Source organism: Pseudomonas sp. PB103 (assembly GCF_009764635.1).
GTDB lineage: Bacteria > Pseudomonadota > Gammaproteobacteria > Pseudomonadales > Pseudomonadaceae > Aquipseudomonas.
The window spans coordinates 1-57,671 of the sequence record NZ_RWIL01000164.1; the positions used below are offsets into that span (position 1 = coordinate 1).

A 57,671-nucleotide genomic window follows, 5' to 3' on the forward strand; every position below is an offset into this window, starting at 1 on the left:
CGAGCCTGCGGCAGCTCCTACATGAGACCTGTGTAGGAGCTGCCGAAGGCTCGGGCCGCGATCGGACGATCTTTTGCTGTTTAGCCCTTTGCCCCAGCCTCAATCATATTCTCCGGCCGCACCCACGCATCAAACTGTTCATCGGTCAGATAGCCCAACGCCAACGCCGCCTCACGCAAGGTCAGCCCTTCGCTGTAAGCCTTTTTGGCGATTTCGGCGGATTTGTCATAACCGATGTGCGGATTCAACGCTGTCACCAGCATCAACCCACGTTCGAGATGCCGCGCCATGACTTCCGCATCCGGCTCCAGCCCGGCAATGCAGTGCTGCTGGAAGTTGCTGCAGCCGTCGCCGAGCAAGCGAATCGATTGCAGCAGGTTGTGGATGATCACCGGTTTGTACACGTTCAACTGCAAGTGACCCTGACTGGCGGCAATGCCGATCGTCACGTCGTTGCCCAGGACCTGACAGGCGAGCATCGACAGCGCTTCGCACTGGGTCGGGTTGACCTTGCCCGGCATGATCGAGCTACCCGGCTCATTGGCCGGCAGCCGCACTTCGGCAAAACCTGCGCGTGGGCCGGAGCCAAGCAGACGCAAGTCGTTGGCGATTTTCATCAGCGCCACGGCGAGGGTTTTCAGCGCACCGGAGAGGCTGGTCAGCGGTTCGTGGCCGGCGAGGGCGGCGAACTTGTTCGGCGCGGTGACGAATGGCAGACCCGACAGCGCCGCCAGTTCGGCGGCAATCGCTTCACCGAAACCGTGCGGCGAGTTCAGCCCGGTGCCGACGGCGGTGCCGCCCTGCGCCAGCTCACACACTGCGGGCAGCGCGGCACGAATGGCCCGTTCGGCGTAATCCAGCTGCGCGATAAAACCCGACAATTCCTGACCGAAGGTGATCGGCGTCGCGTCCATCATGTGCGTGCGCCCGGTTTTCACCAGCTTCATGTGCCGTGCGGCGAGTTCGGCGAGACCACCGGACAACTCGGCAATCGCCGGCAGCAGCTGTTCCTGCACGGCTTGCGCGGTGGCGATGCTCATGGCGGTGGGGAAGCAGTCGTTGGAGCTTTGCGAGCGGTTGACGTGATCGTTCGGGTGCACCGGCGTCTTGCCGCCGCGCGGGTTGCCGGCCAGTTCGTTGGCGCGACCGGCGATCACCTCGTTGACGTTCATGTTGCTTTGGGTGCCGCTGCCGGTCTGCCAGACCACCAACGGGAACTGGTCGTCGTGCTGGCCGTCGAGGACTTCGTCGGCGGCTTGTTCGATGAGGCGGGCGATGTCGGCGGGCAGGTCGCCGTTGCGGTCGTTGACCCGGGCGGCGGCTTTCTTGATCAGCGCCAGGGCGTGCAGTACCGGCAGCGGCATGCGTTCCTGACCGATGGCGAAGTTGATCAGCGAGCGTTGCGTCTGAGCACCCCAGTAAGCATCGTCCGGGACTTCGATCTGGCCCAGGCTGTCGGTTTCGATACGGCTCATCGTGCACACTCCTGTTGGTCTGTTTGCGCAGTTTAGGCCGGCTTCGGCCCGGGTGGTTCCATCGAATCGATTGTTGACCGGTAAAACCCCGTCAATCAAGCGCGGCAAGGCTTGGGGGGTTGAGCCGCGGCGTTTTTTAGGCGCAGAATGGTCGCCCTTGGGGTTTTACCTCGCTTTGCTTAAAAGGAAACTCGATGACTCGTCTTCGTGCCATCTGTACCGCGGTTGCACTGGTTTGCGCCAGCGGCCAGGTGCTTGCCGATACCGCCAGCCACAACGCCAGTGCCGAAGCTTTCCTGACCCTGGCACACGCTGACAAACTGGGCACTCCGGTGTACATGCAAGTCCAGCAAATGTTCGCTCAGCGTTTTGAGCAGACCAAAGCCCCGGAATCCAAGAAAGCCACGCTGGAAACCTACCAGGCCAAGGCCAACGCCGCCCTGGACCAGGCCATTGGCTGGAACAAGCTGAAGCCGGACATGGTCAAGCTCTACACCACCAACTTCAGCGAATCCGAGCTGAAGGATCTGGTCGCGTTCTACCAGTCGCCACTGGGTAAAAAAGTCCTGGAAAAAATGCCGCAGCTGACTCAGCAATCGGCCCAGATGACCCAGGCCAAACTGGAAAGCGCGGTACCGGTAGTCAACAAGCTGCTGGAAGACATGACCAACGAGCTGGCCCCGAAAGGCGCTGCTCCGGCCAAGAAAAAGCCGTAAGCGGAGTTCGTGATGAGCATGCAACAACGCATCGAATCCACGCTGGGCCTGTTACAGCCTGAGCATCTGCAAGTGCTGGATGAAAGCCACATGCACAGTCGCGGGTTGCAGACCCACTTCAAGGCAGTGGTGGTCAGCGCGCAGTTCGAAGGTCTGAATCGGGTCAAGCGCCACCAGAAAGTCTACGGCACGCTCGGCGAGCTGATGGGCGAGTTCCATGCGTTGGCGCTGCACACCTACACCCCGCAGGAATGGGCAGAGACCGGCGCCGCCCCGGCGTCGCCGACCTGTGCAGGAGGAAAGCAGCGATGAGCTTCAAGCGGCAAGCTGCAAGTTAAAGGCGAGTGTTCTTGGCTTGCCGCTTGAAGCTCGCCGCTTGAAGCTGCTTTTTTGCTAGAATCCGCAACGCGCCGCTCACCCGGCGCGTTTTTTTTTGAATCCGGTTCACCCTTTGCGAGGGTAGCCACCTGGAGAAATACCCATGACACAACCGATTGTCGTGGCGGCACTGTATAAGTTCGTCACCCTCGAAGATTACGTCAACCTGCGCGAGCCCCTGCTGCAAGCGATGGTCGACAACCAGATCAAAGGTACCTTGCTGATCGCCGAAGAAGGCATCAACGGCACGGTGTCCGGCACCCGCGAAGGCATCGACGGCCTGCTCGCCTGGCTCAAGAACGACCCACGCATGATCGACATCGATCACAAAGAGTCGTACTGCGACGAGCAGCCGTTCTATCGCACCAAAGTCAAACTGAAGAAAGAGATCGTCACCCTCGGTGTCGAAGGCGTCGACCCGAACAAAAAGGTTGGCACCTACGTTGATCCGCAAGACTGGAACGCGTTGATCAGCGACCCCGAAGTGCTGTTGATCGACACGCGCAACGATTACGAAGTGTCGATCGGCACCTTCGAAGGCGCCATTGATCCGAAAACCACCAGTTTTCGCGAGTTTCCGGATTACATCAAAGAGCATTTCGACCCGGCCGTGCACAAGAAGGTCGCGATGTTCTGCACCGGTGGCATTCGTTGCGAAAAGGCTTCGAGCTACATGCTCAGCGAAGGCTATGAAGAGGTTTACCACCTCAAGGGCGGCATTCTGAAGTACCTCGAAGAGGTGCCGCAGGAAGAAACCAAGTGGCAGGGCGACTGCTTCGTGTTCGACAACCGCGTGACCGTGCGTCACGACCTCAGCGAAGGCGACTACGATCAATGTCATGCCTGCCGCACTCCGGTCAGTGTTGAAGATCGCGCCAGCGAGCATTACGTCGCCGGCATCAGTTGCCCGCATTGCTGGGACAAGCTGAGCGAGAAGACCCGGCGCAGTGCCATCGATCGGCAGAAGCAGATCGAACTGGCCAAGGCGCGCAACATGCCGCACCCGATCGGCTACAACTACAAGCAAGCATCCACCGAGGCTTAATCATGTCTGCACGCCTGCTCTATGTGATGGACCCGATGTGTTCGTGGTGCTGGGGTTTCGCTCCGGTGGCCAAGGCATTGGTGGAGCAGGCGCAGGCAGCCGGGGTCGAGCTGCATCTGGTAGTCGGTGGTTTGCGTACCGGCAGTGGCTCGGCGCTGGAGCCGACCACGCGGCGCTACATTCTCGAACACTGGCAAGCGGTCACCGAGGCCACCGGCCAGCCGTTCCAGTTTGACGGCGCGTTGCCCGATGGTTTTGTCTACGACACTGAGCCTGCCTGCCGTGCGATCGTCACCGCGCGCAGCCTGGCGCCCGATTGCGCATGGACGCTGGTCGGACTGATCCAGCAGGCGTTTTACGCTGAAGGGCGCGACGTGACCCAGGCCAGTGTGCTGGTGGAACTGGCAGAGCAGGCCGGCGTGCCACGCATCGAGTTCGCGGCGTTGTTCGACCATGCCGATCAACACAAAGCCACTCAGGCCGATTTCAGTTGGGTGCAGGATCTGGGCATCGCCGGTTTCCCGACCCTGCTCGCCGAACGCAACGGTCAATTGGCGTTGCTGACCAACGGCTATCAACCGCTCAGCGAGCTGTCGCCGTTGCTCGGCCGCTGGCTGGAGCGCGCTGCCTGTGCATGATCCGGCCAATGACACGCCAGCCGTAAAGCGTGTCGACCGGCTGAGCTGGGCAGAAGTCCGGCGCCTGGCACTCACACACAAAAAATCCCTGTGGATCGCTAACGGCGTGGCCGTGCTGGCGACGCTGTGCAGCGTGCCGATTCCGTTGCTGTTGCCGTTGCTCGTCGACGAAGTGCTGCTCGGCCACGGCGATGCTGCACTGAAAGTCATGAACCATGTGTTGCCCAGCATGTGGCAGCAAGCGGCGGGCTATATCGGCCTGATGTTGTTGGTGACGTTGACCCTGCGCTGCGGCTCACTGTGTTTTGGCGTGTTGCAGTCGCGACTGTTCGCACGGCTGGCCAAAGACATTGTTTATCGCATTCGCGTGCGCTTGATCGAACGCCTCAAGCGCATCTCGTTGGGCGAGTACGAAAGCCTGGGCAGTGGCACGGTGACCACGCACTTGGTCACCGACCTCGACACCCTCGACAAATTCGTCGGCGAAACCCTCAGCCGTTTTCTGGTGGCGATGCTGACGCTGGTCGGCACCGCGAGCATCCTGATGTGGATGCACTGGAAACTGGCGCTGCTGATTCTGCTGTTCAACCCGCTGGTGATCTACGCCACGGTGCAGCTGGGCAAACGCGTCAAACACCTGAAGAAACTGGAGAACGACAGCACCTCGCGGTTCACCCAGGCGCTGAGCGAAACCCTCGATGCGATTCAGGAAATCCGCGCTGGCAACCGTCAGGGCTTTTTCCTTGGAAGGCTTGGCCTGCGGGCGCAGGAAGTGCGCAATTACGCGGTCAACTCTCAGTGGAAAACCGACGCGTCCAACCGCGCCAGTGGTTTGTTGTTCCAGTTCGGTATCGACATTTTCCGCGCGGCGGCGATGCTCACCGTGCTGTTCTCCGATCTGTCGATCGGCCAGATGCTCGCGGTGTTCAGTTACCTGTGGTTCATGATCGGCCCGGTCGAACAACTGCTCAATCTGCAATACGCCTACTACGCGGCGGGCGGTGCGCTCACGCGGATCAACGAGCTATTGGCGCGTGCCGACGAGCCGCAGTATCCCGGCGGCGTCGACCCGTTCAAGGGTCGCGACACTGTGGGCATTCAGGTGCAAGGCTTGAGCTTCGGTTACGGCGATGAACTGGTGCTCGATCAGCTCGATCTGTCGATTGTCCCCGGTGAGAAAGTCGCAATCGTTGGCGCCAGTGGCGGTGGCAAAAGCACCCTCGTGCAATTGCTGCTGGGTCTGTATACGCCACTGTCCGGCACCATCCGCTTCGGCGGTTCGACCCAGCAGGAAATCGGCCTCGACACGGTTCGTGAAAACGTCGCGGTGGTGCTGCAACATCCGGCGTTGTTCAACGACACCGTGCGCGCCAACCTGACCATGGGCCGCACCCGCACGGACGAAGCTTGCTGGCAGGCGTTGGAAATCGCCCAACTGGAGGCGACCATCCGCGCCTTGCCCGATGGCCTCGACAGCATCGTCGGCCGCTCCGGCGTGAGGCTTTCTGGCGGTCAGCGCCAACGCCTGGCAATTGCGCGAATGATCCTCGCCGAGCCGAAAGTCGTCATCCTCGACGAAGCCACCTCGGCCCTTGATGCCGCCACCGAATACAACCTGCACCAGGCCATGGCGCGCTTCCTCAATGGCCGCACCACGCTGATCATTGCCCACCGTTTGTCAGCGGTGAAGCAGGCCGATCGCGTGCTGGTGTTCGATGGCGGGCAGGTGGCCGAAGACGGCGATCATCAACAATTGATCGCCGATGGCGGTTTGTACGCCAAGCTTTATGGGCATTTGCAGCGCCATTAAGTCAGCCCCACAGCACCTGCAAACTGCCCGCCGCGCGGTCATGACCGAACTCCTTGATCACCACCGCACAGCTGCTGCAGGGCGGCATGGTCGTGGCCACGTCGATCGAGGTGATCATCGCGTTGTCCGGATACTTTTCCCGCAGCACGCTGATCAGCTTGGCCTCGCTGTCCAGTGAGGTGGGGCGGGTGGTCATTGCCGGCGTGTAGGTCTCGATATTCTTGATCGTATGGGGAATTGCCAGCAGCTTGCCTTCCTCCGACACAGTTAACGACGATCTGTTGAAGGTCTGGCCGAAATCGATGTTGAAGTAAGCGGTATCACCGACGATGACTTTGTCCTTGGCGAACGGAGGCTTGAACAATGGCAGTTCTGCGGTCAGCCCCTGCGCTCCGGAAACACTGACGTACACTTCACGCTGACCGCTCGCTGTGACGATGTCGGCGTAGGCGATGTTTCTCGCGTTGGCGGATTTATTTCCGGCGGGCAACAGCCGCTGCAACTTGTCCATGGTCTTGTTTATTTTCAGGTCGCTGTTCGAGGTGACCTGGATGGTCTTTTCGACAAACAGCGTATCGAAGACATCCGCCGCTCTCTGGCGAAACGCCTGCGAGGCCGTTCGACTCCGCGACCATGACGTCGCTCCGGTCGCCAAATGGCTGACAATCATGCGTGTGGAATGATCGAACAGCACCGCTTCGCCAGGGCTGGTATCGACTTTTAGCCGCTTGAGTGTGGTGGCCGGGAGCGCATGACCACCGATGGGGATGGCGATTTCGTCCATGGTTTTCATCGCCCGTTCCACCGCTTCGACGCCGTGAATCCTGGCCATGTTGTTGGCATTCAGCGAACCGATGTAGACCGTCGTCAATTCGTCTCTCAGGTCAGCGGTCAAGGTCTCGGCTTTGCGCAAGGTCAGTGGCGCAGAGAGACTTTGTCCCGAGGGCAGATCGGCGACGTAAAAGGCTCCGGCGTGCAGCCGAGTGAACACGTAATGCCTCGAACCGTCGATCGCCGGGACAACGGTCGCGCCTGTTTCAAGCGTATCGAGGCGATTCCGTGCTCCTGAGGGGAGGGCTACTTTGATTCTCGCGTAAATGCCTTTTTGAAACGCAAGTGTTGCCGAGTGCTGGTTTTTTCTTTTCAGGGTTTTCAATTGCAGCGAATGCCCGGCAATCGCCGGGGTATAAATGGTGTCACCGAACCACGGTGCCCAGCCTTTGCTTGGGTCGAAACTGCCGCCGGCCGGGGTCGGCGCCGGTTCTCGCGTGACATAGCGCGTCTTGCAGAAGTCATCGCCTGCACGCTTGACCCGACAGGGCAGCGCTTTGTACATCGATCGATCATCAATCAAATCGGCGCGGCGCAGACGCTCACCGTCCAGGCGGTAAGGGATATCGTCGATCAACAGCGTGGTGCGACCGTCGACCTCCAGCAGCTCTTTGACGCGGGCGTATTCCGGTAACTCTGCCAAAGCATGGATGTCGGTCGGCGGCAGTGCCTTGAAGGTCGATCGGCCGAGGATCAGATGCCGGCTGTTGTGCAGGCGCGGGCCATAAGGCAGGGCGGTTACCGGGTCGACCAGATGCAGACGTCGCAGATCCAATGCATCGGTATGGCGCACGAGTACGTCGTCAACACCATTGATCGTCGCCAGTCTGTCGTGTTGATTCAGGGCTTTCCATTGCCCGGGATCGATTGCCTGGGGCAGGTTGTGAAACAGCCGGAAGTTGCCAATCCCGCTCAGCGTTCTGACCGCCGAGACGCTCGCGCGACCGACCAGGAGCAGGCCTTTTCCCACGCCTTTGAACAGGGACGGAATGCCGTCCAGCGGATTAAGATTTTTTACCGACGACACCAGCAGCTTGCGGGTCAGCGTCGAAAAGGCCGGCAGGCTGGCTTTGACCGTCATGCGCGCCGTACCGCTGGCAGCCTTGAGCAAACGAATCGACCCCGACATGAACTTGCCGATCGGGCAGAGAAACGAAGCCAGATCCAACAGCAAACCGACGCCTCCCATTATGTTGCTGTTGGCATTGTCCGCCTGCAGATCATCAAGGCTGCCCCAGAACGGCACAAAACCTTTGACGATCGCTACCAGCGTTTCGCGGCGGCTCTCACCATCAGCCCTGATGACGTCGAAAGCCGTCATGCCCCGGGCTTCGGTGCGCATTTGTTGTTCATCGACGTAAAGAAATTTCGCGGCAATGCAGTCGGCCACTTCATTCAGGCGCGTCGCCATTGCCGTCGGTGTGCCGCCCGATTCGAATGCGCCCGCTGGTGGTACATGCGCCACGCTATCGAAATACCCCATGCAATAAGCGTTTGGCCTAGGTGCCGTGCCATGGACATGCGCGCGATCGTCGATAAGGAGCGAGGTACTGATATTGCGTTCGGGAGAATAGGTTTGATTGGGGATCACCGCGTGCAAAGGAAATTCGGTGCGCACGCCCGCGATTATCGAGAATCTCAAACCGGGTCGTAAACGAATCAGGCCGGCACTCGGAATGACTTCGTAGTAACTGATCCCGTCGTCCTTGCTCACCTTGAGCAGGAAGCCCTTTCTGGCGTTGATATCGGATGATTGCCCGTTCTGTTTGAGCGACATTCGCAGCCGCAATACTTCAACGACACCTTCTGCAAGTGCTCTGCGTTCAGCGAGGGGCAGGCTGGCCAGCAGGCTGGCAATCAAGGTTTGATAGGCCTTGGTGGCGGTAGTCAGATAGCGGTTGAACGCGGATTCAAAGGCCGCGTTGATATTCGGCAACTTTCTGCCATTGGCAATGAAACCTCCGGAGAATACAGGTCGGTAAACCCCCGCCGCATCCTTGCGCTCCAGATAGCCTCGCCGCTGATGGTCGATCCGGAACGTGCTGCTCGTGCGTGTCTGGCCATCCGCCTCGGTAACGCCCCATCTTTTTTCGTTCTCAAACTGGTCATCGGCGTAGAGGTCGAGGAAGGCATAGCTGACCAGCTTCACATTTGGCATGTCTTTGAAAGACAGTGAAGTGGGCGGATCGAGGGGGAAAAGCCTGTGGCCGCTAGAGGCCAATACGTTTGCGCCATACTGCTCGTCGGTGACTTGCCGGGCCATTTTCAGCCTTTCGGGAATCGGTGCTTCCAGAGTCATTACGGCTGAATTCAAGCCTGCGGTGTGGATCTCCAGCGCGACCATCGCTTGCTCGATGTCCTTTTCGTCGTAGTCAGCGTCCGTTCGCGCTTCAACAAACCCTGTGCACACTGCCCACTCCAGAGCCGGGCCGAGCCGCAATCGGGCGATTTTCTCCAGCAGATCGGCGTCGGTGCCGTCGCTCTGTTGCAGCGGCAGGTTGACGAGCGCCTGAAAAGCCAACGGTTGCGCGCGATTCAGTCCCTGCTCTTCGGCCAGCAGCACGCCGTGCATGAAGTTGACCCACACCACCGAACTTTTATAGCGCAGCTGCGCCGGAACATCGCGAACCGCAAAATCCCTGGACAGGTGAGGCTGGAAAATCTGCGCGAGGATGATTGCTTCTTTGCTGTTGGTCGCGCGAAGGCTGCGTTGCAAGTGCTGTTCAAAGGCATTGTGAATGCTTGGGTAGCTTTGGCCCCAGTGGGCCCGGTCCTGCCAATCGAAACCGGCGAGGGATTGCGGTTCCCCGGCCAATGGTTTGTGCAGGTAAAGGCAAATCGCTTTGCACAGCAATTGATAGCGCACAGACGCGGAGGTCTTTTCACCCGGCCGCGCGCCATACCATTTGAGTGTTTTCAGCAAGCGCTCTGTCAGCTCCTGTGAGGAAGCGGAATCGAGTATTCGCTGGAGAAACACCGAAGGCGTCGCGCGCACGTCTGCGTCGGAGGGGAAGTGCAGCACATCGCTGGCCAGCCGACGAATCAGTAGCGGACTCGACTTCATGAAGTCTTTGACGGTATCGAAAATCCGCTCCTCCATCCGTTGCGCGTTGTACCGCTCGAGGGTCATTGATTGCGCGAGCGCGGGCGTCCTGCGTAAGAGGGCTTTGAAACGTTTTTGGTCTCGTGCGGTGGGGCGGGCAATCAGCGCATCGATATCCGGACTGTCATCCAGCCTCAAGGCGTGTCTGGCGAGCGTTTCTGCGCTGTCGGGCGCAGTTGAAGAGGTCAATGTCATGTCGCACTCCTTGCGTTGGGTTTCCTACAGCAGACGGGAAACCTGAAGTGCTCAGTAAATCGAGTCTCGACGCAGCGGTGGCGGTACATATATATACGTGCCGCCGGACTGCACTGAGGCTGATCCGTCGCTTGCCGTAACCGGTATCGCCTCCTAGTCTAGAGGGGTGGTCTGATCGGAAGGGATGGTCAGGCAGTGCCATACAAGGGATCCCATGAAGCAAAAGCGGACTCTCGGAACGCCACGGTTGCTTGGCATCGTCTGGCCATTCATCGCCGTCGTGTTGTTTCAGGCGTTATTGGGCGGTGTCAGCCTTTACGTCCTCTCGGCCGTTCGCGGTTACGTGGCAGGCGAAAGTCTGTGGTCCAAAGGCCAGAAAGACGCCATCTATTACCTGAACCTCTACGCCGACAGCCGCGACGAGGCGATCTTCCTCAAGTATCAAAGCGCGATCGCGGTGCCTCAGGGCGGGCATCAACTACGCGTGGCGCTGGATCATCAGCCGCCCGATCTGGCGTCTGCCCGCGATGGCATTCTCAAGGGCGGCAACCATCCGGACGACGTTTCCAGCCTGATCTGGCTGTACCTCAACTTTCGTCATTTCAGTTATCTGGAAACCGCCATCGACCGCTGGACGGTCGGCGACGCCTATCTGGTCGAGCTGGATAACGTGGCCCAAGAGATGCACCGAAGCATCACTGGCAACACGGCGGGCGAGGCGGATATTCGTCGCTGGAAGGCGCAGATTTTTGCCATCAACGACGCTGTGACTCCGGCGGCCAAGGCGTTCAGTGATGCCTTGGGCGAGGGGTCGCGGATGATTCTGCGCCTGCTGCTGTTGACCAACCTCGCCACAGCGCTGGGGCTGATCGTGCTGGCGCTGTTGCGCACGCACAAGCTGCTCAAGCAGCGCCATGCCTTTGCCGAAGCGCTGCAACTGGAGAAGGATCGAGCCCACGTCACCCTGCATTCGATCGGCGACGGGGTGATCACCACTGACGTTGCCGGGGCCATCGACTACATGAACCCGGCCGCTGAGGCCATGACGCACTGGAAAGCCGAGCAGGCTGCCGGTTTGCCCTTGGCGGCGCTCTTCAACCTGCTCGACGACAACGCGCAGACCGAAGGGCTGACACTGATCGAGCACATCCTCAGTGGCAAACTCAGTGGTGGCAGCGAGCATTCGAAACTGATCCAGCGCCTCGACGGCAGTACAGTGTCGGTGACGCTGGTGGGCGCACCGATCCGCAATGCCGGCAAAGTCAGTGGCACGGTGCTGGTGCTGCACGACATGACGCAGGAGCGGCAATACATTGCCAACCTGTCGTGGCAGGCGACCCACGATGCGCTGACCGGGTTGGCCAACCGCCGTGAGTTCGAATATCGCCTGGAGCAGGCGCTGCACAATCTCACCCGTCAGGGCGGGCGGCATGCGCTGATGTTCCTCGATCTGGATCAATTCAAACTGGTCAACGACACCTGTGGGCATGCCGCCGGCGATGAACTGTTGCGGCATATCTGCGCGTTGCTGCAGTCCGGTTTGCGCGAGGGCGACACCTTGGCGCGATTGGGCGGTGACGAATTCGGCATTCTTCTGGAGAACTGTGCGCTGGAGGCGGCCGAGAAGATCGCCGACAGCCTGCGCCAGACCGTGCAAAACCTGCATTTCGTGTGGAAGGGCCGGCCATTTCTAACCACCGTCAGTATCGGCCTGGTGCATGTCGGCCAGACGCCGACCACCCTCGAAGCGTCGTTGCGTGCCGCCGACATGGCCTGCTACATGGCCAAGGAAAAGGGCCGTAATCGGGTGCAGGTCTACCACGCCGACGATTCGGAGTTGTCGTTGCGCTTCGGTGAGATGGCCTGGGTACAGCGCTTGCACATGGCGCTGGAGGAGAACCGGTTTTGTCTGTACGCCCAGGAAATTGCGCCGTTGGGTGCCACCGGGGGAGAGCGTGCGCACATCGAAATTCTGCTGCGTCTGCATGATGAAGCGGGGCGGATGATTCTCCCGGACAGTTTCATTCCGGCCGCTGAACGTTATGGTTTGATGAGTCAGTTAGATCGTTGGGTAGTGCAAAACGTATTTAAGGTTATTGCTCAATGTATTGCAGAAGAACATGACGGTCCGTTGGCGATGTGTGCGATTAATCTGTCAGGCATTACTATAGGAGATGACGCTTTTTTGCACTTCTTGCGTGAGCAGTTTGTTAACTACGCCATACCACCTGAAATGATTTGTTTTGAAATTACTGAAACCAGTGCGATTTCAAATTTGGGCAGTGCAATACGTTTTATTAATGAACTCAAAGGTTTAGGTTGTTACTTCTCGCTGGATGACTTTTGTGCCGGAATGTCTTCATTCGCTTATCTGAAACATTTACCTGTAGACTTCCTGAAGATCGACGGGAGTTTCGTAAAGGATATGCTGGACGACCCGATTAACCGCGCAATGGTCGAAGTGATCAATCACATCGGGCATGTCATGGGGAAACAGACAATTGCCGAGTTTGTAGAAACAACCCAGATCGAGCAGGCATTGCTTGAAATTGGCGTTGATTACGCTCAGGGTTACATTATCGAGCGTCCGCAATTGTTTACCTGTGACAGTTTGCAAAGTCGGCCCGCCAGACCGCAGCCGTTGTTATTCAAAGCGCCTGGCACGTTCCGTTGAAGTCTCTCGCCGATCCTTATAATCACAAATCAAAAGGAGCCGAACAGTGATCGACACATTCAACCGAACCGGACCACTCATGGAAGCTGCAAGTTATCCTGCCTGGGCACAACAGCTCATCGAGGATTGCAGCGAGAGCAAGCGCCGGGTTGTCGAACATGAGTTGTATATGCGCATGCGGGATAACAAGCTCAGCGCCAAAACCATGCGCCAGTATCTGGTCGGGGGCTGGCCGGTAGTTGAGCAGTTCGCGTTGTACATGGCGCAGAACCTGACCAAGACCAAGTTTGCCCGCCACCCTGGCGAAGACATGGCGCGGCGTTGGCTGATGCGCAATATTCGCGTTGAACTCAATCATGCCGATTACTGGCTGCACTGGAGTCGCGCCCATGGTGTCAGCCTGGAAGACTTGCAGGCGCAGCAAGTGCCGCCGGAACTGCACGCCTTGAGTCATTGGTGCTGGCACACCAGTTCCGCCGATTCGCTGATTGTCGCCATCGCCGCGACCAATTACGCAATCGAAGGCGCGACCGGAGAGTGGTCTGCACTGGTCTGCTCGACGGGGGTATACGCCGCCGCGTTCCCGGAAGAGGATCGCAAGCGCGCGATGAAGTGGCTGAAGATGCACGCGCAGTACGACGATGCGCATCCGTGGGAAGCGCTGGAGATCATTTGCACCCTGGCCGGCATGAACCCGAGCATGGCCTTGCAAACCGAATTGCGTCAGGCGGTGTGCAAGAGCTACGACTATATGTACCTGTTCCTCGAACGCTGCATGCAACTGGAGACGTCCGAGCGTTTGCTGGTAAGCCGTGAACGCCGGGCTGTCGTCGAAAGCTGATTACAGCTGACACCGCGTAAAAAATGTAGGAGTGAGCCTGCACGCGATGGCGCAATGTCAGTCAACGTCAATGTTGAATGTCGGATCGCATCGCGAGCAAGCTCGCTCCTACAGTTGTTTTGGGTTGGCCGGGGGAGATTAACCCGCCATCGCCAAGCGGTTGCGGCCTTCGCGTTTGGCCACATATAGCGCGCTATCCGCACGGCGCAGCAGGCTTTCTGCCGATTCGCCGGGCAGCAGCGTCGAACAGCCGAGGCTCACCGTGAGTTCGATCAACTGGCCATCGGCGTAATATTCCGCCGCCTGCGCCGCGTAACGCAGGCGTTCGCCGACCATCGCTGCCGGTTCGCGGCTGGTGTTCGACAGCAGAATCAGAAATTCCTCGCCGCCGTAACGAAAGACCATGTCGACATTGCGCAGTTGGCCCTTGATCGAGGCGGCAACAGCTTTGAGCACGTCATCGCCGGCGCTGTGGCCGTGGCTGTCGTTGACCCGTTTGAAGTGATCGATATCGAGCATCAACACCGATAGTGGTTGCAGGTGCCGACGCGACATTTCGATCTCCCGTTGCAGGGTCTGCTCCATGGCAATGCGGTTACCGGCACCGGTCAACGGATCGCGCAAGGCGCTCTGGGTCGCGGCGCGGTAGAGCAGGGCGTTGCGCATCGGGAACAGCAACGACGACAGCAGCGACTCCAGATTGCCTTGTTCATGATCGTTGAAACGCTGATTGCGGCGGAACACCAGTTCGCCCATGTGCTCACCTTCGTGGCTCAGGCTGTAACTGACGGAGTGATGACCGCGCGCGCCAAACTCCAGGCGCAGGTCGCTGCCCTTGTGCACGTAGCTCAAGGCGTCCAGCGGCACGAGACGCTGAACTTCGCGGAAAAACAGACCGAGGATGCGTTGTGGTTCGAGACTGGTTTGCAGTTGCAGGCTCAGTTGCTGGCGCAATTGCGCAAGACTGGCGGGCCGCTCCAGAAGTGGCGGCTGCTGACCGAAACCCAGGCGTTGCAATTTGGCACTGTCGAAGTCAATTGCATTGGTCTGGGAAGGTGATTTCATATGGCGTGAGCCCCTAAGCAGTAAGTCTGTCTTACAGGCTGGGTGAGAGCGGCTATGGGCTGCGCGTCATACTGATCCATCAGTCCCGTAGGACATTTGGCATAAGTTTAGTCTGCCTGATGACGATTAGTAAGCTATCGAAATCGGCCTTGCCCCATTGCCTTCACACGGCATGCTTTGAGGAAATTTAGAGCGAAAGTCGTGCCATTCGGTTCAGGTTTATTAAAACCCTTTATATTCAATGGCTTGTGGTCTTTCGGGGTAGAAGGGCGCTGGATAATTGACTCATTTGTTGCAGTCGACAGCGGCAAATGCATGCCGCGACGGGATTCCGCCACGGCAACAAATGCGACGTATGGCATTACTGGGCGTTGAATGCCTGGCCGTTGATACCGCTGCTGTCCGGTCCCATCAGGTAGAGGTAGACCGGCATGATCTCCTCGGGCGTCGGGTTGTTCAGCGGGTTTTCACCTGGATAAGCCTGAGCGCGCATGCTGGTGCGGGTGCCGCCCGGGTTGATGCTGTTGGAGCGCACCGGTGCAACGCCGTCGACCTCATCGGCCAGGGTTTGCATCAAGCCTTCGGTAGCGAACTTCGACACGCCATAAGCGCCCCAGTATGCGCGGCCCTTGCGACCAACACTGCTGGAGGTGAACACCACCGACGCATCCTGCGACAGCTTGAGCAGCGGCAACAAGGTGCTGGTCAGCATGAACATGGCGTTGACGTTGACCTGCATGACGCGCATGAAATTTTCCCCGGACAACTGCTCGATCGGCGTGCGCGGACCAATGATCGAAGCATTGTGCAGCAGGCCATCGAGGTGGCCGAACTCGGTTTCGATCATTGCCGCCAGCTCATCGTATTGATGGGGCAGGGCGGTTTCAAGGTTGAACGGGATCACTGCCGGTTGTGGGTAGCCCGCGGCTTCGATCTCGTCGTAGACCTGGGTCAGATTGGCCTCGGTCTTGCCCAGCAGCAGGACAGTAGCACCATGCGCGGCGTAAGTTTTCGCGGCCGCCGCGCCGATGCCACGACCGGCACCGGTGACCAGAATGACCCGATCCTTGAGCAATTCGGGACGAGCGGTGTAATCAAACATAAAAACCTCACAATCCATTCATGAAGACCTGCTTCACCCTGTGGCGAGGGGATTTATCCCCGTTCGGCGGCGAAGCCGTCGCAAAACCTGTGTGTCACATCGCCTGGATGAAAGCGGGGGCCGCTTCGCAGCCCAACGGGGATAAATCCCCTCGCCACAAGATCTGATTCAGATCAGCAGCTGCAAATCGCGCTATCGAGCACCTTGCGCAACTCCGACGGGTGATCCACTACCACGTCCGCGCCCCAATGCCGTGGGTTGTCGTCCGGGTGGATGTAGCCAAACGTCACCGCCGCCGTTTTCGTGCCAGCATCGCGGCCCGACTCGATATCACGCAGATCATCGCCTACAAACAACACCGTCGACGGATCCAGATCAAGCATCTTGCACGCAAGGATCAACGGTTCCGGATCGGGCTTGCTGTTCTTCACGTGATCCGGGCAGATCAGCAACGCCGAACGCTCGGCCAGCCCCAGCTGCTGCATGATCGGCTCGGCAAAGCGCAGCGGCTTGTTGGTCACCACGCCCCAGACCAGATTGGCTTTTTCAATGTCGGCGAGCAATTCGCCCATGCCGTCGAACAACTTGCTGTGTACCGCACAGCCGACCAGATAGCGCTCGAGAAACTCCAGGCGCAGCTCCTCGAAGCCCGGTGATTCCGGGTCCATCGAGAATGTCACTGCAACCATGGCTTTGGCGCCGCCGGAGATCTCGTCGCGGATGTGCTTGTCGTTGATCGGCGGCAAGCCACGATCCGCGCGCATGGCCTGGCAAATGGCGATGAAGTCCGGCGCCGTGTCGAGCAGGGTGCCGTCCATGTCGAAAAGGACTGCTCTGATGGCCATCGACTTATTCCTCGCGCAGGGTCTGGATCATGTAGTTGACGTCAACGTCGTTGGCCAGCTTGTAGTGCTTGGTCAGCGGGTTGTAGGTCAGGCCGATGATGTCCTTGACGGTCAGGCCGGCCATGCGGCTCCACGCGCCGAGCTCGGACGGGCGGATGAATTTCTTGAAGTCGTGGGTGCCGCGCGGCAGCAACTTCATGATGTATTCGGCGCCGACGATGGCGAACAGATAGGCCTTCGGGTTGCGGTTGATGGTCGAGAAGAACACCTGGCCACCGGGCTTGACCATACGGAAGCAGGCGCGGATGACCGATGATGGATCCGGTACGTGCTCAAGCATCTCAAGGCAGGTCACCACGTCGAACTGCTCGGGCATTTCTTCTGCGAGGTCTTCGGCAGTGATCTGGCGGTATTCGACGTTGACGCCGGATTCCAGCTGATGCAGTTGCGCGACCGCCAGCGGTGCTTCGCCCATGTCGATGCCCATCACGGTGGCGCCACGCTGGGCCATCGCTTCGCTGAGGATGCCGCCACCGCAACCGACGTCGAGGACTTTCTTGCCGGCCAGATTGACCCGCTCGTCGATCCAGTTGACCCGCAGCGGGTTGATGTCGTGCAGCGGTTTGAACTCGCTTTCACGATCCCACCAGCGATGGGCCAGGGCTTCGAATTTGGCGATTTCGGCGTGGTCGACGTTGCTCATGTTGAATCCTCTAAAACTTGAAAAAGGGCTGTAGCCCCGGAGTTTGCCCCGGGGTGTTTACGATTCGGTGTGGCCGCTGATGCGCTGGCCCCAGGCCCGGGCGGTGGCGCCCAGTTGCTCTTCGTCCATGCGCGTCAGGCGCCGGTCGTCGAGCAGTTGCTTGCCGGCGACCCACAGGTGTTTCACGCAGTCGCGACCGGTGGCATAGATCAGCTGCGAAACCGGGTCGTAGACCGGTTGCTGGGCCAGACCGGACAGGTCGAAGGCGACGATGTCGGCGGCTTTGCCGATTTCCAGCGAGCCGACTTGCGCCTCGATCCCCAATGCTCGCGCGCCATTCAAGGTGGCCATGCGCAGCGCACGATGGGCGTCCAGCGCGGTGGCCGAACCGGCGACGGCTTTGGCCAGCAGCGCGGCGGTGCGGGTTTCGCCGAGCAGGTCGAGATCGTTGTTGCTCGCCGCGCCATCAGTGCCGACTGCGACATTCACTCCAGCCTGCCACAAACGCTCGACCGGGCAGAAGCCGCTGGCCAGTTTGAGATTGGATTCCGGGCAATGGATCACGCTGGTGTTGCTTTCTACCAGCAGCGCCAGGTCGTCATCGCTGATCTGGGTCATGTGCACGGCCTGGAAGCGCGGGCCGAGCAGGCCCAGGCGGCCGAGGCGGGCCAGCGGGCGTTCGCCACGCTGCTCCAGCGCTTGCTGGACTTCGAACGCGGTTTCGTGGACATGCATGTGGATCGACGCGTCCAGCTCCTCGGCGATCACGCGGATTTTTTCCAGATTCTCATCGCCAACGGTGTACGGTGCATGAGGGCCGAAGGTGATCTTGATGCGTTCGTGATGCTTCAAGTCGCCGAACAGCTCGACGCCCTGGCGAATCGCTTCATCGGCACTGCTGGCGCCCGGGATCGGGAAATCGAGGATCGGAATCGCGATTTGCGCACGAATGCCGCTGTTGTGCACGCGCTCGCTGGCTACTTTCGGGAAGAAATACATATCCGAGAAGCAGGTGATGCCGCCCTTGATCTGCTCGGCGATGGCCAGATCAGTGCCGTCGCGGACGAAATCTTCATCGACCCATTTCGCTTCGGCTGGCCAGATGTGGTTTTCCAGCCAGGTCATCAGCGGCAGGTCATCGGCCAGGCCCCGGAACAGCGTCATTGCTGCGTGGCCGTGGGCGTTGATCAGGCCGGGGGCGAGCAGCACATCCGGCAATTCGCGAACTTCAGTGGCGTTACACTTCAATGCTTCGGCGCGCGGGCCGATAAACACGATGCGACCGTCGCGGATGCCCAGGCCATGCTCCTTGAGCACAACGCCAGCGGGTTCGACGGGTACCAGCCAGGTCGGCAGCAATAATAAGTCGAGCGCAATGGCAGGTTTCGGCATCGAGGGTCGGTTCCAGTGCTTTTGTAAAGGATGGCGAAGTATACCCGAGCGTCTTCGCGGGGGGATCGCTATAATCGGCGGCTTTTGTTCATGAGTGCGGGGTGTGGGATGCGCGATCGACTGTTGGCTGCGGAGAAAGTGAAGGCCATCGAGTGGCGAGACGGCGCGCTGCACCTGCTGGATCAGCGTATTTTGCCGTTCGAAGAAACCTGGATTGCCTACACCAGCGCCGCCGGCGTCGCTGAGGCGATTCGCTCGATGGTGGTGCGCGGCGCACCGGCCATCGGCATCAGTGCGGCCTATGGCATTGTGCTCGCGGCCCGGGCGCGGATTGCTGAAGGTGGCGACTGGTACGCGGCGCTGGAAGAGGATTTCGCTTTGCTGGCCGATTCCCGTCCGACCGCAGTCAATCTGTTCTGGGCGCTGGGTCGTATGCACGATCGCCTTGATCGCCTGAAGCAAAACGCCGATCCGCTGGCGGCGCTCGAAGCTGAAGCCATCGCCATTCATGAAAGCGACCGCGAAGCCAACTTGACCATGGCGCAGCTCGGCGTGGACTTGATCCGCAAGCATCAGGGCAATGCTCAGGCGATTCTGACCCACTGCAATACCGGCGCGCTGGCCACGGGTGGTTTTGGCACGGCACTGGGTGTGATTCGCGCAGCCTTTATTGAAGGCATGGTCGAGCGCGTTTACGCCGACGAAACCCGTCCATGGCTGCAAGGCTCGCGTTTGACCGCATGGGAACTGGCCAACGAAGGCATCCCGGTCACCCTGAATGCCGACTCCGCCGCCGCGCACATCATGAAAACCAAAGGCGTGACCTGGGTGATCGTCGGTGCTGACCGCATCACCGCCAATGGTGATGTGGCCAACAAGATCGGCACCTATCAACTGGCGGTCAACGCCATGCACCACGGCGTGCGTTTCATGGTGGTGGCGCCGAGTTCAACCATCGACATGAACCTGGCCAGCGGTGATGACATTCCGATCGAAGAACGTGATGGCGCCGAGCTGCTGGAAGTAGGTGGCAAGCGTGTCGGTGCCGACGTTGAAGCGTTCAACCCGGTGTTTGACGTGACGCCGGCGGATCTGATCGATGCGATCGTCACCGAGAAAGGCATCGTCGAGCGCCCGGATACCGCGAAAATGGCCCAGTTGATGTGCCGCAAGCGCCTGCACTAATGCGGTGACACTCAATGTAGGAGCTGCCGAAGGCTGCGATCTTTTGACTTTATCTTCTAAAAACAAAATCAAAAGATCGCAGCCTTCGGCAGCTCCTACATGTGTGCCTACCCTTGAATGTCAATAAACATCGCTAATCCACACCACAAATCTGCGCTCAAAGAAGCTCTGAGCCTCTCTCGTCCCCGTTAAGCCTGTCACCGGTCAACTAACTATGCTCCATGCGCATCTGGGGGATAGGTGCGTGACGGCCTTTGTGATAACATCCGGCGTTTTCCGAGGCAGCTTCACGAAGCTGTCTTTACTGCGCAAATCCGCGATCCAATGTTGATTTGTCGTAAGTCGGCGCATGGCACTCGGCCTGCTCCGACGAGCTTCGTTGCTCCCACATGGATATGACGAAGTTTCACCAGAAAAAGGAATCAGGCTTCTCATGGGCGAACTGGCCAAAGAAATCCTCCCGGTCAATATCGAAGACGAGCTGAAGCAGTCCTACCTCGACTACGCGATGAGCGTAATCGTCGGCCGTGCACTGCCGGATGCGCGCGATGGCCTCAAGCCCGTGCACCGTCGCGTACTGTTCGCGATGAGCGAGCTGGGCAACGACTACAACAAGCCGTACAAGAAATCTGCCCGTGTTGTCGGCGACGTGATCGGTAAGTATCACCCGCACGGCGACACTGCCGTGTACGACACCATCGTTCGTATGGCCCAGCCTTTCTCCCTGCGCTACCTGCTGGTAGACGGTCAGGGTAACTTCGGTTCGGTCGACGGCGACAACGCTGCGGCGATGCGATACACCGAAGTGCGCATGACCAAGCTGGCGCACGAGCTGCTGGCCGACCTGCACAAAGAAACCGTGGACTGGGTGCCGAACTACGACGGCACCGAAATGATCCCGGCGGTCATGCCGACCCGTATTCCAAACCTGCTGGTCAACGGCTCCAGCGGTATCGCCGTGGGCATGGCGACCAACATCCCGCCGCACAACCTCGGTGAAGTCATCGACGGTTGCCTGGCGCTCATCGACAACCCTGAGCTGACCGTCGATGAACTGATGCAATACATCCCCGGCCCGGACTTCCCGACCGCGGCGATCATCAACGGTCGCGCCGGCATCATCGAAGCCTACCGCACTGGTCGCGGCCGTATTTACATGCGCGCCCGCTCGATCATTGAAGACATCGACAAGGTCGGTGGCCGTCAGCAGATCGTTATCACCGAACTTCCTTACCAGCTGAACAAGGCGCGTCTGATCGAGAAGATCGCCGAGCTGGTCAAAGAGAAGAAGCTGGAAGGCATCACCGAACTGCGCGACGAGTCCGACAAGGACGGTATGCGCGTCGTGATCGAACTGCGTCGCGGCGAAGTGCCTGAGGTGATCCTCAACAACCTCTACGCCCAGACCCAGCTGCAATCGGTATTCGGCATCAACATCGTTGCGCTGATCGACGGCCGCCCACGCATCCTGAACCTCAAGGATCTGCTGGAAGCCTTCGTCCGTCACCGTCGCGAAGTGGTCACCCGCCGTACCGTGTTCGAACTGCGCAAGGCGCGCGAGCGTGGTCACATCCTTGAAGGTCAGGCCGTTGCCCTGTCGAACATCGACCCGGTCATCGCGCTGATCAAGGCTTCGCCGACGCCGTCGGAAGCCAAGGAAGCGCTGATCAGCACCGCGTGGGAATCCTCCGCCGTGGTTGCGATGGTTGAGCGTGCCGGTGCTGATTCCTGCCGTCCTGAGACTCTGGATCCGCAATACGGTCTGCGCGAAGGCAAGTACTTCCTGTCGCCAGAACAGGCGCAAGCCATTCTGGAACTGCGTCTGCACCGTCTGACCGGTCTGGAACACGAAAAACTGCTGGCCGAGTATCAAGAGATCCTCAACCAGATTGGCGAGCTGATCCGCATCCTCAACAGCGCTGTGCGCCTGATGGAAGTGATCCGCGAAGAGCTGGAAGTGATTCGCGCCGAATACGGCGACGTGCGCCGCACCGAGATTCTCGATGCCCGTCTCGATCTGACCCTGGGTGACATGATCCCGGAAGAAGAGCGCGTCGTGACCATCTCCCACGGTGGCTATGCCAAGACCCAGCCCTTGGCTGCGTACCAGGCTCAGCGTCGTGGCGGTAAAGGCAAATCGGCCACCGGCGTCAAGGATGAGGACTACATCGCTCACCTGCTGGTTGCCAACAGCCACACGACGCTGTTGCTGTTCTCCAGCAAGGGCAAAGTGTACTGGCTCAAGACCTACGAAATCCCGGAAGCGTCCCGCGCTGCCCGTGGTCGTCCGCTGGTCAACCTTCTGCCATTGAGCGAAGGCGAATACATCACCACCATGTTGCCGGTCGATCTCGAAGCCATGAAGCGTCAGGCTGAAGAAGAAGAGGCTGAAGGCGTTGAGGTTGATGTAGAAGAAATCGAAAACAGCAACGAGACCGACGAAGAGCGTCGTGCCCGTATCAAGGCTGCTGACCGCAAGAAAGCACCGTTCATCTTCATGTCGACCGCCAACGGCACCGTGAAGAAAACTCCGCTGGTGGCCTTCAGCCGTCAGCGCAGCGTCGGCCTGATCGCGCTGGAACTGGACGAAGGCGACATCCTGATCTCCGCTGCTGTCACCGACGGCGAGCAGGAAATCATGCTGTTCTCCGACGGCGGCAAGGTAACGCGCTTCAAGGAATCCGAAGTTCGCGCCATGGGCCGTACCGCCCGCGGTGTGCGTGGCATGCGTCTGCCAGAAGGGCAGAAGCTGATTTCCATGCTGATTCCGGAAGAAGGCAGCGAAATTCTCACTGCTTCCGCGCGCGGCTACGGCAAGCGCACGGCGATCACCGAGTTCCCTGAGTACAAGCGTGGTGGTCAGGGCGTTATCGCCATGGTCAGCAACGAGCGTAACGGCCGTCTGGTCGGCGCTGTTCAGGTGCAGGACGGTGAAGAGATCATGCTGATCTCCGATCAGGGCACCCTGGTGCGTACCCGTGTCGACGAAGTGTCGAGCCTGGGTCGTAACACGCAAGGTGTGACGCTGATCAAACTGGCCAAGGATGAAACCCTGGTCGGTCTGGAGCGGGTTCAGGAGCCTTCGGAAATCGAAGGTGAAGAGCTTGAAGGGGAAGAGGGCGAGGAATTCGAAGGCGCTGTCGTAAACGACGATGCTGTTGAAGACCAGCAACTCGACGCCGCAGCAGACGAAGAACCGCAAGAATAAGCGGGCAACCAAGGGGGCGGATGAAAATTCGCCCCCTTGTTATTTGTCCTGTTTGAAAATTTGCAACACTGCACGGGATCGTTCCCACGCTTTGCGTGGGAATGCCGCTCGGGACGCTCCGCGTCCCATGACGCAGAGCGTCATTGGATGCATTCCCACGCAGAGCGTGGGAACGATCATCCGCAGACTAAAAGATTTAAGTGACCACCAAATCAGAGCGAGATTGGATGTGAGCAAGCGAGCCTATAACTTCTGCGCCGGTCCTGCGGCGCTTCCTGAAGCTGTCCTGCAGCGCGCCCAGGGTGAACTCCTTGATTGGCACGGCAAGGGTCTGTCGGTCATGGAAATGAGCCATCGCAGCGATGAGTTCGTGTCCATTGCCACCCAGGCCGAGCAGGATCTGCGTGACCTGCTGAATATCCCGTCGAACTACAAAGTACTGTTTCTGCAAGGTGGCGCCAGCCAGCAATTCGCGCAGATTCCACTGAACCTGTTGCCTGAAGGCGGCTCGGCCGACTATATCGATACCGGTATCTGGTCGCAGAAAGCCATCGAAGAAGCTTCGCGTTACGGCCACGTCAACGTTGCCGCCACCGCCAAGCCTTACGACTATTTCGCCATCCCGGGCCAGAACGAGTGGAACCTGTCGAAAGACGCCGCTTACGTTCACTACGCACCGAACGAAACCATCGGTGGTCTGGAATTCCAGTGGATCCCGGAAGTCGGTGACGTGCCGCTGGTGGCTGACATGTCTTCCGACATTCTGTCGCGTCCTGTCGATATCTCGCGCTTCGGCATGATCTACGCTGGCGCCCAGAAGAACATCGGCCCGAGCGGCATCGTCGTCAACATCATCCGCGAAGACTTGCTCGGCAAGGCGCGTGCGCTGTGCCCGACCATGCTCGACTACAAAGTCGCAGCGGATAACGGCTCGATGTACAACACCCCGCCGACCCTGGCCTGGTACCTGTCCGGTCTGGTGTTCCAGTGGCTGAAGGAGCAGGGTGGCGTCGACGCGATCGCCAAACTCAACGACGTCAAACAGCGCACGCTGTACGACTTCATCGACGCCAGCGGCCTCTACAGCAACCCGATCAACAAATCGGACCGCTCGTGGATGAACGTGCCGTTCCGTCTGGCCGATGATCGTCTGGACAAGCCATTCCTCGTCGGTGCCGAAGAACGCGGCCTGCTCAATCTGAAAGGCCACCGCTCCGTGGGCGGCATGCGCGCCTCCATCTATAACGCTGTCGACATCACCGCGGTCAACGCGCTGGTGGCGTACATGGCTGAATTCGAGAAGGAACACGGCTGATGTCCGAGCAAGAACTCAAGGCACTGCGCGTTCGCATTGACGCTCTGGACACCAAAGTCATGGAGCTCATCAGTGAGCGTGCGCGTTGCGCCCAGGAAGTCGCGCGAGTAAAGATGGCCTCGCTGGCCGAAGGCGAAGTGCCGGTGTTCTATCGTCCTGAGCGCGAAGCTCAGGTGCTCAAGCGTGTGATGGAGCGCAATCAGGGGCCGCTGGGCAACGAAGAGATGGCGCGGTTGTTCCGCGAAATCATGTCGTCGTGCCTGGCGCTCGAGCAGCCGCTGAAAGTGGCTTACCTCGGCCCTGAAGGCACCTTCACCCAAGCGGCGGCCATGAAGCACTTTGGTCACGCGGTGATCAGCAAGCCGATGGCGGCGATCGATGAAGTGTTCCGTGAAGTGGCGGCCGGTGCGGTGAATTTTGGCGTGGTGCCGGTGGAGAACTCCACCGAAGGCGCGGTCAATCACACGCTGGACAGCTTCCTCGAACACGACATGGTGATCTGTGGCGAAGTCGAGCTGCGCATTCACCATCATCTGTTGGTGGGTGAAAACACCAAGACCGACAGCATCAGCCGCATCTATTCCCATGCGCAGTCGCTGGCCCAGTGCCGCAAGTGGCTGGACGCGCATTACCCGAATGTCGAACGCGTCGCGGTTTCCAGCAACGCCGAAGCGGCCAAGCGGGTTAAAGGCGAGTGGAATTCGGCGGCGATTGCCGGTGATATGGCGGCAGGGCTATATGGCCTGACCCGTCTGGCCGAGAAGATCGAAGACCGCCCGGACAACTCGACGCGCTTCCTGATGATTGGTAACCAGGAAGTGCCGCCGACCGGCGACGACAAGACCTCGATCATCGTGTCGATGAGCAACAAACCCGGCGCGCTCCACGAGCTGCTGGTGCCGTTCCACGACAACGGGATCGACCTGACCCGCATCGAAACCCGTCCGTCGCGCAGCGGCAAATGGACCTACGTGTTCTTCATCGACTTCGTCGGCCACCACCGTGACCCGTTGATCAAAGGTGTGCTGGAAAAGATCAGTCAGGAAGCAGTAGCACTCAAAGTGCTGGGTTCCTACCCGAAAGCAGTTCTCTAAGGGGCGGTAGCAAATGAGTGGCAACTTCCTCGCTCTGGCACAGCCGGGCGTGCAACAACTTTCGCCGTACGTTCCGGGCAAGCCTGTGGACGAACTGGCGCGCGAGCTGGATCTGGATCCGGCGAAAATCGTCAAACTGGCGAGCAACGAAAACCTGTTGGGCGCCAGTCCGAAAGCCTTGGCGGCGATCCGCGAAGAGCTGGCCGAGCTGACCCGTTATCCGGATGGCAATGGTTTCGCATTGAAATCCTTGCTGGCCGAGCAGTGCCGCGTCGACCTGAATCAGGTCACCTTGGGTAACGGTTCCAACGATATTCTTGAGCTGGTCGCGCGCGCCTATCTGGCGCCGGGCCTGAATGCGGTGTTCAGCGAGCACGCATTTGCGGTGTACCCGATCGCTACTCAGGCTGTCGGCGCGCAAGCCAAAGTGGTGCCGGCCAAGAATTGGGGGCATGACTTGCCTGCAATGCTCGCGGCCATCGATGCCGACACCCGCGTGGTGTTCATCGCCAATCCGAACAACCCGACTGGCACCTGGTTCGGCGCTGAAGCGCTGGACGAGTTCCTGCAGGATGTTCCGGAGCATGTGCTGGTGGTGCTGGACGAGGCTTACATTGAGTACGCCGAAGGCAGCGATCTGCCGGACGGCCTGGATTTCCTCGCCGCTTACCCGAACCTGCTGGTTTCGCGCACCTTCTCCAAGGCTTACGGCTTGGCGGCATTGCGCGTTGGTTACGGTCTGTCGAGTCCGGTTGTTGCTGACGTGCTGAACCGCGTTCGCCAGCCGTTCAACGTCAACAGCCTCGCGTTGGCAGCAGCCTGCGCAGCGTTGAAAGATGAGGAGTATCTGGCGCAAAGCCGTCAGCTCAACGAGTCGGGCATGCAGCAGTTGCAGGCCGGTTTCCGTGAGCTGGGTCTGGGCTGGATCGAGTCGAAAGGCAACTTCATCTGCGTCGATCTCGGCCAGGTTGCAGCCCCTGTGTTCCAGGGCTTGCTGCGCGAAGGCGTGATCGTGCGTCCAGTGGCCAATTACGGCATGCCGAACCACCTGCGGGTGACCATCGGTCTGCCAGCGGAAAACAGCCGTTTCCTTGAAGCGCTGCGCAAGGTTCTGGCTCGTGGGTGATGTCACTGCAATGCAATCTGCTGCACCTATGATCGGTCGCCTTGTGGTGGTCGGTCTGGGGTTGATCGGTGGTTCGTTTGCCAAAGGCTTGCGTGAAAGCGGTGTGTGCCGTGAAGTGGTCGGGGTCGATCTCGATCCGCAATCGCGCAAGCTCGCGGTCGAGTTGGGTGTGGTCGATCGTTGTGAAGATGACTTGGCAGCGGCTTGCCAGGGTGCTGACGTAATTCAGCTGGCGGTGCCGATTCTGGCCATGGAAAAAGTGCTCGCGCGTCTGGCGAGCATGGATCTGGGCTCGGCGATTCTGACCGACGTCGGCAGCGCCAAAGGCAATGTGGTGCGCGCGGCAACCGAGGCGTTTGGCGCGATGCCGCCGCGTTTCGTGCCGGGCCATCCGATTGCCGGTTCCGAGCAGAGCGGGGTGGAAGCCTCCAATGCTGAGCTGTTCCGTCGTCACAAAGTGATTCTCACGCCGCTCGAGCAAACCGATCCGGCCGCGTTGGCTGTGGTTGATCGTCTGTGGCGCGAATTGGGCGCCGACGTCGAGCACATGCAAGTCGAGCGTCACGATGAAGTGTTGGCCGCGACCAGCCATCTGCCGCACTTGCTGGCCTTCGGTCTGGTCGATTCGTTGGCCAAGCGCAATGAAAACCTTGAGATCTTCCGTTACGCTGCCGGTGGTTTCCGCGATTTCACAAGAATCGCCGGAAGCGACCCGGTGATGTGGCACGACATCTTCCTCGCCAACCGCGAGGCTGTTCTGCGCACACTCGATACATTTCGCAGCGACCTCGACGCCTTGCGCGACGCGGTCGATGCAGGGGATGGGCACCAATTGTTGGGCGTTTTCACTCGCGCCCGGGTTGCCCGCGAGCATTTCAGTAAAATCCTGGCCCGCAGGGCCTATGTGGACGCTATGAATTCCAACGATCTGATCTTCCTGGCTCAACCTGGTGGCCGCCTGTCCGGTCGGATTCGCGTACCGGGTGACAAATCCATTTCCCACCGCTCGATCATGCTCGGTTCGCTGGCCGAAGGCGTCACCGAAGTCGAAGGCTTCCTCGAGGGCGAAGACGCCCTGGCGACTTTGCAGGCGTTCCGCGACATGGGCGTGGTCATCGAAGGCCCGCACCACGGCCGCGTGACCATTCACGGTGTCGGCTTGCACGGCCTGAAACCGGCGCCGGGCCCGATCTACCTGGGCAACTCCGGTACTTCGATGCGTCTGCTCTCCGGCCTGCTGGCCGCGCAAAACTTCGACAGCACTTTGACTGGCGATGCGTCGCTGTCCAAGCGTCCAATGAATCGCGTGGCCAATCCACTGCGTGAAATGGGCGCCGTGATCGAAACCGCCGCTGAAGGTCGTCCACCGATGACCATTCGTGGCGGGCACAAGCTTAAAGGCCTGACTTACACCATGCCGATGGCCAGTGCCCAGGTGAAATCCTGCCTGCTGCTCGCCGGCCTGTACGCCGAAGGCAAGACCACCGTGACCGAGCCGGCCCCGACTCGTGATCATACCGAGCGCATGCTGCGCGGCTTCGGTTACCCGGTCAGCGTTGAAGGCGCGACGGCTTCGGTTGAATCCGGCGGCAAGTTGACGGCGACCCATATTGAAGTACCGGGTGACATCTCGTCGTCGGCGTTCTTCCTGGTCGCAGCCTCGATCGCCGAAGGTTCGGAGCTGGTGCTTGAGCACGTCGGCATCAACCCGACCCGTACCGGCGTCATCGACATCCTGCGCCTGATGGGCGCGGACATCACCCTGGAAAACCAGCGCGAAGTCGGCGGCGAGCCTGTGGCTGACCTGCGCGTGCGAGCAGCTAAACTCAAGGGTATCGAGATTCCCGAGGAGCTGGTTCCGCTGGCCATCGACGAGTTCCCGGTACTGTTCGTCGCCGCTGCCTGTGCCGAAGGGCGCACGGTGTTGACCGGCGCTGAAGAACTGCGCGTCAAGGAATCGGATCGTATCCAGGTCATGGCGGACGGTTTGCTGGCGCTGGGCGTCAAGTGTGAACCGACGCCGGACGGCATCATCATCGACGGCGGCCAGATTGGCGGCGGCGAAGTGCATGGTCACGGCGATCACCGCATTGCGATGGCTTTCAGCGTTGCATCGCTGCGCGCCACTGCACCGATCCGCATCCATGATTGCGCCAACGTCGCGACGTCGTTCCCGAACTTCCTCGCGTTGTGCGCGCAGGTCGGTATTCGTGTGGCACAAGAGGCTCAGTCGTGAAAAACATTGCACCGGTCATCACCATCGATGGGCCAAGCGGCTCGGGCAAAGGCACGGTCGCCGGGATTCTGGCCAAGCGTCTGGGCTGGAACCTGCTGGATTCCGGTGCGCTGTACCGCCTGCTGGCATTTGCTGCGCACAACCATGGCGTTGACCTGACCAATGAAGAGCTGCTGAAGAAACTGGCCGCTCATCTGGATGTGCAGTTCATCGCGGCGACCGACGGTCAGTTGCAGCGGATCATCCTGGAAGGTGACGAAGTCAGCGATGTCATTCGCACCGAGAGCATCGGTTCCGGAGCTTCGCAAGTGGCTGCATTGCCGGCTGTGCGCGAGGCGCTGCTGCAGCGTCAGCGCGCTTTCCAGGAGGCGCCGGGCCTGGTGGCCGACGGTCGCGACATGGGTACGGTGGTTTTTCCGAATGCGCCGCTGAAGATTTTCCTCACCGCGAGTGCCGAGGAGAGGGCGCGCCGTCGATATTTGCAGTTGAAGGGCAAAGTCGAGGGTGTTAGTCTGTCGAGTCTGCTAGATGAGATCCGTGCACGCGATGAGCGTGACACCCAGCGAGCGGTAGCCCCGCTTAAGCCGGCGGCTGACGCCATACAGCTGGATTCCACGGAGTTGTCCATTGATCAGGTGCTTGAACGCATCATGAGCGAGATCGCCATTCGCGATATCGCCGGGTGACCAAGAAGGTTGCAGGGGACCAGTCATAGTCCTGTGGCGCTTCTTTTATTTGAAACTAACCCACACCGTCTGGGGTGTGGAGATGGGCGTATCCTTCGCCCTCATTTACAGGAATTAAAATGAGCGAAAGCTTTGCGGAACTCTTTGAAGAAAGCCTAAAAACCCTGAACCTTCAGGCAGGCTCCATCATCACCGGTGTTATCGTTGATATCGATTACCAAGCTCGCTGGGTAACCGTTCACGCTGGCCTGAAGTCTGAAGCACTCATCCCGCTTGAGCAGTTCTACAACGACGCTGGCGATCTGACTATCAATGTCGGTGACGAAGTTCACGTTGCTCTGGACTCGGTTGAAGACGGTTTCGGTGAAACCAAGCTGTCCCGTGAAAAAGCCAAGCGCGCTGAGTGCTGGATCGTTCTGGAAGCAGCCTTCGCAGCTGAGGAAGTGGTCAAGGGCGTTATCAACGGTAAGGTTAAAGGCGGCTTCACTGTCGACGTTAACGGCATCCGTGCGTTCCTGCCAGGTTCCCTGGTTGACGTCCGTCCAGTGCGCGACACCACGCACCTGGAAGGCAAAGAGCTGGAATTCAAGGTCATCAAGCTGGACCAGAAGCGCAACAACGTTGTCGTTTCCCGTCGCAGCGTCCTGGAAGCCGAGAACTCCGCCGAGCGTGAAGCTCTGCTGGAATCCTTGCAGGAAGGCCAGCAAGTCAAAGGTATCGTCAAAAACCTCACCGATTACGGCGCATTCGTCGATCTGGGTGGCGTGGACGGCCTGCTGCACATCACCGACATGGCCTGGAAGCGCATCAAGCATCCTTCCGAGATCGTCAATGTTGGTGACGAAATCGACGTCAAGGTTCTGAAATACGATCGCGAACGCAACCGTGTTTCCCTGGGCCTGAAGCAACTGGGCGAAGATCCGTGGGTTGCTATCAAAGCCCGTTACCCAGAAAGCACTCGCGTTACCGCTCGTGTAACCAACCTGACCGACTACGGCTGCTTCGCTGAGCTGGAAGAAGGCGTTGAAGGTCTGGTACACGTTTCGGAAATGGACTGGACCAACAAGAACATCCACCCTTCGAAAGTCGTACAAGTCGGCGACGAAGTGGAAGTTATGGTTCTGGACATCGACGAAGAGCGTCGTCGTATCTCCCTGGGCATCAAGCAGTGCAAATCTAACCCATGGGAAGATTTCTCTGGCCAGTTCAACAAGGGCGATAAAATCTCCGGCACCATCAAGTCGATCACCGATTTCGGTATCTTCATTGGTCTGGACGGCGGCATCGACGGTCTGGTTCACCTGTCCGACATCTCCTGGAACGAAGTGGGCGAAGAAGCTGTTCGTCGTTTCAAGAAGGGCGACGAGCTGGACACCGTTATCCTGTCGGTTGACCCAGAGCGCGAGCGTATCTCCCTGGGTATCAAGCAGCTGGAAAGCGATCCGTTCTCCGAGTACGTCTCGGTTAACGACAAAGGCGCCATCGTTAAAGGCACTGTGAAAGAAGTTGACGCCAAAGGCGCCATCATCGTTCTGGCCGACGATATCGAAGCGACTCTGAAAGCCTCCGAAATCAGCCGTGACCGCGTTGAAGACGCGCGCAACGTTCTGAAAGAAGGCGAAGAAGTAGAAGCCAAGATCATCAGCGTTGATCGTAAGAGCCGCGTGATCCAACTCTCCATCAAGTCGAAAGACGACGCTGAAGAGAAAGAAGCTATCCAGAGCCTGAAAGCAGCTCCGGAAGGCGAAGCAGTTGACACCACCATGGCTGCACTGCTGAAGCAAGCAATGGCCAAACAGAACTAAGTTCTGCTTGATCATGAAAAAGGGCGACTTCGGTCGCCCTTTTTTGTGCCTGCAATTTGACGGCAGGTCAGGTTTCCGGTGAAACCAATCTCACGCTTGGGCTGTCTGTTTCTTTATTCGGATCAATCGTCTATTCGCGACTAAGCTTGGGCTTGGGTGCGCAGTAGTCGGGCAGTTGCCTGGCATAAGGAAGTGGATGAACAAGTTTATTGTCCTCATAGCGATCTTGTTGAGCGCTGGCTGTACTACAAGTGCCAAGACCCATGCGGTGCGCGGGGTCAGTGGTATTGAAGTCGATTGTTCCGGTTTGGGCTCGGGCTGGGAAAAGTGCCAGAAGCGTGCAGCGAAGGAGTGCAAGGGCGCTGGCTATAAGGTGGTGACGCGATCTGATGACGCCAAGGATGAAGATGAGTTTCCCTTTGGCTTCAATCCAGCTGGCTACGTGACGCGTACCATGCTGGTGATCTGTCGCTGAGTGCGGTGAACCGGTTTGGTGATCTGATGCTCTGAAAATGGGCGTTTTGACGCTAAGGAAGATATGTCAATCCCTGGGCTGTTCAAAATCTTCCGGGCGTGCTAAAACCTTTCAAGCGCTGATCTAGCTGCTTGAAAAAGAAGGGAAAAATATGACGAAGTCGGAGTTGATCGAACGAATTGTCACCCATCAAGGGCTGCTCTCATCCAAGGATGTGGAGCTGGCCATCAAGACCATGCTTGAACAAATGTCCCAGTGTCTGGCCACCGGTGATCGTATCGAGATCCGTGGGTTTGGCAGCTTCTCACTGCATTATCGCGCGCCGCGTGTAGGGCGCAATCCAAAGACCGGTCAGTCCGTCAGCCTTGACGGTAAGTTCGTTCCACACTTCAAGCCGGGCAAAGAACTGCGCGATCGTGTGAACGAGGAAGAGGAGGAGGGCGTTTGATCCTCGCTGCTGAATATCAGGGAGATGCTCATGCGTAATCTCAAACGCATACTTCTTGGCGTTTTCGTTTTGTTGCTTGTCTTGGTTGTTCTGGTCTTTGTCCTTGAAAACCAGCAGGCGGTGTCGTTGTTGTTTCTAGGTTGGTCCGGACCGCAACTTCCGGTGTCGTTGGTTGTTGTCGTGGCATTGCTGATCGGCATGTTTATCGGCCCGATTCTCGGCTGGTTCCTGGGACGCTCGTCCAGAGCTGCACGCAAGCGCCTTGTCTGAAAACGACAGGTGCAGGGCATCTGTCGAAATTGCGCCTCTGCCTGTCTATATCCATTAGTAAAACCTTCATTAAGCTGTAAAATGCAGCCCTTGTTCGATAGTGGCCTATTCCCACGTCGATTCAGACTGACTCTGACGGAAGCCTCTAATTTGATGGCTTCTGCATTCATGGATTAGACAGTGCTCGTTGGTGTCACTGTCCGCAGCTCAAGGGTATGCTTTCGCGTGAAAATTCTAGTTACCGGCGGCGCCGGGTTCATCGGCTCGGCAGTCATTCGCCACATCATTTCCAACACCGCCGATTCTGTCGTCAATGTCGACAAGCTGACTTACGCCGGTAACCTGGAGTCTTTGGCTGAAGTCAGCCAGGACTCGCGATACGCATTCGAGCGCGTTGATATCTGTGATCGCGATCAAATCGACCGCGTCCTGCGAGAGCATCAGCCGGATGCGATCATGCATCTTGCTGCAGAGTCGCACGTTGATCGTTCGATTTCGGGGCCTTCCGAATTCATTCAAACCAACATCATCGGCACTTACACGTTGCTCGAGGCGGCTCGTCATTACTGGGCTGCGCTTGATGATGCACGTAAAGCCAACTTTCGCTTCCATCACATTTCCACTGACGAAGTGTATGGCGACCTGGAAGGCCCGGAAGACCTGTTCACTGAAACCACGCCCTACCAGCCAAGCTCGCCATACTCGGCCAGCAAAGCCAGTTCCGATCATCTCGTGCGAGCGTGGGCTCGCACCTACGGCCTGCCGACTCTGGTCACCAACTGCTCGAACAACTACGGTCCTTGCCACTTCCCCGAGAAGTTGATCCCGCTGATCATCCTCAATGCTTTGGAAGGCAAGCCGTTGCCTGTTTATGGCAAAGGCAACCAGGTTCGTGACTGGCTCTACGTGGAAGACCATGCACGTGCGTTGTATAAAGTCGTCACCGAAGGTGTCATTGGTGAGACTTACAACATCGGTGGTCACAACGAGAAGCAGAACATTGAAGTTGTTCATACGCTTTGTGCGCTGCTTGATGAGCTTCGTCCAGACTCCGCGCATCGTCCGCACGCAAGCTTGATCACTTACGTGCAGGATCGTCCTGGTCATGACCAGCGCTACGCAATTGATGCCAGCAAGATTCAGCGGGAGTTGGGCTGGACGCCGGAAGAAACCTTCGATACCGGCATTCGCAAAACGGTTGAATGGTACCTGCAGAACACCGAGTGGGTTGCTCACGTGAAGAGCGGCAGCTACCAGCAGTGGATCGATCAGAACTACGCAGATCGTTCGAACAAAGCATGAAAATCCTACTGCTGGGAAAAAATGGCCAGGTAGGCTGGGAGTTGCAACGCTCCCTGGCACCTGTTGGCGAATTGATTGCCCTGGATCGTCATCCAGTGGGCAGCTTGAGCGGCGATTTATCCGACCTCGATGCACTTCGCGCGACGATTCGTCAGGTCAAACCCGACGTTATCGTCAATGCAGCGGCTTACACCGCTGTCGATAAGGCCGAATCCGACATCGAACTGGCTGATCGCGTCAACGGTCTCGCTACTCAGGTGATGGCGCAGGAAGCCGCAACACTGGGTGCGTGGCTGATTCACTATTCCACCGACTATGTGTTCAGTGGTGAAGGCTTGACGCCGTGGCGGGAGACCGATGCGGTATCGCCGGTGAATCATTACGGCGCCAGCAAGCTGGCGGGCGAGCAGGCGATCGTCGCTTCGGGCTGCAAGCACCTGATCTTCCGTACCAGTTGGGTCTATGCCGCGCGTGGCAACAATTTTGCCAAGACCATGCTGCGTCTGGCCAAGGATCGCGAAATACTGGGTGTGATCGCCGATCAGATTGGCGCGCCGACCGGTGCTGAGCTGATCGCCGACGTCACCGCGCAGGCTATTGGGCAGGTCCTGCTGCGTCCGGAGCTGGCTGGGCTCTATCATTTGGCCGCCGCCGGCGAAGTCTCCTGGCACGGTTATGCCAGCCATGTGATTGACTTTGCCAAGGCTAATGGTGAAGCGCTTGCCGTCACGGCGATCAATCCGATCGATACCACCGCTTACCCGACACCTGCGCGCCGTCCTTTGAATTCCCGACTGGATACTCAAAAACTGCGCGACAATTTTTCTCTACACTTGCCGGATTGGCAAAGTGGTGTAACTCGAATGCTTAGGGAAGTTCTGAATAAATGACCACGACAAATCGTAAAGGCATCATTCTCGCCGGTGGTTCGGGCACGCGCCTGCACCCGCTGACACTCGGCGTTTCCAAGCAGATGCTGCCAATCTACGACAAGCCGATGATCTTTTATCCGCTGTCGGTACTGATGCTCGCAGGAATGCGTGAAATTCTGATCATCTCCACGCCGGAAGATCTGCCATGTTTCCGCAAGCTACTGGGTGATGGCAGCCTGTACGGCGTCAAGTTGACCTATGCCGAGCAGCCAAGCCCGGACGGGCTGGCTCAGGCGTTCATCATCGGCGAAGAGTTCATCGGTAACGACCCTTGCTGTCTGATCCTGGGTGACAACATCTTTTACGGTCAGCACTTCTCCGACAACTTGCGCTCGGCCTGTGCCCGGCAGCAGGGTGCGACCGTGTTTGGCTACCATGTTTCCGATCCAGAGCGCTTTGGTGTGGTGGAGTTCGATGCATCCGGACGTGCCCTGAGCATCGAAGAAAAGCCGCTGAAGCCAAAATCCAGCTATGCGGTGACCGGTCTCTATTTCTACGACAACCAGGTCGTCGACATTGCCAAGAAGATCAAGCCTTCCGAGCGTGGCGAGCTGGAAATCACCGACGTCAACCGTGCTTACCTCGAGCAGCAGACACTGAATGTCGAAATGCTCGGACGCGGTTTCGCCTGGCTGGATACCGGCACTCACGACTCTCTGCTTGAGGCCAGCCATTTCGTACATACCATCGAACAGCGCCAGGGCCTGAAAGTCGCGTGCCTGGAAGAAATCGCCTACCACAACGGCTGGATCACTGCCGAACAGTTGGGTGTGCAAGCTGAAGCCTTGAAGAAGACCGGTTACGGCCAATACTTGCAGAAGTTGCTGGACTCGCCTTCTCACTGATTCGTAGAAACGAAGTTGTTCGAGTGAGAAAGTTTATCCAGTCCGAGCAGGAAAGTTATGCCAGTAAAACATCCCAAGGTTGCGGTTTTGCTGGCGGCCTTCAATGGAATGCAGTGGATTGAAGAGCAACTCGCCTCGATTCTTGGCCAGTCGGGTGTCGATGTAAGCGTTTATATCAGTATTGATACTTCTACCGATGGAACCGAGGCGTGGTGCGCGGCATACGCGTCTCGGCATCCCGGTGTTGTCGTGTTGCCGCCCGCTGGCTCTTTCGGAGGCGCTTCGCGGAATTTTTTCAGGCTGATCCGTGATGTGGCTATCGAGAGTTACGATTTCGTCGCATTTGCTGATCAGGATGACATCTGGTACCCGGACAAGCTTGAGCGGGCGGTGCGCGAGATTCGGTCACGCGCGGTGGATGCCTATTCGAGCAATGTCGTCGCATTCTGGCCGGACGGCCGCACCCATCTGCTTGATAAGGCGCAGCGCCAGACACCCTGGGATTTTCTGTTTGAAGCTGCTGGCCCGGGCTGCACGTATGTGCTGAGTCGCCCATTCGTCAGCGCCCTGCGCACCGCGATGCTGGCTGACTGGCAGGAATTACAGCACGTCAGTCTGCATGATTGGTATTGCTATGCGTTTGCCCGAAGTCGGGGCTTCAAATGGTTTATCGACCATCGACCGTCCATGAGTTATCGCCAGCATGAACGAAATCAGGTCGGTGCCAATACCGGTCTTAATCCACTGATTGCGCGCTACAAGACTATTCATGACGGGTGGTGGTTTTCCCAGGTCAGAAGGATCGTCCGCTTGGTCGGACTTGAAAATGATCGGTTTGTCCGACGCTGGCTGCCATTGGGGCGGTGGCAGATGCTGACCCTTTCACTGAGTGCCTGGAAGTGTCGTCGTCGAGTGCGCGACAAGATATTTTTCTTCTGTGTTTGCTGGGCTACAGCGGTAATTGGAAACAAAGCCAAATGAGCGCTCCTCGTGTTTTAGTGACAGGTGCTACCGGGTTCGTCGGTGAAGCGCTCGTATTTCGTTTGTTGCGCGATAAGGTATTTACGCCTGTCGCCGCCGTTCGTGGCGAAACCAGGTTGGCCGGTCTTTGTCCGGTAGTGGCGTTCGGGTTGGACGAAAACTCCCCGCTACCGCCTTTGGAAGATGTTGATGTAGTCGTCCATTGCGCGGCGCGCGTGCACGTCATGAATGAAGTGGCCGCAGATCCGCTCGCGGCGTTTCGCCAGGTCAACGTCGAGGGTACCGCGCGACTTGCCCGTCATGCGGCGAAATCCGGAGTCAAACGCTTCATTTTCATCAGCTCGATCAAGGTCAACGGCGAGGCAACATTACCGGGTGCGCCGTTTTCTGCTGATGATGCGCCGGCGCCGGTCGATCCTTACGGAATATCCAAGCGTGAAGCGGAGGACGCATTAAGGCAGATCAGTCAGGACACAGGGATGGAAGTCGTGATTATCCGACCGCCCCTGATCTATGGCCCGGGCGTCAAAGCCAACTTTCTCAATATGATGCGTTGGCTTGAGCGCGGCATACCGCTGCCTTTTGGTGCGATCAACAATCGTCGCAGTCTGGTGGCTATCGGCAATCTCATCGATCTGATCACTGTGTGTATCAAGCATCCCGCCGCTGGCGGCCACGTGTTTCTGGTCAGTGACGCGCAAGACCTTTCTACAACGCAACTGCTTCGGCGAATGGCGGGCGCGCTGAACGTCAAGCCTCGCCTGCTGCCATTGCCGTCTTCGTTGATGACGGTGGGGGCAGCGCTGATCGGGCGACAGGATCTGGCGCAGCGTTTGTGTGGTTCTCTGCAGGTCGATATCGGCAAAACCCAGGCCATCCTTGGGTGGTTGCCGGCTATTAGCGTGGATCAAGCATTGCGCAATACGGCAGGGCACTACCGTGCGAAGCAATGGTGAAGCTGATGATGGCTCTCGCTGCGTCGAGAACTTGGCAAACTGCCACCCTATTTTGCTCAAAGGCCGCTTGCTACCCTATGCCCGCAACGCAAGGGGGCATCAGAAACATTGGAGCCATGAGCTCATTATTATCAATGTTAAAATCTCCCGGTCTGCGTCGGAGATAGGGAAGGCGTAATGTCACTGGGCTATCAAATGGCGCTGCTTCGTCGTTATAATTGCAAATTTTGCGCAGCTTGGAGCAGCGTGTGAGCCTGTTTTATAAGGCTTGTTCGACTGTCCAGGTTTTCGTATGTATTGAACGAACTTGCGCAGGCAAAGTTTTATCATTTCAGCAACGGAGTGCTCGGTGGTAGCCCCCCTTTCCCCGGTTGTCCAAAACAACAGTTTGGATCGCCGCTGTATAGACGATAGTCAGCAAGATTCGGTGGCGCATTTGGGATGTGTTGCGATTCTTGTCTGTACGTTCAATGGTGAGCGCTTTTTGGCTCAACAACTGGAATCCATCGCTCGTCAAACTTACCCCCACTGGTTTGTAGTGGTCTCGGACGATGGTTCATCTGACTCGACATTGGCATTGCTTCGCGAGTTCGGTGAGCGCTGGGGGCATGACAAACTATTGATTCAGCACGGCCCGGGGCGTGGTTATGCAGCCAATTTCCTCACTGTTACCTGTGATGAGTCAATTGATGCCGACTTTTATGCGTGGGCGGATCAGGACGATATCTGGCAGCAAACAAAGCTGGAAGTGGCTTTGCAGCGATTGGCGCAAGCGCCGGTCGATGTGCCCGCGCTTTACTGCGGCAGAACCGAGCTGATCGACGAGCGCGGTAATCACATTGGCCTTTCACCCTTGTTCAGCCGGCCCATGGGATTTTCCAATGCATTGGTGGAGAGCGTCGGGGGCGGCAACACGATGGTCTTCAATGATGTCGCTCGTCAGTTGTTTCAGCGAGCGGGGAGCGGGGTGGATATCGTGTCGCACGACTGGTGGGCGTACCTGCTGGTGAGCGGCAGCGGTGGACGGGTTCTTTACGATTTTTCACCGACCGTTCTTTATCGCCAGCATGACGCCAATCTGATTGGCGCGACTTCGGGGTTGCGCGCCCAGATCGGTCGTTTGCGCATGTTGTTTCGTGGTCGTTTTCGCGGCTGGAATCAAAAGAATGTTACTGCGCTGGAGTCGAATCGACTGCAGCTCAATGAAGAAAGCAGGATGAGGCTGGATTGTTTCCAGCGGGCGCGTCGCTCACGTGGCTTGTCCCGGATCATCTGGTTACGACGATCCGGAGTCTACCGGCAATCCTTATGGGGCAATCTGGGGCTGATGCTGGCGACGCTGTTCAATGGAATTTGACACTCACGTTGCTTTGGCTCCTTTCAGGAATAATTCTGTGGTCACTCAAGTAGTCATCAAACAAGAGCGTTTGCTGGGGAAGCTGGACTCCCTCGGTTTTTTTGAGGTTTGTGCACAATGCTGAATTTTTCAACATCGCCGAAGGAGATGGTAGGCGGCATCTGGCGCAACAGAGGCCTGATCCGGGCGCTGGTGCAGCGGGAAATTGTCGGGCGCTATCGCGGATCCATCATGGGCATGCTGTGGTCGCTGTTCAATCCGATCGTCATGCTGGTGATCTATACATTCGTTTTCAGCGTCGTGTTCAAAGCCAGGTGGAGCGTAGACAGTAGCTCCAAAACCGAATTTGCCCTGATGCTGTTTGCCGGGTTGATTGTGTTCAACCTGTTTTCCGAGTGCATCAACAGAGCGCCAGGACTGATCGTCGGCAACGTCAACTATGTGAAGAAAGTAGTGTTTCCGCTGGAAATTCTCCCTTGGGTAACCTTGGGTGCTGCGATGTTCCACTTCCTTGTCAGCCTGAGCGTCTGGTTGGTTGCCTACCTGATTTTTTTCGGCAAGTTGCACCTGACAATTCTGCTGCTGCCGGTGTTTCTGGCGCCGCTGCTGATTTTTGTCATAGGCCTCGTCTGGTTCCTCGCCTCGATGGGCGTATATCTGCGAGATGTCAGTCAGATCATCGGGGTATGTACCTCGGTTCTGATGTTCCTATCGCCGATTTTCTACCCCATCACCGCGCTGCCGGAACAATACCGGCACTTGCTGTTTCTGAATCCTCTGACACCCGCGATCGAAGATACGCGAGCGTTGCTTTTCCGCGGTGAACTGCCCAGCTTCATTCACCTCGGTTTCTACTATATCGCTGCAGCTCTTGTCTTCTGGCTAGGATTTGCGTGGTTCCAAAAAACGCGTAAAGGATTTGCCGATGTCCTCTAATACAGCGATTGCCGTTAACGGTCTGAGCAAGTGTTTTCATATCTACGACAAACCGAGAGATCGGCTGCTGCAAATGTTCGCGCGCGGCCGTCGACAATACTTTCGCGAGTTCTGGGCGTTGCAGGATGTCTCCTTCACCATCAACAAGGGTGAGACGGTCGGTATTCTTGGGCGCAATGGCAGTGGTAAGTCGACGCTGCTGCAGATGATTTGCGGCACGCTCAATCAGACGCATGGTGACATCCTCACGCACGGCCGTGTGGCCGCCTTGCTAGAGTTGGGTTCTGGCTTCAACCCGGAATTCAGCGGACGTGAAAACGTTTACATGAACGCTGCGGTGCTCGGTCTTACGCGTGAAGAAACCGATGCGCGGTTTTCCGAAATCGAAGCGTTTGCCGAGATTGGCGAGTTTATCGATCAGCCAGTCAAGACCTATTCCAGCGGCATGATGGTTCGACTGGCATTTGCGGTAGCGATTAACGTTGACCCACAAATTCTGATTGTCGATGAGGCATTGTCTGTCGGCGACGAGTTGTTCCAGCGCAAGTGTTTTGCCCGCATCGAAGCGATCAAGGCCAGTGGCGCAACGATTCTGTTCGTATCGCACTCCGGCAGTGCGGTCATTGAACTGTGTACCCGCGCCATTCTTCTGGATAAAGGCGAGAAGCTTGCTGAAGGTGTGCCCAAGGTCATCGTCGGTCAGTATCAGAAGTTGCTGTATGCGCCTGCCGACAAGGTCAGTGTCATACGTGAAGAGATCAAGTCCGGTGCCCTGGAACGACGTGAACTTGAAGCCGAGGCGAAGCGCTCTGCGATCGCCGTCGAGGCATCACAAGCCTCGGACAACGGGTTGGAGGAGTACTACGACCCGCATATCGTTTCCAAGAGCGTGATGTCCTATGAATCTCACGGCGTTCTGATCAGCGACCCACGCATCCTCAATACTGCCGGGCAGCAGGTCAATTGCCTCAAGCGTGGTGACACCTATCGATACACCTATCGGGCGACATTCGCGACAGGTGCCGTAGCGGTCCGTTTTGGCATGATGATCAAGACATTGGCGGGCATCGAAATCGGTGGTTCCGCAAGTGCGGCGGGTGCCCAGGACTCCATTACGTATGTCGCTGCCGAGAGTGAAGTTCAGGTCGAGTTTGCATTCGAGTGCAATTTGAACCCAGGCACCTATTTCCTCAACTGTGGGGCAGTCGGCGTCGTGGGCGAAGGTGAAACGTACCTTCACCGATTGATCGATGCATGCCTGTTCCGGGTTCTGCCGGAAACCGCGCTCACAGCGACCGGAACGGTTGATTTCAAATGTATTCCAGCTATTACCATTTCAAGCGTTGAGCATAATTAATCTTATGGATCATAAACAAATAGTCGTCGTTCTGGGCATGCACCGAAGCGGTACGAGTGCCATTACGCGTGGTTTAAAAGTCCTTGGCGTCGACTTGGGCGACAATCTGTTGCCTGCCGAATCGGGCAATAATGAAAAAGGCTTCTTTGAAGACGCAACGATCACTGCGTACAACGAAGAGTTATTGGCCGCGTTGGGCCACGCCTGGGATAGCCTGGTGCCAATCAGCCCTGAAGAGCTGAGCTTGCCCATCACCCAAAGCCATAAGATTCGTGCCATCGAGCATCTGCGTGAGAAAGTCGCTCACATCAAGTGTTTCGGCGTAAAAGACCCGCGCATGGCCAGACTGTTGCCGTTCTGGCAGGAAATCTTTGCCGAGCTGGGTCTGAAAGTCAGCTACGTTGTCGCCTTCCGTAATCCCAAGAATGTGGCTTACTCGTTGGTCAAGCGCAATGAGTTCGAAGTGGAGAAGGGCTACTTTCTCTGGCTGGAGCACATGCTGTTCAGCTTGAAGTACAGCCAGGGTGCTTCGCGGGTTTTTGTCAACTACGAGCTGATGCTTCAGGCACCTGAGCAGCAGTTGCGCCGTATTTCCGAGTCGCTGGATTTGCCATTCGATCCGCAAGGGCCGGAGTTCCAGGAATATCAGAACAAGTTTCTCCAGCACTCGCTGCAACACAACAGCTTTACGCTGGATGAGCTCAGCAAGGATGCCAGCGTTCCTGCCGATGTCTTGAGTCTCAGTCTTGTGCTTTTGCAACTGTCGCGCGATGAACGCGCAGATGATCAAGCCGTTGTCGATACAGTCAACGAACTCTATCAAGCAATGATCGAGCGCTTGCCGGCGTATCGCCTCATGCGTCATTTCGATGTAAGCAATACGGAACTGAATGCGCAACTGAGCTTGAAAGGCAAAAGTCTCGAGGCTTTGGAAGCTGATCACAGCAAGCTTGAAACGAGCCACGCAGAGTTAAAATCTGATTATTCCAAGTTGAGCGAGCATCGACGCTGGCTTGAGACTCAATATGACTCTTTGACATCGAAGCTTTCCGAGTCAGAGGGATCGGTGCATAGTCTTGAAGCTGACTTGCGTCGTCATGCTTCCGGGCGGTTTTTGCTCAAGTCACTGGTTTCGCATATTGCCGAGCGATTCGGCTTGCGGTATCGAGGTGATAATCCCGCCGAGAGCGAGCTGTTTGATGCCGATTATTATCTGAGCACCTACGAAGACGTTCGTGCCGCAGGTGTTAATCCTTTGCAGCACTATCTGGAGCAAGGTTGGCGCGAAGGTCGTGATCCTTCGGCAGGTTTTTCCACCAAGGGGTATCTGGATCACTATCCGGATGTACGACTGCGACGTGTCAACCCGCTGATCCACTACCTGCGCCACGGATATTATGAGGGGCGGTCGATTTACGATGTCAAAGGTCGTAACTACCACCTTTCCCGTACGGTCAGCCGCCACCGCGTTGTCGTGCAGTTGTTGAATCTGGTTTCGCAACAGCCGGAGTTACTGGGGCGCTTTGTCCGTGAAGCACGACGTGGTGGATTGCGTCATGCCTTGGCGATTGCTGCCCGCAAGCTCAAGCGCAGTCAGAAGCGACTTGCCCTGAGCCAGGTCTCCAAACAACTTGGCGATGCTGCATTGACTGAGTACGAAGTACTGAAAGTCGTGCCTTACTATCTGGACCCTTATCTCCCCGAGGCTCCAAAAACTGCTCCCGCAATGGTTGCCGTTCACCTTCATTTGAGCAGTGAGCAAATGTCCGGGGACTGGCTGGGATACCTCAAGAATATCCCTGTCGAGTTCGATTTGTATGTGTCCCGCACTGGCAGTGACAATTCCAGGTTTGACGATAAACCGCTGCGCGCTGCCGTGCCTCTGTTGCGCCAATTGGTTGTTGATGTCGTCCCTGAACACGCCGGCGCTATTGCATCGCTGATTGTCCAGTTCGGTGATCGCCTCAAGGAATACGACGTTGTCGCGCACTTGCATGACGAAGCCGGCAGCGACGACGGTTCGGGTGTCAAAGAGCGTCTTGATCTCCTCTGCGGCTCGCCTGCCAATGTCGGGCAGATTCTGCAATTGCTCGGTGGCGACGCGAAAGTGGTTTATCCCGTCGACATCCGAGCTGAGTCTGCGGACTACCATCAGGCTGGCTGGAGTGATGCCGGAAACGTGATTGCCACGGTTCTGGAAAAGTACACGGAAGTGGACGCCAAGAGTTTCCCTGGCGCGCAATTCCCACGTGCGGGTCTGTTCTGGGCGCGGGTCGGCACGATCAGTGATCTGTTACAACTGCCGTTGCAGTTTGAGCATTTCGCAAATGCCGGCGACGCTGTTGCGCCGGACATGTTGAGCCGTACGCTGCAGCGCTTGGTGCTGGTTAATACAACAATCAGTGAAGGGCGTAATTACCAGTTGGAAGCGCCGCAGATTTCTCACGAGCCGCGCGACTACTACGAGCCGCAGGTTGATTACTCGGCCAGCATCAAACACGATACGGTCAAAGTACTAGCGTACTACCTGCCTCAGTTCCACCCAACGCCTGAAAATGACGAATGGCACGGAACCGGGTTTACCGAGTGGCACAAAGTTCGTTCGGCCAATCCGCTGTTCTTTGGCCATTATCAGCAACACGTTCCGCACGAGGACATCGGGTACTACCACCTCGACGGCCCGGCGCAGTTGCAGCAACAGGCTGAAATGATGCAAAAGTCCGGTGTTCATGGCCTGATTTTCTATCATTACTGGTTCACCGGCCGAATGATCCTTGAGAAGCCAGCGCAGATGCTGGTGGCCAATCCCGAGATCAACATGCCGTTTGCCTTTTGCTGGGCGAATGAAAACTGGACTCGCCGTTGGGATGGCAACGAGCAGGAAATTCTGCTCGGTCAGGTTTACTCGAAAGAAGATGCGCGTGGCTTCATTCGCTATCTCATTCCGTTCTTCAAAGACGAGCGCTACATCAAAGTAGACGGGCGTCCGATGCTGCATGTGTATCGTCCGTCGTCGATCGAGCATATCGAAGAATACCTGGAAGTCTGGCGCGAAGAGTGTGAGAGCGCCGGCCTGAAGGCGCCTTACATGGTGGCGACATTGACGCGTGGTGCGACGCAGCCCCAAGACCACGGGATGGATGCTGCGGTTGAGCGGGTGCTGCACGACTGGACGGCTGACGCTGTACCAGATACTCGCAACCAGTTGCGTCCGTACTGGCCTCTGGAAGGTAACGTCCTTAACTACGGTGAAGTTGCCGACCATTACATGGCACAAGATCTGGGCAAGGATTTCACCCTGTTCCGGTCTTTGGTTCCGACGTGGGATAACACCGCTCGTTACGGCAACAGAGCCTATGTGCTGAACAACTTCACCACCGAAAAATTCCAGACGTGGATGGAGTTTTTGGTCGACTATTCCGAGCAAAACCTGGCGGAAGATCGTCGATATGTTGTCGTCAACGCGTGGAATGAATGGGCCGAAGGCGCACACCTTGAACCGGATACGCGCTTCGGTTACGGCTACCTCAATTCCATCGGTCGCGCGTTGTCCGGTCAGCCGTTTGCAGCGATCAGCCATTGTGTTCCTGCCACCGATTTGAAGCTCAACGTGGCTTTGACACCCGAGGCCCAGGCTCGTCTGGACGCCGAGCCGGAATCGGCTCGCAAGTTCCTTGCTTGCCTGGCCAGTTCGAGCGTGCTGCACAACTGCTCCGTCACCGCCGACAATGCCCAGCTCCAGCAGGTGTTGCAGGCGCAAGGCGTGAATACTCACGGCCACCAGCCCGCTGATGCTGAGTTCACGTTGGTGTTCAGTGACATCTGCCTGTTTCCTGCGACAGCCATCGAGTCGTTGCTGAGAATGGCGAAACGACACAAGGGCTATTCGGTGTCGGCCAGTGTGCGAAATGATCCGCTGTTCGTGCAGGGGGAGGGGACTGTCAACCTCAGCATCGATGCAAGTCAGGTGGCTTGCATGGAATTGCAACTGGCGTCTCCGGCAGTCGGTTACAAAGTATGCTGTGAGGCCGCCTGTTTCCGTCTTCTGCCGGAGAGCGGCGTCCAGGGCGCAGCGCTCGATACGGTATCGACTATCGTGCGTTATCACCGTCGTGGCGACCGCGCTTCGCTGATCAATGCGCTACTGTCGTTGGTTGCCCAGTCCGGTTGCCGAGTGCTGCCGGTGCTGGCTATTCAGGACATGGATGACGAAGAAATTGCGCTACTGCAGGCGCAACTCGATCAACTGCCGTGGAGCGAGCATTGCGCGCCGCTGATTCGTCGTTACTTCTCGACAGAGCAAGCCCCGGATCTGCGTTCGCTGATGCTGAACGATGCACTGAAAGCTATTGGCAGTGGTTATGCGGCATTTCTTGATTACGACGACATGTTGTTTCCGTGGGCTTACAGCTCACAGATCGAGCAGCTCAAGTCCAGCGGCAAGAACGCAACCTTTGCGCGGGTTTACTCCACCATGGTGGATTCGGCGACCGGTTGCATTGTCAAGCGCGACAAAATTTATGACTACGGTGAAACCTATCGCGATTTCATCGAGCATAACCATGCACCGCTGCACAGTTTCCTGTTGGATCTGGATCAGTGCGATCTGCAAGCCATCACCTACTTCGATGATATGAAGTACATGGAAGACTACTATCTGACGATGCAGTTGTTTACTCGCGACGGCACCGATTGGGCGTCGCTGCGCACGTGTGACTTTATCGGTGATTACATTCACCGAATTGGCTGCGACACGCATACGCTTGCACTGACTGACGAGCAACAGCGTCTCGACTTGCTCAGTAGTGAGTCTTATCGCATTTGCGAGGCCCGCATCAAGGCCTTGCGTGATCGTCTACTGCCCCACGTGTAGTGCAGGAGGCCCGCCAGTTCGCTGGCGGGCCTTGATCGTCTGATTGGAATAAGGTTAATCGAATGAGTAAGGATCTGGTTTTTCACGCTACTGCTGTCAGCGCCTCGGCAAGAGCCCAGGTGAAGGGGCAAAAGCCTGCAGTGATTTGGCTCACGGGATTGAGCGGCGCCGGAAAGTCGACGATTGCCAACGCACTTGAGCAGGCGCTGGTCGCCAAGGGGCGGCATACGTTCCTGCTGGATGGTGACAACTTGCGGATGGGTTTGTGCAAGGATCTTGGCTTCAAGGATGCCGATCGTGTGGAAAATATTCGCCGAGTAGCGGAAGTTTCCAAGTTGCTCGTCGACGCAGGTTTGATCGTGATTACTGCTTTTATCTCGCCTTTCCACCGCGATCGCGCCATGGCGCGCGACGTGATCGGCAGCGGCGAGTTTGTTGAGGTTTTCATCGACACATCGCTTGAAGAGTGTGAGCGACGCGATCCTAAAGGGCTTTATGGCAAAGCCCGGGCCGGAGAAATCAAGAACTTCACTGGAATTGATTCGGCCTACGAGGCACCTACGGCTGCCGATATTCGTATCAATACAGTTGAGGAAGACCTGGCGGCGTGCATTGCCCGAGTTGTGGATTACTTGGATAACAGGTTCATCCAATGAAAACGGTCGTCATCATCGGAGCCGGTTTCAGTGGAGCGGTGACCGCCGCGCAATTACTGCGGCAGGGCTCCCCGGATGTCCGCATTGTTTTGATTAATCGTTCTGGCGCAATGGCTCGCGGACTCGCTTACGGCACGAACAGCCCACTGCATCTGCTGAATGTGCCTGCGGGCAACATGAGTGCTTATGTTGATGAACCAGAGCACTTTTTGCGTTTTTGCCAAGCTCGGGATTCTGCTTACTCCGCATCCTCTTTCGTTCCACGCAAGATGTATGGCGATTATCTGGCTTCGGTTCTGGATGAGGCTGAGCGCCATGGTTTCGGCGATGTAGAGCTGGAGCGCGTGATTTCGGAAGTTGATAGCCTGAACCCGCATGGTGCCGGCGCCATTGTAAAACTGGCCAACGGACAGCAGATCATTGCGGATCAAGTTGTTCTAGCCTTCGGTAATTTTTCTCCGCTTGACCCACCGGGATTCAACTCATCGTTGGGAGTTGAGCAATACCAGGCAGACCCATGGTCCGGCGTTGCGGCCTCATCCGGTGGATTGGATAGTCCGGTGTTGTTGGTGGGTACCGGATTGACAGCGCTCGATGTTGCATTGGGATTGTTGCAGCAAGGTCATCGTGGCCCCATTCACATGGTTTCCAGGCGCGGGCTGCAGCCCTTGCCTCACCGCGCGCAGCGTTCGGCTCTGGAAGTGCCGCTCAATATTGTTGAAAAACTCCTGCAGTTGCCTCCTACGGTAGCTGGATACATGCGGTTGATTCGCCAGGAAATTGCGACCTCGCAAGCACACGGCCTGGACTGGCGTGACGCGTTGGCATTGTTGCGTTCGATTACACCGGACTTGTGGATTCGCCTGCCGAATATTGAGCGTCGCCGTTTCCTGCGCCATGTTCAGCCTTATTGGGATGTTCACCGGCATCGGGTGGCGCCGGCAGCTTATCAGCGTTTCGATGAGGCTCAGGCAGCCGGGCAAATTCATTCTATGGCGGGTCGCATAAAGAGCGTCACTCGCCATACCAATAGCCTGACAGTTAAGCTTCAGCTACGGGCTACAGGCCGTTTGGAAGAAATCACCGTCGGCCGGGTTATCAACTGCACGGGCCCCAATACAAATTTGAGTCGTGTGAATGATGCGTTGATCACTCAACTCAGAGTGGACGGACTGGTAAAGCTCGATCCTCTCGGGCTTGGGCTAAGCGTTGACGATCAACTATCGGTCATCAATGCTAACGGCAATGCTGTTCCCTGGTTGCATTACATAGGACCGATGCTCAAAGCCGACTTTTGGGAAGCCACAGCGGTCCCGGAATTACGGCAACACGCGAAGGCGCTGGCGGTGCGACTATCCGATCAGCTTCGTTAGGCGTTGAGTTTTCCATGAAAAAGGGCCCGAAAGGGCCCTTTTTTCATGGGAGGCTATTTAACCGGGATCGTTTGTTCTTGATCAGTCAATTTGACCGATTCCGGGCGCTTAAGAAGTTTGCCTTTCAGTTTCAAGGCCGGTTTTTCAATGATGAACCAGCAGGCAAGGCAGATGGGAATTGACGCCAGAAGAACGAACCAGAACAGTTTGAAGCCCAAGGGAATGAGCCCCAGAAGAAAAGCTCTGACCAGGCAGTGCGTCAGATAAAGTGAATAGCTGATGTCGATCTTCAGCTCCGGAAACTTAGGGCCGGCAATAGCAAATACCAACATTGCCGCAAAAGAGAAAAAGTCGATATACAACGAACTCTGGCGAACGACTGCGTTATACGGCTCGTTGAACGAAGCGGCGATAGCGGCAAGAAATACAAGCGTGGCGAGGACCGGACTGACTTTTTCCTTTATCAGCTCTTTGTATTTGTAGGCGATATTGCCGAGGAGGAAGGATCCTGCCAACAAAGCCCACATCGTTATAAACGATTTCGGGAGATAGATCGATGCGGCAATACACAGTGCGCAGAGAACCATTGGCAGGTATTTTATTCTGTAAAGGCCGCAAGATACCGCGATAAAAAGCGCTACATAAAGCACTTCCTCATACATCAGAGACCAGACGACGGCGTTCTCCGGTGGTGTGCCGAATGGCCACAACCAGTAGAGAATAGTCCTGAACATTTCCTGGCTATCCCAGATCAGCGCGACGGCAATGAAAGAGACAAAGAGCAGCGGAAGAACGCGAAGTGCTCTGCTGATGAAGAAGTGGAGGGCGGGGCGACGTTCAAGACTGGCGAACACAACGAAGCCACTGATTGCAATAAACGCCGGTACGGGGTTGATGAATACCGAAGACGCGATACCGGTATGAATGGCAACCACTTGAATGGCAAAAAAAGTCCGTAGCCAGTCAAAGCTATTGTACTTTTCAAATGTGTTACTACTGATGCGGGACATACTATTTCTCTGAGGGAGCGAGGTTTTTCAGTGTTGAACCGCGTTAGCAACTGATGGCTTTCTTCAATACATCCACCACTCGCTCCTGCTGGCTTTCAGTCAAACCCACCCAGAGCGGCAATCGAATCAATCGCTCGGATTGGCGATCGGTAACCTCAAGGTTGCCGCTGGCTCTACCATAACGTTTCCCGGCCGGCGACGAGTGCAAAGGGACGTAGTGGAACACTGACCAGATATCGTGGCGTTTCAGCTCTTCGAGAACTGCCTGACGGTCAATACTCGGGGCCAGCAATACGTAATACATATGTGCATTGTGCTCGCAATCTGCCGGAATAATCGGCCGTCGCAGGATACCCGCAGCCTCCAATGGCTCCAACAGCTCATGATACTTCTGCCAACTGTTCAGGCGCTCCTGAGTTATGCGATCGGCCTCCTCCAATTGCGCCCAAAGAAAAGCGGCGATCAACTCGCCAGGCAGGAAAGACGAGCCGACTTCCTGCCAAGTGTATTTATCGACCTCGCCACGAAAGAAACGACTGCGATCCGTACCCTTTTCCCGAATGATTTCGGCACGCAGCGACAACTCAGGATCGTTGACCAGGAGTGCGCCGCCTTCACCGGAGATCACATTTTTTGTTTCGTGGAAGCTGTAGGCTCCCAGATCACCAATGCTTCCCAGCGACTGGCCTTTATAACTGGCCATCACGCCTTGCGCTGCGTCTTCAACGACCATTAACTGATGGCGTCTGGCAATGGACATGATTGTATCCATTTCACAGGCGACTCCGGCGTAGTGCACCGGCGCGATTGCCCGGGTGCGGGGTGTTATCGCCGCCTCGATCAGACGCTCATCCATATTGAGCGTGTCTTCCCGGATATCGATGAATACGGGAACTCCGCCACGTAAAACAAATGCATTTGCAGTTGAAACAAAGGTATACGACGGCATGATGATTTCATCGCCGGGCTGTATATCCAGGAGCAAGGCGGACATTTCCAGTGCCGCGGTACATGAGTGAGTCAGCAGGGCGGTGCTGCATTTTGTACGCTCTTCCAGCCAGCGATGGCAGCGTTTGGTGAACGGTCCGTCACCCGCCAATCGACCGTTGAAATGGGCTTCGGCTATGTAATACAGCTCTTTCCCTGTCATATGAGGCCAGTTGAACTGGATGCGATCACTCATTCTTGTTTTCTCCTTCAACAACGGATCGTTAGTGATGATCGTTGCGAGACGTCTGGTTTAAGGCGGTACTGGATCGGCTGGCGATCAGCCCCTGGCGGCGATGACCGTTCCAAGCACGATAAGGGCAATGCCTAATATTTTCTGTATGGAAATCGGCTCACTTAACAACCAGCCGCTTAGAAATAATACGACAACGAAGTTTAAGCTCATGAAGGGGTAGGCATGGCTCAAGTCAAACTTGGTCATGGCGGCCATCCAGGCCAGCGATGCTAGAAATGCGGCAATAAAGCCGGAGAAAATAATCGGGTCAAATAACAGCAGGATGACGAACTTGAGTTTTTCAAATGACTCCGATGGCAGTGCGCCAAATTTGCCGATTCGCCATTTAAGTATCAGTTGCCCATAGACGGTGAATCCGATGGTGGCGAGGATATAGAGGTAGTCAACCAGACGGCCCATCAAATCAATCCTTCCAGAGAGTCAATCTTCCCACCGATGCGCGAGCCAATAGTCAGGTTTTCATAAAAATAAGGGGTGAAGCCGGCCATTTTCATTTTGTTCTGTATTTTTCCAATGTCATATTCGACTCGATGCAGTTCAAAGCCGCTACGGTTGAGTATCGCAAACGACGCTCGTGGGTCTCCGTCGCGCGGTTGCCCCACTGAACCTGGATTGCAATAGGCTTTATCGTCTCCGGTCCAGAGGCATGGAACATGGGTATGGCCTGAAGCAAAGTACCGTCCTTCATGACGAGAAAAGTACTCGGTACTGGGTACCATGTATTCATCGAGGGGATCTATCCATCCACCGTGCACAATGTTCAAGTCGTTAATGCAGGCTTTAGGCTTCAACGACTGTAACCACTCTTTATTGGTATCGCTGATTACACTTCGCTGGTAGTCCAGACAGACATTCACACTGTTGGACCGAGGGCAACTCTCGCCCGTGGCGAGATACCAATCATGATTTCCCATCAGCGTGAAGATTTTTCGCGCTTGTAATGTTTCGCAGCATTCGTTTATTTCGCAATAGTAGCCGCCGACATCACCCAGACAAATGATTTCTGATACGTCCATCTCATCCAGGCGCGCAAGCACCGCTGCAAGGGCAACATGGTTGCCATGGATGTCAGAAATGATCCCGATCATAAACCACATAGTCCTCAATGAATCGCGTTGCGAATCCCGTCCTGATGGAGGGTTGCGCGGGAGTCATGCCGTTCAGATAGAAATCAACGCACATGGCGGCTTCGTTATAGCCAAACGCAGTCCGAATGGAACTGGTAGAGGACACTCTGGGGTTGATTTCCAGAAGCTTCCACTCGATACCATCCCGCCGGAACTGTAAATTTGTCGGGCCGATCGGCTTGAACAGCATGCAGAGGCGCTCTACAACCTCATCCAGACTGTCAATTTGTACAATTCTGGCGGTGGCTGTCGCACCTTCCTTTGATAGGTAACGTTGCATGCTGATCGACGCGCATACACTTCCGGAGCCGTCGCCAAATACGCCGACAGTAAACTCGTCGTCATCCGTGCCTATCAGCGGCTGTGCCAGAACATGCTCACCCAGCAGAGCGCTATGCGCCTTGAAATCAGTTTCATCTCTAACCCTTACCAAGCCCTTGGAAGCATAACTGCGGCGAGGTTTCAAAATGAAAGGTACCTCCAGCAACGCGCACAGATCTGGATAATTCCCGGCGATGTAGCTCGGAATTCTTGAGGGATCCTTCAAGTCCAGCAGTGCCTGATGCATCGCCCACTTGTCGCGCGACAGGTCGATAAGTTTTTGATTGTTGAGTACGAACTGGCAGTTGAATTCGGCGATTTTTTCGCGTTCGTCGGACAATCGGTGGACGTCTTGTTCGATGCCGGGAACCACCAGATCAACCCTGTGGCGCTCAATGATCTCTCCCATCCACTGCAGGTAGTCCGGGCTATTGGTGAGCGGCGCCCGTTCAAATGCATCGCACCAGGCTTGGCCTACCGCGGTGGGATATATATCCGTGCCCACCAGGCGCATTTGCGGGTGCGAGGCCCTTAAAGAGCGAAGCATTCCATAGCCCATGATTGCGCCGACGCCGGTGATCATGACAGTCGTCAAGAGTAAGTCTCCCTGTGAAGCTTGATGCGTCTGTAACCTTCCTCTATGCCAACGCGAGGTTGGTATTGAATCCTGGAATACAAGTCGAAGTCATGAATAGGAGGTAAGTCGAGCAGGTCCTGTCTATCAGGCCAGAATACGACGTTTCCCTTATCTGCTGTATCAAACGCACGATAGGCGGCACCTGCCATTTCACTCAGCTTTACAGACTGCGTATTCGCGCAGGTAAACACGCCTGCCAGGCGTTCCTGCAATACCCGCTTGATGATTTCTGTAAGGTCCGACAGGTGAATGTAGTTGCGCAGGGCATCGTGCGAGCCATACACCTCTACGGATTGGCCTGCCTGAGCCTTGTCAGCAATCAAATACAAGAACTCTTGATGTGGCCGGCAGAGTGCTGCGTCATCGTAGACTTGCGACGGCCGCAGTACAGTTAAATCCATTCCTCGCTCAGCGCAGTAATATTGAGCGGCTTCCTCGCTGTGCCGTTTAGTCAGCGCATAAATGCCGTAGTAGGGGTCCCGCGAGGAATAAGTGGAAAATACAGAGGACAGCAAAACAAAGTGCCTGGCCTTCACGCTGTGGGCTAACGAGCAGGCCGAAAAGGTGCCTGATGCGTTGACCATTTCGGCACGGATATAGTCTTGGTCAGTCGAGCCGCCGAAATCGGCAGCGACATGCACAACGGCATCAAATTGTTCGTTGATTGCCGGTGGGGAGTCCAGCACACTCAAATCGAAAAAGATATCTGCGTCGCGACGTCCTGCCAGCTTGACCTCCACCCCTTGGGACGTCAGGAACTCTGCGAGTGCTCTGCCAATGACAGAAGTGCTTCCGACAATCAAAATTTTCAATGAGTCTCTACCTGGGCTTCAAACAGCAACCCACAACTGAGTTCTGGGTAGTCGATCCCAACCTCGCACATGGCATGAACAATTGCCGGCTCCAGCTGCAATGACAATAATTGACTGGTGGTCATCGGCTTCAGGAAAATACCCTCCTTGCGAACAACATCGTAGCCACAGGATGTAAGCGCGGAGGAGAGACTGTTTACCGAATAGAGGCGCTCATGGCCAAGTGCGAGGTCACCCTCACCCAATGCCATCATATCCCCCAGCAGCCCGGCGGCATGACCAAAGCGACGGTGCAATGATTCGCCGTTGGGGACCGACACAAAGCAGCGCCCGCCAGGTGCAAGAAATTGCTTGAAACGCTGGAGAATCGCTTCCGGATCACTCACGTGCTCAAGGATAAAACCCAGCACAATCACATCGAACTGCTGACCTGGCTCGAACGTCTCGAAGTAGGACTCCACCACCGTTGCGTTACAGTCCGGATACTGCTGGTGAAATTGTTCGATAACGGATGCCGACCCATCTACCACCACATGTTGCGAGAAAAACTTGGAAAAACGCTGTGTGGTGTATCCATGGCCTATACCCAGTTCGAGCAAACGATCCGAGCTTTTGCATAGGCGCATGATCCGCTCCGGATACCAGTTCAACATAATATTATTGTCGAACTCGAAGCCGAAGCCTTTGCCATAAGCAGACAGATACGTATCAAGGCGATTAGTCATGACGATTTCCTTTATGGAAGTTTCGGACAATATAAAGCGGGCGGCGTTTTACTTCATGGAAGATCTTCGCCACATAGAGCCCTAGAATCCCGAGAAATAGAATGATGGTGCCGCCCAAAAACCATAGAGACAACATGATCGACGTGAAACCCGAGAGTACGATGTCAGGGTTTACCAGCTTTTGAATGAGCAGATACAAGCCATACAGCAACGACCCCAGCCAGATGATCAGACCGGTCGAAAATATCAGCGACAGTGGTGCGACGCTAAAGGAGGAAAAAGAGTCGGCGACTTGCAGCAGTTTTCGAGAAAGGCTGTAAGTCGACTTATGAATCTTCGGACGCGGTATTTTCGTCAACGACAAGGGGGTTTGTGTGAATCCTGCCCATGCAAACACACCGGCAAGATAGAGCACACGGTCGCCCACGCTCAGAAGCGCGTCGACGTACTGGCGAGTCATCAGTCGGCACGTCATTGGGTTATGCGGAATGCGTACATTCGACATGATATTCAACGTTGACCAGAAGGACTGTCCAAGAAAGTTGGATACTGGTGATGACACTCTTTCAAGTTGGATCCCATAAACAACGTCGGCTTGGGTTTCCTTCATTTTTTCGGCAAACAACGCCAACCACTCCGGCTGTTCTTCAAGGTCGCAGTCAAGCAGAAAAACATGTCCGCCGCGGGTATGTTCCAGTCCGGCGACGATTGCGGCGTGATGGCCAAAGTTTCTCGACAAGTCCACTACCTGGACGTGCTCGTCACCGCTCTGCAACTGAAGAGCCACCTGCAGCGAGTGGTCGGGAGAACCATCATTGACGAAGATGATTTCGTAGTCATCACCTGCCATCAGGCGCGCGGCCGAAGTGACACGCTGATAGAAATCCTCCAGAAAGGGGGCGGATCGGTAGAGTGTAGAGACAATGGAGAGTTTCATGGGTGGACATACCTCGTATAACGGTGAGCGTCCCTGTCGCAGTTGAAAGGCAGGCCAAATACCCAACCATTATGGGTGAAGTCCTCCCATAACTGCAGAGGCTCTGGGCAGTCACTGTAATAAAGACAGGCAAGCTGTATGCGTGCGTTAGTTAATACTTTCGCATCTATTGGTTGTGTCGCAGACCTTCCAGAGTTACCACTGAAAAGAGGCATGATTTGATTGCAAATGGGCAATTTTTTCATGGGTTTTCCTTCCTGGCCTTATAAATTTCGTAGGCTGGGGAAGGCGAGTCCGGCAATTTCTCGAAGTGGTCGGTTATGTACTTATAAATAAGCGGATAAGTATTTTTGAAGCGTAGATCATCCCTGCCATCCAGAGCGAAGTCGAAAACGAAAGCAAAGGCTGGAGCGCTCGCTTGTATCCTGGAGATTTCTTCTCGTTGAAACTCGACTGAGCGTGGCCATAGAGCATAGATACTCCACATAGGCGCCTTTCTATTCAGCAGTGCGTAGGCTCCCGGCCAAAATGGTGTAACCAGAATGTTTTGCCCGTTGACCGCGTAGGTCGAAGTCAACGTTCTGAGTAGTTCGATATCGTTGGCGGTGTTGTTGTCAACGTTCAGCGAGCTGTCCGATATATCAATGCTCACGCACCGGGCTTGATCGAGACACTGGGCGCCTGGCTGATAGGCTGACATGACCCAGAGGCTGGAAGCAGCCAAGGTAAGGACAAGTGGCCATTTCAAACGGGGTGTCTGAATAGAAATCAGGGTCAGGCAGGCGAGCAGAAATGGGAACAAGCCTTGGGCCAAGTGACCAATGTCGGCGCGCGAGTAAGCATAGTGCGCGTAGGGCAGTGTGAGAAACGAAGACGCTACGAAGGCAGGAGGGACCGAGAGTTTTCGAAGCCGTTGCACCGTTACCCACAAAACCGAGCCCAATCCGAATGCGGGTAGAAGTATAAAGAAAACTCCTACAAGTGCCTGGCGTACGGATTCGACGAATGAATTTGAGGAGAAATCAACTTTCCAGGGCCACGGCACAGGTAAGGAAATATTGGTTGTTTTCATTTCGAAAATTAACCGGACACTGTCCAGAAATGCTGTGCCAAAACCTGGGATAAACAATGCCATCATGTAAATCGGCGAAAATCCGACGACTACGCCCAGACCCCAATAAAGGCCTGACTGAATAAAACCTCTTGCGCCCGTGGTGCTCAGACTTAGCCAGATCAGGCATCCCAGACTGCCGGCAATGCCGTAAAGGCCGTGGTTTCTTCCAAAGAACGCGACCAGACCGATACATAGACCAGCGACGAAGTATCGACCATGGCTCGGCTTCGCTATCAGAAATGACAACGTTCCTGTAAGAAATACCGACAGGGACAAGTCGAATATTTTGTGTCGCGGAAACATCCAGAGCGCAAGGATTATTCCAGCCACGACTAGAAAGCCAAGTGAGTATTTTGCGTAAGGCTTCATTGTTCGGGAGATAAGTAACAGCCCGACAAATATTCCAAGTACCTGGAAGCAATCAATCGCCAGCCGAAGCGCCATGATGCCGCTGCTTCCAACGGCTGTCATGAAAGCCGCTGACCAGTAATATCGGCCAGGGTCATACGCCATGAAGTCCTGGATTGGCACTTCGCCAAGCATTACACGTTGGGCGCCATACCAGAGAAAACCCTCATCCCACAGACTGAACCCGGTATGACCCTGCCAGAGAAACGCAAAGAGCACGATCACGGCCGCCAGCATGAGGGCGATGAAAGGTTCACACCATGTGTTTTGTCGCGTCGCGAGTGTCATCGGGTTTTCTGCACAAAAAACGCGTATTTTAATCGGTATGACGCCCGCTCTGTAGCTTTTTTTCGCCCCGCGAGTACTCAGAAGGCCATCTGGATGAAAGGCCTGAGATGCATCATGAGCGCTTGGATCTGCCAAAGGGCAGGGGGGATTTCGCTCGATTTGGAGATATAAAAAAACCAGTCGAATTGACTGGTTTTTTGTTGGCGAGTCACGTATTCCACGTCTACAGCTTATGGGGCTCGATGAGGGCGTGTTGATGCATCGCTTCTTTGAGTAACAGGCAGATTAGCATGAGGCCGATAACGTCACCTGCGAGCAACACCCGGAAACCGGATTCATAGGCTGTAGGTGAAAGCCCAACCAGCGTAGTCGACGCTGTGTGCAACAAAAGTAAAAATACAGCCAGGCAAAAGCTCGCATTGGATGAAAAAATGCGTCTGATTATGTAGGTCGCACTCACAAGGGAAAGAATTGTTAGCGTATAGGAAGCAAAATATTCAAGGCCGAGGCCTGAACTCAAATACCGGATTGAAAATGAGTCGTTATTTGCAGTGCTCAGCAGATAAGAAAACAGACTGCCTTGGAAAACCCCTGCGATAGCAAGCAGAAATGCTGTTCGCTTGAACTCGAATTGTTTATTCAGCGTCAGAAGCGCCAGCAGTAAGGCAATTATTTTTGGGTAAAGGTTGCTTGCGTCCGTGTAGTGCGCGTTGAAAACGTCAAAGCCCGTCAACACTTTTCGCACGAAGGAGTAGTCGCCGAACTCCGGCATATAGCGCATCTCTGACGCCAGTCTCAGATAGTTTCCCGGCGCTGAGAC

The 57,671-nt window shown here is 56.6% G+C and carries 46 protein-coding genes (1 of these 46 running past the window's edge); 29 read left to right on the plus strand and 17 right to left on the minus strand.

The genetic code is table 11. The features are described from left to right. Positions 1–80 precede the first annotated feature (80 nt). Positions 81–1,475: a class II fumarate hydratase gene (locus tag EJA70_RS28580; protein WP_158835705.1), complete on the minus strand. Its 1,395-nt coding sequence runs from the start codon at positions 1,473–1,475 to the stop codon at positions 81–83. A 194-nt stretch (positions 1,476–1,669) separates the two neighbouring features. On the opposite strand from EJA70_RS28580, the gene EJA70_RS28585 reads away from it, so the two are divergent. From EJA70_RS28585 to EJA70_RS28605, 5 genes are all read left to right on the plus strand, one after another. Then, positions 1,670–2,191 carry a DUF2059 domain-containing protein gene (locus tag EJA70_RS28585; RefSeq protein WP_008079765.1) on the plus strand — a complete coding sequence of 174 codons (522 nt, stop codon included), beginning with the start codon at positions 1,670–1,672 and terminating at the stop codon, positions 2,189–2,191. A gap of 12 nt (positions 2,192–2,203) precedes the next feature. Next, the gene (locus EJA70_RS28590) at positions 2,204–2,503 is read left to right on the plus strand and encodes a BolA family transcriptional regulator (protein ID WP_158835708.1); all 300 of its coding nucleotides are present in this window, start codon (positions 2,204–2,206) and stop codon (positions 2,501–2,503) included. 169 nt (positions 2,504–2,672) lie between these two features. Then, positions 2,673–3,614, plus strand: a complete 942-nt coding sequence (locus EJA70_RS28595; RefSeq protein WP_158835711.1) for a rhodanese-related sulfurtransferase — start codon at positions 2,673–2,675, stop codon at positions 3,612–3,614. Positions 3,615–3,649: 35 nt separating this feature from the next. Further along, positions 3,650–4,252: a DsbA family protein gene (locus EJA70_RS28600; RefSeq protein ID WP_177323301.1), complete on the plus strand. Its 603-nt coding sequence runs from the start codon at positions 3,650–3,652 to the stop codon at positions 4,250–4,252. Next, positions 4,245–6,062, plus strand: coding sequence for an ABC transporter ATP-binding protein (locus tag EJA70_RS28605; RefSeq protein WP_158835714.1), 1,818 nt, complete (start codon positions 4,245–4,247; stop codon positions 6,060–6,062). Before EJA70_RS28600 ends, EJA70_RS28605 begins: the two co-directional genes overlap by 8 nt. A gap of 1 nt (position 6,063) precedes the next feature. Here EJA70_RS28605 and EJA70_RS28610 read toward each other — a convergent pair whose 3' ends face one another. Beyond that, a complete protein-coding gene (locus EJA70_RS28610; RefSeq protein ID WP_158835717.1) occupies positions 6,064–10,191 on the minus strand; it encodes a deaminase domain-containing protein in 4,128 nt (1,375 codons plus the stop codon). A gap of 214 nt (positions 10,192–10,405) precedes the next feature. Here EJA70_RS28610 and EJA70_RS28615 point away from each other — a divergent pair, with 214 nt between their 5' ends. Continuing rightward, positions 10,406–12,865, plus strand: a complete 2,460-nt coding sequence (locus tag EJA70_RS28615; RefSeq protein ID WP_158835720.1) for an EAL domain-containing protein — start codon at positions 10,406–10,408, stop codon at positions 12,863–12,865. Positions 12,866–12,944: 79 nt separating this feature from the next. Beyond that, positions 12,945–13,706, plus strand: coding sequence for a TenA family transcriptional regulator (locus tag EJA70_RS28620; RefSeq protein ID WP_371924629.1), 762 nt, complete (start codon positions 12,945–12,947; stop codon positions 13,704–13,706). 138 nt (positions 13,707–13,844) lie between these two features. Here the strand turns inward: EJA70_RS28620 and EJA70_RS28625 are convergent, their stop codons facing one another. The 5 genes from EJA70_RS28625 to EJA70_RS28645 all read right to left on the minus strand — a co-directional run bounded on the left by EJA70_RS28625 (position 13,845) and on the right by EJA70_RS28645 (position 18,813). After that, the gene (locus EJA70_RS28625; RefSeq protein ID WP_158835726.1) at positions 13,845–14,771 is read right to left on the minus strand and encodes a GGDEF domain-containing protein; all 927 of its coding nucleotides are present in this window, start codon (positions 14,769–14,771) and stop codon (positions 13,845–13,847) included. Positions 14,772–15,132: 361 nt separating this feature from the next. Continuing rightward, positions 15,133–15,873 (minus strand): YciK family oxidoreductase, encoded by a 741-nt coding sequence (locus tag EJA70_RS28630; protein WP_158835729.1) that lies wholly within the window; start codon positions 15,871–15,873, stop codon positions 15,133–15,135. Positions 15,874–16,046: 173 nt separating this feature from the next. Beyond that, entirely contained in the window at positions 16,047–16,718 is a 672-nt protein-coding gene (gene mupP / locus EJA70_RS28635; RefSeq protein WP_158835732.1) for an N-acetylmuramic acid 6-phosphate phosphatase MupP, read from the minus strand. A 4-nt stretch (positions 16,719–16,722) separates the two neighbouring features. After that, positions 16,723–17,421 (minus strand): bifunctional 2-polyprenyl-6-hydroxyphenol methylase/3-demethylubiquinol 3-O-methyltransferase UbiG, encoded by a 699-nt coding sequence (ubiG, locus tag EJA70_RS28640; RefSeq protein ID WP_064120317.1) that lies wholly within the window; start codon positions 17,419–17,421, stop codon positions 16,723–16,725. 57 nt (positions 17,422–17,478) lie between these two features. After that, positions 17,479–18,813: a TRZ/ATZ family hydrolase gene (locus tag EJA70_RS28645; protein WP_008079777.1), complete on the minus strand. Its 1,335-nt coding sequence runs from the start codon at positions 18,811–18,813 to the stop codon at positions 17,479–17,481. Positions 18,814–18,921: 108 nt separating this feature from the next. On the opposite strand from EJA70_RS28645, the gene mtnA reads away from it, so the two are divergent. From mtnA to EJA70_RS28755, 22 genes are all read left to right on the plus strand, one after another. Next, a complete protein-coding gene (mtnA, locus tag EJA70_RS28650) occupies positions 18,922–19,998 on the plus strand; it encodes an S-methyl-5-thioribose-1-phosphate isomerase (protein ID WP_158835735.1) in 1,077 nt (358 codons plus the stop codon). A 433-nt stretch (positions 19,999–20,431) separates the two neighbouring features. Beyond that, a complete protein-coding gene (gene gyrA, locus EJA70_RS28655; protein ID WP_158835738.1) occupies positions 20,432–23,206 on the plus strand; it encodes a DNA gyrase subunit A in 2,775 nt (924 codons plus the stop codon). A gap of 229 nt (positions 23,207–23,435) precedes the next feature. Next, positions 23,436–24,521 carry a 3-phosphoserine/phosphohydroxythreonine transaminase gene (gene serC / locus EJA70_RS28660; protein WP_158835741.1) on the plus strand — a complete coding sequence of 362 codons (1,086 nt, stop codon included), beginning with the start codon at positions 23,436–23,438 and terminating at the stop codon, positions 24,519–24,521. After that, complete coding sequence (gene pheA / locus EJA70_RS28665; protein ID WP_007908404.1) at positions 24,521–25,615, plus strand: prephenate dehydratase; 1,095 nt, start codon at positions 24,521–24,523, stop codon at positions 25,613–25,615. Before serC ends, pheA begins: the two co-directional genes overlap by 1 nt. A gap of 13 nt (positions 25,616–25,628) precedes the next feature. Further along, positions 25,629–26,741: a histidinol-phosphate transaminase gene (gene hisC / locus EJA70_RS28670; protein WP_158835744.1), complete on the plus strand. Its 1,113-nt coding sequence runs from the start codon at positions 25,629–25,631 to the stop codon at positions 26,739–26,741. A 28-nt stretch (positions 26,742–26,769) separates the two neighbouring features. Continuing rightward, positions 26,770–28,977 carry a bifunctional prephenate dehydrogenase/3-phosphoshikimate 1-carboxyvinyltransferase gene (locus EJA70_RS28675; RefSeq protein WP_256677760.1) on the plus strand — a complete coding sequence of 736 codons (2,208 nt, stop codon included), beginning with the start codon at positions 26,770–26,772 and terminating at the stop codon, positions 28,975–28,977. Further along, on the plus strand, positions 28,974–29,663 hold the full coding sequence (gene cmk / locus EJA70_RS28680; RefSeq protein ID WP_158835747.1) for a (d)CMP kinase: 690 nt from the start codon (positions 28,974–28,976) through the stop codon (positions 29,661–29,663). The genes EJA70_RS28675 and cmk overlap by 4 nt, the downstream gene beginning before the upstream one ends. Positions 29,664–29,782: 119 nt before the next feature. After that, entirely contained in the window at positions 29,783–31,468 is a 1,686-nt protein-coding gene (gene rpsA / locus EJA70_RS28685; RefSeq protein WP_008079785.1) for a 30S ribosomal protein S1, read from the plus strand. 196 nt (positions 31,469–31,664) lie between these two features. Beyond that, a complete protein-coding gene (locus EJA70_RS28690) occupies positions 31,665–31,943 on the plus strand; it encodes a hypothetical protein (RefSeq protein ID WP_158835750.1) in 279 nt (92 codons plus the stop codon). Between the two features lie 151 nt (positions 31,944–32,094). Continuing rightward, positions 32,095–32,391, plus strand: a complete 297-nt coding sequence (ihfB, locus tag EJA70_RS28695) for an integration host factor subunit beta (protein WP_003189779.1) — start codon at positions 32,095–32,097, stop codon at positions 32,389–32,391. 30 nt (positions 32,392–32,421) lie between these two features. After that, on the plus strand, positions 32,422–32,661 hold the full coding sequence (locus EJA70_RS28700; RefSeq protein ID WP_158835753.1) for a lipopolysaccharide assembly protein LapA domain-containing protein: 240 nt from the start codon (positions 32,422–32,424) through the stop codon (positions 32,659–32,661). Between the two features lie 225 nt (positions 32,662–32,886). Continuing rightward, positions 32,887–33,963: a dTDP-glucose 4,6-dehydratase gene (gene rfbB, locus EJA70_RS28705; protein WP_178117028.1), complete on the plus strand. Its 1,077-nt coding sequence runs from the start codon at positions 32,887–32,889 to the stop codon at positions 33,961–33,963. Further along, positions 33,960–34,853, plus strand: a complete 894-nt coding sequence (gene rfbD, locus EJA70_RS28710; RefSeq protein WP_158835862.1) for a dTDP-4-dehydrorhamnose reductase — start codon at positions 33,960–33,962, stop codon at positions 34,851–34,853. The genes rfbB and rfbD overlap by 4 nt, the downstream gene beginning before the upstream one ends. Next, positions 34,850–35,740 (plus strand): glucose-1-phosphate thymidylyltransferase RfbA, encoded by an 891-nt coding sequence (gene rfbA, locus EJA70_RS28715; protein ID WP_008079791.1) that lies wholly within the window; start codon positions 34,850–34,852, stop codon positions 35,738–35,740. Before rfbD ends, rfbA begins: the two co-directional genes overlap by 4 nt. Positions 35,741–35,797: 57 nt before the next feature. Beyond that, positions 35,798–36,721, plus strand: a complete 924-nt coding sequence (locus tag EJA70_RS28720) for a glycosyltransferase (RefSeq protein WP_008079792.1) — start codon at positions 35,798–35,800, stop codon at positions 36,719–36,721. Continuing rightward, a complete protein-coding gene (locus tag EJA70_RS28725; RefSeq protein WP_158835759.1) occupies positions 36,718–37,677 on the plus strand; it encodes an SDR family oxidoreductase in 960 nt (319 codons plus the stop codon). The genes EJA70_RS28720 and EJA70_RS28725 overlap by 4 nt, the downstream gene beginning before the upstream one ends. A gap of 349 nt (positions 37,678–38,026) precedes the next feature. Continuing rightward, a complete protein-coding gene (locus EJA70_RS28730) occupies positions 38,027–39,034 on the plus strand; it encodes a glycosyltransferase family 2 protein (RefSeq protein ID WP_158835762.1) in 1,008 nt (335 codons plus the stop codon). 117 nt (positions 39,035–39,151) lie between these two features. After that, on the plus strand, positions 39,152–39,970 hold the full coding sequence (locus EJA70_RS28735) for an ABC transporter permease (RefSeq protein ID WP_008079795.1): 819 nt from the start codon (positions 39,152–39,154) through the stop codon (positions 39,968–39,970). Next, on the plus strand, positions 39,960–41,327 hold the full coding sequence (locus EJA70_RS28740; RefSeq protein WP_008079796.1) for an ABC transporter ATP-binding protein: 1,368 nt from the start codon (positions 39,960–39,962) through the stop codon (positions 41,325–41,327). Before EJA70_RS28735 ends, EJA70_RS28740 begins: the two co-directional genes overlap by 11 nt. 4 nt (positions 41,328–41,331) lie before the next feature. After that, positions 41,332–46,200: a glycoside hydrolase family 99-like domain-containing protein gene (locus EJA70_RS28745; RefSeq protein ID WP_158835765.1), complete on the plus strand. Its 4,869-nt coding sequence runs from the start codon at positions 41,332–41,334 to the stop codon at positions 46,198–46,200. Between the two features lie 62 nt (positions 46,201–46,262). Beyond that, entirely contained in the window at positions 46,263–46,856 is a 594-nt protein-coding gene (gene cysC / locus EJA70_RS28750; RefSeq protein ID WP_158835768.1) for an adenylyl-sulfate kinase, read from the plus strand. After that, positions 46,853–48,229, plus strand: coding sequence for an FAD/NAD(P)-binding protein (locus EJA70_RS28755; protein ID WP_158835770.1), 1,377 nt, complete (start codon positions 46,853–46,855; stop codon positions 48,227–48,229). The genes cysC and EJA70_RS28755 overlap by 4 nt, the downstream gene beginning before the upstream one ends. 53 nt (positions 48,230–48,282) lie before the next feature. Here EJA70_RS28755 and EJA70_RS28760 read toward each other — a convergent pair whose 3' ends face one another. The 10 genes from EJA70_RS28760 to EJA70_RS28805 all read right to left on the minus strand — a co-directional run. Continuing rightward, positions 48,283–49,239, minus strand: coding sequence for an acyltransferase (locus EJA70_RS28760; RefSeq protein WP_158835773.1), 957 nt, complete (start codon positions 49,237–49,239; stop codon positions 48,283–48,285). 43 nt (positions 49,240–49,282) lie between these two features. After that, positions 49,283–50,422 carry a dTDP-4-amino-4,6-dideoxygalactose transaminase gene (rffA, locus tag EJA70_RS28765; protein ID WP_158835776.1) on the minus strand — a complete coding sequence of 380 codons (1,140 nt, stop codon included), beginning with the start codon at positions 50,420–50,422 and terminating at the stop codon, positions 49,283–49,285. A gap of 84 nt (positions 50,423–50,506) precedes the next feature. Further along, positions 50,507–50,881, minus strand: coding sequence for an EamA family transporter (locus EJA70_RS28770; RefSeq protein WP_008079805.1), 375 nt, complete (start codon positions 50,879–50,881; stop codon positions 50,507–50,509). After that, positions 50,881–51,570: a metallophosphoesterase gene (locus EJA70_RS28775; RefSeq protein WP_158835779.1), complete on the minus strand. Its 690-nt coding sequence runs from the start codon at positions 51,568–51,570 to the stop codon at positions 50,881–50,883. Before EJA70_RS28775 ends, EJA70_RS28770 begins: the two co-directional genes overlap by 1 nt. Continuing rightward, positions 51,551–52,525: an ATP-grasp domain-containing protein gene (locus EJA70_RS28780; protein ID WP_158835782.1), complete on the minus strand. Its 975-nt coding sequence runs from the start codon at positions 52,523–52,525 to the stop codon at positions 51,551–51,553. The genes EJA70_RS28775 and EJA70_RS28780 overlap by 20 nt, the downstream gene beginning before the upstream one ends. Next, the gene (locus EJA70_RS28785) at positions 52,522–53,379 is read right to left on the minus strand and encodes an NAD(P)-dependent oxidoreductase (protein WP_158835784.1); all 858 of its coding nucleotides are present in this window, start codon (positions 53,377–53,379) and stop codon (positions 52,522–52,524) included. The genes EJA70_RS28780 and EJA70_RS28785 overlap by 4 nt, the downstream gene beginning before the upstream one ends. Beyond that, positions 53,376–54,104, minus strand: coding sequence for a bifunctional 2-polyprenyl-6-hydroxyphenol methylase/3-demethylubiquinol 3-O-methyltransferase UbiG (locus EJA70_RS28790; protein WP_008079811.1), 729 nt, complete (start codon positions 54,102–54,104; stop codon positions 53,376–53,378). The genes EJA70_RS28785 and EJA70_RS28790 overlap by 4 nt, the downstream gene beginning before the upstream one ends. After that, positions 54,097–55,041: a glycosyltransferase family 2 protein gene (locus EJA70_RS28795; RefSeq protein ID WP_158835787.1), complete on the minus strand. Its 945-nt coding sequence runs from the start codon at positions 55,039–55,041 to the stop codon at positions 54,097–54,099. The genes EJA70_RS28790 and EJA70_RS28795 overlap by 8 nt, the downstream gene beginning before the upstream one ends. Before the next feature lie 241 nt (positions 55,042–55,282). Beyond that, positions 55,283–56,851: a hypothetical protein gene (locus EJA70_RS28800; RefSeq protein WP_256677762.1), complete on the minus strand. Its 1,569-nt coding sequence runs from the start codon at positions 56,849–56,851 to the stop codon at positions 55,283–55,285. A 223-nt stretch (positions 56,852–57,074) separates the two neighbouring features. Beyond that, a protein-coding gene (locus tag EJA70_RS28805) for a DUF6056 family protein (RefSeq protein WP_158835790.1) crosses the window boundary here: on the minus strand, positions 57,075–57,671 show its 3' end. The gene runs 657 nt beyond the window's last position; 597 of the gene's 1,254 nt are visible here — the last part of the coding sequence; its start codon lies beyond the right edge, outside the window; its stop codon occupies positions 57,075–57,077.

Coding starts and splice junctions, on each gene's coding strand:
- EJA70_RS28580 (WP_158835705.1), bottom strand. CDS start 1,475: ATGAGCCGTATCGAAACCGACAGCCTGGGCCAGATCGAAGTCCCGGAC.
- EJA70_RS28585 (WP_008079765.1), top strand. CDS start 1,670: ATGACTCGTCTTCGTGCCATCTGTACCGCGGTTGCACTGGTTTGCGCC.
- EJA70_RS28590 (WP_158835708.1), top strand. CDS start 2,204: ATGAGCATGCAACAACGCATCGAATCCACGCTGGGCCTGTTACAGCCT.
- EJA70_RS28595 (WP_158835711.1), top strand. CDS start 2,673: ATGACACAACCGATTGTCGTGGCGGCACTGTATAAGTTCGTCACCCTC.
- EJA70_RS28600 (WP_177323301.1), top strand. CDS start 3,650: ATGTGTTCGTGGTGCTGGGGTTTCGCTCCGGTGGCCAAGGCATTGGTG.
- EJA70_RS28610 (WP_158835717.1), bottom strand. CDS start 10,191: ATGACATTGACCTCTTCAACTGCGCCCGACAGCGCAGAAACGCTCGCC.
- EJA70_RS28615 (WP_158835720.1), top strand. CDS start 10,406: ATGAAGCAAAAGCGGACTCTCGGAACGCCACGGTTGCTTGGCATCGTC.
- EJA70_RS28620 (WP_371924629.1), top strand. CDS start 12,945: ATGGAAGCTGCAAGTTATCCTGCCTGGGCACAACAGCTCATCGAGGAT.
- EJA70_RS28625 (WP_158835726.1), bottom strand. CDS start 14,771: ATGAAATCACCTTCCCAGACCAATGCAATTGACTTCGACAGTGCCAAA.
- EJA70_RS28630 (WP_158835729.1), bottom strand. CDS start 15,873: ATGTTTGATTACACCGCTCGTCCCGAATTGCTCAAGGATCGGGTCATT.
- mupP (WP_158835732.1), bottom strand. CDS start 16,718: ATGGCCATCAGAGCAGTCCTTTTCGACATGGACGGCACCCTGCTCGAC.
- ubiG (WP_064120317.1), bottom strand. CDS start 17,421: ATGAGCAACGTCGACCACGCCGAAATCGCCAAATTCGAAGCCCTGGCC.
- EJA70_RS28645 (WP_008079777.1), bottom strand. CDS start 18,813: ATGCCGAAACCTGCCATTGCGCTCGACTTATTATTGCTGCCGACCTGG.
- mtnA (WP_158835735.1), top strand. CDS start 18,922: ATGCGCGATCGACTGTTGGCTGCGGAGAAAGTGAAGGCCATCGAGTGG.
- gyrA (WP_158835738.1), top strand. CDS start 20,432: ATGGGCGAACTGGCCAAAGAAATCCTCCCGGTCAATATCGAAGACGAG.
- pheA (WP_007908404.1), top strand. CDS start 24,521: ATGTCCGAGCAAGAACTCAAGGCACTGCGCGTTCGCATTGACGCTCTG.
- hisC (WP_158835744.1), top strand. CDS start 25,629: ATGAGTGGCAACTTCCTCGCTCTGGCACAGCCGGGCGTGCAACAACTT.
- EJA70_RS28675 (WP_256677760.1), top strand. CDS start 26,770: ATGATCGGTCGCCTTGTGGTGGTCGGTCTGGGGTTGATCGGTGGTTCG.
- rpsA (WP_008079785.1), top strand. CDS start 29,783: ATGAGCGAAAGCTTTGCGGAACTCTTTGAAGAAAGCCTAAAAACCCTG.
- EJA70_RS28690 (WP_158835750.1), top strand. CDS start 31,665: ATGAACAAGTTTATTGTCCTCATAGCGATCTTGTTGAGCGCTGGCTGT.
- ihfB (WP_003189779.1), top strand. CDS start 32,095: ATGACGAAGTCGGAGTTGATCGAACGAATTGTCACCCATCAAGGGCTG.
- EJA70_RS28700 (WP_158835753.1), top strand. CDS start 32,422: ATGCGTAATCTCAAACGCATACTTCTTGGCGTTTTCGTTTTGTTGCTT.
- rfbD (WP_158835862.1), top strand. CDS start 33,960: ATGAAAATCCTACTGCTGGGAAAAAATGGCCAGGTAGGCTGGGAGTTG.
- rfbA (WP_008079791.1), top strand. CDS start 34,850: ATGACCACGACAAATCGTAAAGGCATCATTCTCGCCGGTGGTTCGGGC.
- EJA70_RS28720 (WP_008079792.1), top strand. CDS start 35,798: ATGCCAGTAAAACATCCCAAGGTTGCGGTTTTGCTGGCGGCCTTCAAT.
- EJA70_RS28725 (WP_158835759.1), top strand. CDS start 36,718: ATGAGCGCTCCTCGTGTTTTAGTGACAGGTGCTACCGGGTTCGTCGGT.
- EJA70_RS28735 (WP_008079795.1), top strand. CDS start 39,152: ATGCTGAATTTTTCAACATCGCCGAAGGAGATGGTAGGCGGCATCTGG.
- EJA70_RS28740 (WP_008079796.1), top strand. CDS start 39,960: ATGTCCTCTAATACAGCGATTGCCGTTAACGGTCTGAGCAAGTGTTTT.
- EJA70_RS28745 (WP_158835765.1), top strand. CDS start 41,332: ATGGATCATAAACAAATAGTCGTCGTTCTGGGCATGCACCGAAGCGGT.
- cysC (WP_158835768.1), top strand. CDS start 46,263: ATGAGTAAGGATCTGGTTTTTCACGCTACTGCTGTCAGCGCCTCGGCA.
- EJA70_RS28755 (WP_158835770.1), top strand. CDS start 46,853: ATGAAAACGGTCGTCATCATCGGAGCCGGTTTCAGTGGAGCGGTGACC.
- EJA70_RS28760 (WP_158835773.1), bottom strand. CDS start 49,239: ATGTCCCGCATCAGTAGTAACACATTTGAAAAGTACAATAGCTTTGAC.
- rffA (WP_158835776.1), bottom strand. CDS start 50,422: ATGAGTGATCGCATCCAGTTCAACTGGCCTCATATGACAGGGAAAGAG.
- EJA70_RS28770 (WP_008079805.1), bottom strand. CDS start 50,881: ATGGGCCGTCTGGTTGACTACCTCTATATCCTCGCCACCATCGGATTC.
- EJA70_RS28775 (WP_158835779.1), bottom strand. CDS start 51,570: ATGATCGGGATCATTTCTGACATCCATGGCAACCATGTTGCCCTTGCA.
- EJA70_RS28790 (WP_008079811.1), bottom strand. CDS start 54,104: ATGACTAATCGCCTTGATACGTATCTGTCTGCTTATGGCAAAGGCTTC.
- EJA70_RS28795 (WP_158835787.1), bottom strand. CDS start 55,041: ATGAAACTCTCCATTGTCTCTACACTCTACCGATCCGCCCCCTTTCTG.
- EJA70_RS28800 (WP_256677762.1), bottom strand. CDS start 56,851: ATGACACTCGCGACGCGACAAAACACATGGTGTGAACCTTTCATCGCC.